61 protein-coding genes and 2 pseudogenes are annotated in these 54,033 nt (G+C 62.5%); 28 read left to right on the top strand and 35 right to left on the bottom strand.

Annotated elements, in window-relative coordinates:
• Positions 1-230 precede the first annotated feature (230 nt).
• Positions 231-1,214 carry a DNA-binding protein gene (locus L6D80_RS02560; protein WP_054902555.1) on the top strand — a complete coding sequence of 328 codons (984 nt, stop codon included), beginning with the start codon at positions 231-233 and terminating at the stop codon, positions 1,212-1,214.
• 57 nt (positions 1,215-1,271) lie between these two features.
• Entirely contained in the window at positions 1,272-1,445 is a 174-nt protein-coding gene (locus L6D80_RS02555) for a DUF6021 family protein (protein WP_176513941.1), read from the top strand.
• Between the two features lie 66 nt (positions 1,446-1,511).
• Here the strand turns inward: L6D80_RS02555 and L6D80_RS02550 are convergent, their stop codons facing one another.
• The gene (locus L6D80_RS02550) at positions 1,512-1,787 is read right to left on the bottom strand and encodes a hypothetical protein (RefSeq protein ID WP_054902554.1); all 276 of its coding nucleotides are present in this window, start codon (positions 1,785-1,787) and stop codon (positions 1,512-1,514) included.
• A 23-nt stretch (positions 1,788-1,810) separates the two neighbouring features.
• The gene (locus tag L6D80_RS02545; RefSeq protein WP_054902553.1) at positions 1,811-2,311 is read right to left on the bottom strand and encodes a DUF4142 domain-containing protein; all 501 of its coding nucleotides are present in this window, start codon (positions 2,309-2,311) and stop codon (positions 1,811-1,813) included.
• A 169-nt stretch (positions 2,312-2,480) separates the two neighbouring features.
• Between L6D80_RS02545 and L6D80_RS02540 the strand changes: the two genes are divergently transcribed.
• Positions 2,481-2,723, top strand: coding sequence for a hypothetical protein (locus L6D80_RS02540; RefSeq protein ID WP_054902552.1), 243 nt, complete (start codon positions 2,481-2,483; stop codon positions 2,721-2,723).
• Positions 2,720-3,514 carry an exodeoxyribonuclease III gene (gene xth / locus L6D80_RS02535; RefSeq protein ID WP_054902551.1) on the top strand — a complete coding sequence of 265 codons (795 nt, stop codon included), beginning with the start codon at positions 2,720-2,722 and terminating at the stop codon, positions 3,512-3,514. Before L6D80_RS02540 ends, xth begins: the two co-directional genes overlap by 4 nt.
• Before the next feature lie 23 nt (positions 3,515-3,537).
• Here the strand turns inward: xth and L6D80_RS02530 are convergent, their stop codons facing one another.
• Both L6D80_RS02530 and L6D80_RS02525 read right to left on the bottom strand, forming a co-directional pair.
• On the bottom strand, positions 3,538-4,044 hold the full coding sequence (locus L6D80_RS02530; RefSeq protein WP_176513939.1) for a GNAT family N-acetyltransferase: 507 nt from the start codon (positions 4,042-4,044) through the stop codon (positions 3,538-3,540).
• A 10-nt stretch (positions 4,045-4,054) separates the two neighbouring features.
• Positions 4,055-4,768: an MgtC/SapB family protein gene (locus L6D80_RS02525; protein ID WP_054902549.1), complete on the bottom strand. Its 714-nt coding sequence runs from the start codon at positions 4,766-4,768 to the stop codon at positions 4,055-4,057.
• Between the two features lie 407 nt (positions 4,769-5,175).
• On the opposite strand from L6D80_RS02525, the gene L6D80_RS02520 reads away from it, so the two are divergent.
• Positions 5,176-5,643, top strand: coding sequence for a sterol desaturase family protein (locus L6D80_RS02520; protein ID WP_054902582.1), 468 nt, complete (start codon positions 5,176-5,178; stop codon positions 5,641-5,643).
• Positions 5,644-5,648: 5 nt separating this feature from the next.
• On the opposite strand, the gene L6D80_RS02515 is transcribed toward L6D80_RS02520, so the two are convergent.
• Positions 5,649-6,548 carry a bile acid:sodium symporter family protein gene (locus L6D80_RS02515; RefSeq protein ID WP_054902548.1) on the bottom strand — a complete coding sequence of 300 codons (900 nt, stop codon included), beginning with the start codon at positions 6,546-6,548 and terminating at the stop codon, positions 5,649-5,651.
• 194 nt (positions 6,549-6,742) lie between these two features.
• Here L6D80_RS02515 and L6D80_RS02510 point away from each other — a divergent pair, with 194 nt between their 5' ends.
• From L6D80_RS02510 to ku, 11 genes are all read left to right on the top strand, one after another.
• Positions 6,743-7,624, top strand: coding sequence for a Dyp-type peroxidase (locus L6D80_RS02510; protein ID WP_176513936.1), 882 nt, complete (start codon positions 6,743-6,745; stop codon positions 7,622-7,624).
• 89 nt (positions 7,625-7,713) lie between these two features.
• Complete coding sequence (locus L6D80_RS02505) at positions 7,714-8,622, top strand: aldo/keto reductase (protein WP_176513935.1); 909 nt, start codon at positions 7,714-7,716, stop codon at positions 8,620-8,622.
• A 4-nt stretch (positions 8,623-8,626) separates the two neighbouring features.
• The gene (locus tag L6D80_RS02500; RefSeq protein ID WP_176513933.1) at positions 8,627-9,910 is read left to right on the top strand and encodes an NTP/NDP exchange transporter; all 1,284 of its coding nucleotides are present in this window, start codon (positions 8,627-8,629) and stop codon (positions 9,908-9,910) included.
• Positions 9,911-10,066: 156 nt separating this feature from the next.
• Positions 10,067-10,249, top strand: coding sequence for a con-10 family general stress protein (locus tag L6D80_RS02495; RefSeq protein WP_054902544.1), 183 nt, complete (start codon positions 10,067-10,069; stop codon positions 10,247-10,249).
• Positions 10,250-10,309: 60 nt separating this feature from the next.
• On the top strand, positions 10,310-10,507 hold the full coding sequence (locus L6D80_RS02490) for a hypothetical protein (protein ID WP_054902543.1): 198 nt from the start codon (positions 10,310-10,312) through the stop codon (positions 10,505-10,507).
• Positions 10,508-10,525: 18 nt separating this feature from the next.
• Positions 10,526-11,860, top strand: a complete 1,335-nt coding sequence (locus L6D80_RS02485; protein ID WP_176513931.1) for an iron-containing redox enzyme family protein — start codon at positions 10,526-10,528, stop codon at positions 11,858-11,860.
• Complete coding sequence (locus L6D80_RS02480) at positions 11,860-12,798, top strand: N5-glutamine methyltransferase family protein (protein WP_176513929.1); 939 nt, start codon at positions 11,860-11,862, stop codon at positions 12,796-12,798. Before L6D80_RS02485 ends, L6D80_RS02480 begins: the two co-directional genes overlap by 1 nt.
• 5 nt (positions 12,799-12,803) lie before the next feature.
• The gene (locus tag L6D80_RS02475) at positions 12,804-13,991 is read left to right on the top strand and encodes a carboxylate-amine ligase (RefSeq protein WP_176513927.1); all 1,188 of its coding nucleotides are present in this window, start codon (positions 12,804-12,806) and stop codon (positions 13,989-13,991) included.
• A gap of 14 nt (positions 13,992-14,005) precedes the next feature.
• Positions 14,006-14,596: a 5'-methylthioadenosine/S-adenosylhomocysteine nucleosidase family protein gene (locus L6D80_RS02470; protein ID WP_054902540.1), complete on the top strand. Its 591-nt coding sequence runs from the start codon at positions 14,006-14,008 to the stop codon at positions 14,594-14,596.
• Positions 14,597-14,692: 96 nt separating this feature from the next.
• On the top strand, positions 14,693-14,830 hold the full coding sequence (locus L6D80_RS02465) for a PSPA7_2676 family Cys-rich small protein (protein WP_176513920.1): 138 nt from the start codon (positions 14,693-14,695) through the stop codon (positions 14,828-14,830).
• A 9-nt stretch (positions 14,831-14,839) separates the two neighbouring features.
• Positions 14,840-15,688: a non-homologous end joining protein Ku gene (gene ku / locus L6D80_RS02460; RefSeq protein ID WP_176513917.1), complete on the top strand. Its 849-nt coding sequence runs from the start codon at positions 14,840-14,842 to the stop codon at positions 15,686-15,688.
• A gap of 65 nt (positions 15,689-15,753) precedes the next feature.
• On the opposite strand, the gene L6D80_RS02455 is transcribed toward ku, so the two are convergent.
• The 5 genes from L6D80_RS02455 to ligD are packed head-to-tail and all read right to left on the bottom strand — an operon-like array spanning position 15,754 to position 21,356.
• Positions 15,754-16,416, bottom strand: a complete 663-nt coding sequence (locus L6D80_RS02455; protein ID WP_176513915.1) for a glycosyltransferase family 2 protein — start codon at positions 16,414-16,416, stop codon at positions 15,754-15,756.
• Entirely contained in the window at positions 16,413-17,012 is a 600-nt protein-coding gene (locus L6D80_RS02450) for a class I SAM-dependent methyltransferase (protein ID WP_054902537.1), read from the bottom strand. Before L6D80_RS02450 ends, L6D80_RS02455 begins: the two co-directional genes overlap by 4 nt.
• 12 nt (positions 17,013-17,024) lie before the next feature.
• Complete coding sequence (locus tag L6D80_RS02445; protein WP_176513913.1) at positions 17,025-17,780, bottom strand: PIG-L deacetylase family protein; 756 nt, start codon at positions 17,778-17,780, stop codon at positions 17,025-17,027.
• Positions 17,777-18,820 carry an acyl-CoA dehydrogenase family protein gene (locus tag L6D80_RS02440; RefSeq protein ID WP_176513910.1) on the bottom strand — a complete coding sequence of 348 codons (1,044 nt, stop codon included), beginning with the start codon at positions 18,818-18,820 and terminating at the stop codon, positions 17,777-17,779. The genes L6D80_RS02445 and L6D80_RS02440 overlap by 4 nt, the downstream gene beginning before the upstream one ends.
• A gap of 46 nt (positions 18,821-18,866) precedes the next feature.
• The gene (ligD, locus tag L6D80_RS02435) at positions 18,867-21,356 is read right to left on the bottom strand and encodes a DNA ligase D (RefSeq protein WP_236183028.1); all 2,490 of its coding nucleotides are present in this window, start codon (positions 21,354-21,356) and stop codon (positions 18,867-18,869) included.
• Positions 21,357-21,506: 150 nt separating this feature from the next.
• Here ligD and L6D80_RS02430 point away from each other — a divergent pair, with 150 nt between their 5' ends.
• Together L6D80_RS02430 and L6D80_RS02425 are read left to right on the top strand one after the other, a co-directional pair.
• Positions 21,507-21,968, top strand: a complete 462-nt coding sequence (locus L6D80_RS02430; RefSeq protein WP_054902533.1) for a hypothetical protein — start codon at positions 21,507-21,509, stop codon at positions 21,966-21,968.
• A 2-nt stretch (positions 21,969-21,970) separates the two neighbouring features.
• Positions 21,971-22,201, top strand: a complete 231-nt coding sequence (locus L6D80_RS02425; RefSeq protein WP_176513907.1) for a metallothionein — start codon at positions 21,971-21,973, stop codon at positions 22,199-22,201.
• A 53-nt stretch (positions 22,202-22,254) separates the two neighbouring features.
• Here the strand turns inward: L6D80_RS02425 and L6D80_RS02420 are convergent, their stop codons facing one another.
• The 6 genes from L6D80_RS02420 to L6D80_RS02395 are packed head-to-tail and all read right to left on the bottom strand — an operon-like array spanning position 22,255 to position 26,961.
• Entirely contained in the window at positions 22,255-22,632 is a 378-nt protein-coding gene (locus tag L6D80_RS02420) for a Rho termination factor N-terminal domain-containing protein (RefSeq protein ID WP_054902531.1), read from the bottom strand.
• Between the two features lie 20 nt (positions 22,633-22,652).
• Entirely contained in the window at positions 22,653-23,081 is a 429-nt protein-coding gene (locus L6D80_RS02415; RefSeq protein WP_176513905.1) for a hypothetical protein, read from the bottom strand.
• Between the two features lie 34 nt (positions 23,082-23,115).
• Positions 23,116-24,063: a lysylphosphatidylglycerol synthase domain-containing protein gene (locus L6D80_RS02410; protein ID WP_176513904.1), complete on the bottom strand. Its 948-nt coding sequence runs from the start codon at positions 24,061-24,063 to the stop codon at positions 23,116-23,118.
• Positions 24,063-25,265 (bottom strand): cardiolipin synthase ClsB, encoded by a 1,203-nt coding sequence (clsB, locus tag L6D80_RS02405; RefSeq protein WP_176513901.1) that lies wholly within the window; start codon positions 25,263-25,265, stop codon positions 24,063-24,065. The genes L6D80_RS02410 and clsB overlap by 1 nt, the downstream gene beginning before the upstream one ends.
• Positions 25,262-26,047 (bottom strand): endonuclease/exonuclease/phosphatase family protein, encoded by a 786-nt coding sequence (locus L6D80_RS02400; protein WP_176513899.1) that lies wholly within the window; start codon positions 26,045-26,047, stop codon positions 25,262-25,264. The genes clsB and L6D80_RS02400 overlap by 4 nt, the downstream gene beginning before the upstream one ends.
• The gene (locus L6D80_RS02395; protein WP_176513896.1) at positions 26,044-26,961 is read right to left on the bottom strand and encodes a DUF72 domain-containing protein; all 918 of its coding nucleotides are present in this window, start codon (positions 26,959-26,961) and stop codon (positions 26,044-26,046) included. Before L6D80_RS02395 ends, L6D80_RS02400 begins: the two co-directional genes overlap by 4 nt.
• A gap of 163 nt (positions 26,962-27,124) precedes the next feature.
• Here L6D80_RS02395 and L6D80_RS02390 point away from each other — a divergent pair, with 163 nt between their 5' ends.
• Positions 27,125-27,511 carry a low affinity iron permease family protein gene (locus L6D80_RS02390; RefSeq protein WP_054902525.1) on the top strand — a complete coding sequence of 129 codons (387 nt, stop codon included), beginning with the start codon at positions 27,125-27,127 and terminating at the stop codon, positions 27,509-27,511.
• 43 nt (positions 27,512-27,554) lie between these two features.
• Positions 27,555-28,106 carry an ATP-dependent Clp protease proteolytic subunit gene (locus L6D80_RS02385; protein ID WP_176513894.1) on the top strand — a complete coding sequence of 184 codons (552 nt, stop codon included), beginning with the start codon at positions 27,555-27,557 and terminating at the stop codon, positions 28,104-28,106.
• A 14-nt stretch (positions 28,107-28,120) separates the two neighbouring features.
• On the opposite strand, the gene L6D80_RS02380 is transcribed toward L6D80_RS02385, so the two are convergent.
• Positions 28,121-28,519 (bottom strand): NUDIX hydrolase, encoded by a 399-nt coding sequence (locus L6D80_RS02380; protein ID WP_054902523.1) that lies wholly within the window; start codon positions 28,517-28,519, stop codon positions 28,121-28,123.
• Positions 28,520-28,761: 242 nt separating this feature from the next.
• On the opposite strand from L6D80_RS02380, the gene L6D80_RS02375 reads away from it, so the two are divergent.
• Both L6D80_RS02375 and L6D80_RS02370 read left to right on the top strand, forming a co-directional pair.
• The gene (locus L6D80_RS02375) at positions 28,762-28,974 is read left to right on the top strand and encodes a con-10 family general stress protein (protein WP_054902522.1); all 213 of its coding nucleotides are present in this window, start codon (positions 28,762-28,764) and stop codon (positions 28,972-28,974) included.
• Between the two features lie 95 nt (positions 28,975-29,069).
• Complete coding sequence (locus L6D80_RS02370) at positions 29,070-29,339, top strand: DUF6555 family protein (protein ID WP_176513892.1); 270 nt, start codon at positions 29,070-29,072, stop codon at positions 29,337-29,339.
• Between the two features lie 33 nt (positions 29,340-29,372).
• On the opposite strand, the gene L6D80_RS02365 is transcribed toward L6D80_RS02370, so the two are convergent.
• Together L6D80_RS02365 and L6D80_RS02360 are read right to left on the bottom strand one after the other, a co-directional pair.
• Positions 29,373-29,543: a hypothetical protein gene (locus L6D80_RS02365; RefSeq protein ID WP_156358096.1), complete on the bottom strand. Its 171-nt coding sequence runs from the start codon at positions 29,541-29,543 to the stop codon at positions 29,373-29,375.
• 85 nt (positions 29,544-29,628) lie between these two features.
• Positions 29,629-30,243: a LuxR C-terminal-related transcriptional regulator gene (locus tag L6D80_RS02360; RefSeq protein WP_176513890.1), complete on the bottom strand. Its 615-nt coding sequence runs from the start codon at positions 30,241-30,243 to the stop codon at positions 29,629-29,631.
• Between the two features lie 115 nt (positions 30,244-30,358).
• Here L6D80_RS02360 and L6D80_RS02355 point away from each other — a divergent pair, with 115 nt between their 5' ends.
• On the top strand, positions 30,359-31,972 hold the full coding sequence (locus L6D80_RS02355; RefSeq protein WP_176513889.1) for an ATP-binding response regulator: 1,614 nt from the start codon (positions 30,359-30,361) through the stop codon (positions 31,970-31,972).
• Between the two features lie 83 nt (positions 31,973-32,055).
• Here L6D80_RS02355 and paaZ read toward each other — a convergent pair whose 3' ends face one another.
• From paaZ to paaF, 15 genes and pseudogenes are all read right to left on the bottom strand, one after another.
• A complete protein-coding gene (paaZ, locus tag L6D80_RS02350; RefSeq protein ID WP_176513887.1) occupies positions 32,056-34,107 on the bottom strand; it encodes a phenylacetic acid degradation bifunctional protein PaaZ in 2,052 nt (683 codons plus the stop codon).
• A gap of 24 nt (positions 34,108-34,131) precedes the next feature.
• Entirely contained in the window at positions 34,132-35,364 is a 1,233-nt protein-coding gene (locus L6D80_RS02345) for an OprD family porin (RefSeq protein ID WP_176513885.1), read from the bottom strand.
• A gap of 27 nt (positions 35,365-35,391) precedes the next feature.
• Positions 35,392-36,960: pseudogene (locus L6D80_RS02340) on the bottom strand (cation acetate symporter); the annotation flags it as partial.
• Positions 36,951-37,259, bottom strand: a complete 309-nt coding sequence (locus tag L6D80_RS02335) for a DUF485 domain-containing protein (protein ID WP_054902515.1) — start codon at positions 37,257-37,259, stop codon at positions 36,951-36,953. The gene L6D80_RS02335 and the pseudogene L6D80_RS02340, both read right to left, overlap by 10 nt.
• Positions 37,260-37,367: 108 nt before the next feature.
• Positions 37,368-38,444 (bottom strand): 1,2-phenylacetyl-CoA epoxidase subunit PaaE, encoded by a 1,077-nt coding sequence (gene paaE / locus L6D80_RS02330; protein WP_176513883.1) that lies wholly within the window; start codon positions 38,442-38,444, stop codon positions 37,368-37,370.
• A gap of 15 nt (positions 38,445-38,459) precedes the next feature.
• Positions 38,460-38,993, bottom strand: a complete 534-nt coding sequence (gene paaD, locus L6D80_RS02325) for a 1,2-phenylacetyl-CoA epoxidase subunit PaaD (protein WP_176513880.1) — start codon at positions 38,991-38,993, stop codon at positions 38,460-38,462.
• Positions 38,980-39,738: a 1,2-phenylacetyl-CoA epoxidase subunit PaaC gene (gene paaC, locus L6D80_RS02320; RefSeq protein WP_176513878.1), complete on the bottom strand. Its 759-nt coding sequence runs from the start codon at positions 39,736-39,738 to the stop codon at positions 38,980-38,982. Before paaC ends, paaD begins: the two co-directional genes overlap by 14 nt.
• 8 nt (positions 39,739-39,746) lie before the next feature.
• Positions 39,747-40,028, bottom strand: coding sequence for a 1,2-phenylacetyl-CoA epoxidase subunit PaaB (paaB, locus tag L6D80_RS02315; protein WP_004374528.1), 282 nt, complete (start codon positions 40,026-40,028; stop codon positions 39,747-39,749).
• A gap of 25 nt (positions 40,029-40,053) precedes the next feature.
• Positions 40,054-41,043, bottom strand: coding sequence for a 1,2-phenylacetyl-CoA epoxidase subunit PaaA (gene paaA / locus L6D80_RS02310; protein ID WP_176513876.1), 990 nt, complete (start codon positions 41,041-41,043; stop codon positions 40,054-40,056).
• A gap of 171 nt (positions 41,044-41,214) precedes the next feature.
• Positions 41,215-42,534: a phenylacetate--CoA ligase PaaK gene (gene paaK / locus L6D80_RS02305; RefSeq protein WP_176514313.1), complete on the bottom strand. Its 1,320-nt coding sequence runs from the start codon at positions 42,532-42,534 to the stop codon at positions 41,215-41,217.
• A 112-nt stretch (positions 42,535-42,646) separates the two neighbouring features.
• Positions 42,647-43,867 (bottom strand): 3-oxoadipyl-CoA thiolase, encoded by a 1,221-nt coding sequence (gene pcaF / locus L6D80_RS02300; RefSeq protein WP_176513873.1) that lies wholly within the window; start codon positions 43,865-43,867, stop codon positions 42,647-42,649.
• The gene (gene paaI, locus L6D80_RS02295; RefSeq protein WP_176513871.1) at positions 43,860-44,315 is read right to left on the bottom strand and encodes a hydroxyphenylacetyl-CoA thioesterase PaaI; all 456 of its coding nucleotides are present in this window, start codon (positions 44,313-44,315) and stop codon (positions 43,860-43,862) included. Before paaI ends, pcaF begins: the two co-directional genes overlap by 8 nt.
• Complete coding sequence (gene paaH / locus L6D80_RS02290; RefSeq protein WP_182387619.1) at positions 44,308-45,825, bottom strand: 3-hydroxyacyl-CoA dehydrogenase PaaH; 1,518 nt, start codon at positions 45,823-45,825, stop codon at positions 44,308-44,310. The genes paaI and paaH overlap by 8 nt, the downstream gene beginning before the upstream one ends.
• A 1-nt stretch (position 45,826) precedes the next feature.
• Complete coding sequence (gene paaG / locus L6D80_RS02285; protein WP_176516444.1) at positions 45,827-46,618, bottom strand: 2-(1,2-epoxy-1,2-dihydrophenyl)acetyl-CoA isomerase PaaG; 792 nt, start codon at positions 46,616-46,618, stop codon at positions 45,827-45,829.
• 36 nt (positions 46,619-46,654) lie between these two features.
• Complete coding sequence (paaF, locus tag L6D80_RS02280) at positions 46,655-47,428, bottom strand: 2,3-dehydroadipyl-CoA hydratase PaaF (RefSeq protein ID WP_176516442.1); 774 nt, start codon at positions 47,426-47,428, stop codon at positions 46,655-46,657.
• 278 nt (positions 47,429-47,706) lie between these two features.
• Between paaF and paaY the strand changes: the two genes are divergently transcribed.
• Positions 47,707-48,306, top strand: coding sequence for a phenylacetic acid degradation protein PaaY (gene paaY, locus L6D80_RS02275; RefSeq protein ID WP_054902505.1), 600 nt, complete (start codon positions 47,707-47,709; stop codon positions 48,304-48,306).
• Positions 48,307-48,383: 77 nt separating this feature from the next.
• Positions 48,384-49,307 carry a phenylacetic acid degradation operon negative regulatory protein PaaX gene (gene paaX / locus L6D80_RS02270; protein WP_176516439.1) on the top strand — a complete coding sequence of 308 codons (924 nt, stop codon included), beginning with the start codon at positions 48,384-48,386 and terminating at the stop codon, positions 49,305-49,307.
• 115 nt (positions 49,308-49,422) lie between these two features.
• Here paaX and L6D80_RS02265 read toward each other — a convergent pair.
• Positions 49,423-50,007: pseudogene (locus L6D80_RS02265) on the bottom strand (NAD-dependent epimerase/dehydratase family protein); the annotation flags it as partial.
• Between the two features lie 54 nt (positions 50,008-50,061).
• Here L6D80_RS02265 and L6D80_RS02260 point away from each other — a divergent pair.
• From L6D80_RS02260 to L6D80_RS02250, 3 genes are all read left to right on the top strand, one after another.
• A protein-coding gene (locus tag L6D80_RS02260) for an IS3 family transposase (RefSeq protein WP_176516437.1) occupies positions 50,062-51,224 on the top strand; the annotation gives its coding sequence in 2 pieces (ribosomal slippage) (positions 50,062-50,317 and positions 50,317-51,224; 1,164 coding nt in all).
• Positions 51,221-51,751 (top strand): hypothetical protein, encoded by a 531-nt coding sequence (locus tag L6D80_RS02255; protein WP_223849155.1) that lies wholly within the window; start codon positions 51,221-51,223, stop codon positions 51,749-51,751. Before L6D80_RS02260 ends, L6D80_RS02255 begins: the two co-directional genes overlap by 4 nt.
• A 53-nt stretch (positions 51,752-51,804) precedes the next feature.
• Complete coding sequence (locus L6D80_RS02250; RefSeq protein WP_176516436.1) at positions 51,805-53,496, top strand: hypothetical protein; 1,692 nt, start codon at positions 51,805-51,807, stop codon at positions 53,494-53,496.
• The last annotated feature ends 537 nt before the right edge of the window (positions 53,497-54,033 follow it).

The following is a 54,033-nucleotide window of genomic DNA, read 5'->3' as shown; positions in this document are numbered from 1 at the left end:
CTTCAATCCATCCCCACCTGCCTGCGCCTTTTTGCGCCGCCGCACCCTGGCCGGGTGCTTTGTGTACTGCTCCTACGGCAGCCACCTCCCACACCCAGAATTCGTGCTATCTCATGCGATAAGCCGTGATTATTAAACCTTAGTAAGTGCTTGAATTTCCGTGCGAGCAGGGTGAGAATTCCCATGTAAATACATGGTACGTACCATGACACGAAATCGTAGGAGCATTCATGGCCCGGGGCGGTATTAACAAAGCGGTAGTGCAGCAGGCACGGCAGGTATTGATCGCTCGGGGTGAGTACCCGAGCATCGATGCTGTACGTATCGAACTGGGCAACACCGGCTCCAAAACCACTATCCATCGTTACCTCAAGGAGCTTGAGGAGCACAAGCCTGCTGCGCTGCAGGGTGCCCCAGCACTGAGCGACACGCTGGGCAAGCTGGTGGGGCAGTTGGCAGACCAGCTTCAGGAGGAGGCGGATGCTCGCGTCGAGCAGGCGCAAGCGGCTTTCAACGAACAGCGCGAACAGCTCGAGGCGCAGTTGCACCTGGCCCAGCAAGCATTGGCCACCGCACACCAGCAACTGCAGATACAGGCCGCAGCACTCGCTGCCGAATCGGAGCGCCTGGTAGCCACCCAGAGCACGTTGCAGGCCGAACAACTGCGCAGCGCCAGCCTGAATCAATCACTTGGGGAATTGCAGGTGCGCCTGGCCGACAAGGACGAGCAGGTGCGCTCGCTGGAAGACAAGCACCGCCACGCCCGGGATGCCCTTGAGCACTACCGAAGCGCCAGCCGCGAACAACGCGAGCAAGACCAGCGCCGGCATGAAGCCCAGCTGCAGCAGCTGCAGGTGGAGTTGCGCCAGTTGCAGCAAGGCATGATCGTCAAACAGGACGAACTGACCCGCCTGCACCGCGACAACGAGCGCTTGCTCGGTGAACATCGACAGGCCTGCAGCGAACGCAAGGCGCTGGATGAGTTGCTGGAGCAGCGGGACGCGCAGATCCAGGGTTTGCGTACGATCCTGGCGCAGGCACAGGGCGCCAGCGAAGAAATGCGCCGGCAATTGCAGGTGCAGGAGCAGCACCTGGAAGACAAACGGGGTATCTGTGCGGAGCAGGGCAGGCAATTGCAGTTTCTGCAGGGTGAGCTGGTCAAGCGGGATGAAGCACTTAAGGACTGTCGGCAGCAGTTGGCAGCCGGCAAATAAAATCAAACTTCGAGCGGCATTCACACTCTTCCTAAGACACCCAAGGGAGACTGTTACATGACCAAGCCAACCCAGCAGCCGGAAAAAGGGCAGGGCCCGCATTCCTCCGATAAAGCCAGCAAGAACCACGAGCTGGGTTTTGACCCGGACTCACCAGACCTTGACGACCCGCAAGTAGACCCTACAGGGCCAGCGATAGCGCCAAGGGATGAGGAGAAGAAGCACAAGTAGCCTTCTTCATCGATACCGGCGGCAGCGGGCAACCCCGCTGCTACCTGGTTTGCGCTTAGGGTGCGCCTACGTCTGTGAACGGTCTGTCTGTGCACCGTCCGCCTGCTTGGCGGCGTCCACGCCGGCTGCCGACAATTTGATCGGGTAGCTCAAGCTCAGTTGGTGTTCCTCGTCCACCGCCACACTGCCGTCCTGGATCAGGCCATGTTCCTGCAAGGTCTTGAGCATGCCTGCCACCGCCTTTTCGCCGCGGTAGTTGTCCAGTACTTCCTTGCCCAACCCATGGGGATGAGCGTGGAGCAGGCGGGTGAGGATTTCGCTACGCAGTGCATCGTTAGTCATGAGAGCCTCGTGCAATGGGTCGATTATTTGCCGTGTTTGGCCTGAAGCGCCTTGGCCTGTTCCAGATGGTGTTCCAGGGTAGGCAAGGTGTCACTGGCGAAAGCTTTCAGCTCGGGTTTGTCGGACGAAGCCGCTTCCTTCTTGAACAGTTCCACCGCCTTTTCATGGGCATCGACCTGGTTGTTGACATACGACTTGTCGAACGACTCGTCACGCCATTGCAAGATCATCTTTTTGACCTTGTCGGTCAGCGCTGCATCGTCCGGCACCTTGATATCCAGCTTGCGGGCAATGTCGCCGAGCTTCTGGTTAGCCTTGGTATGGTCGGTCACCATCTGCTGGGCGAAGGTCTTGATTTCGGCGTTCTGGCTCTTTTCCAGTGCCAGGTTGCCGGTAACGACCTCGGCAATGCCTGCCTCGGTGGCGGCATCGACAAAGTCATCGGAAGTGGCGGCCATCACTTGCCAGGACGCCATGCCCAGCACCATTGACAAGCCCACGCGTTTGATCAACAGATTGCTCATGTCTCTCTCCTTGCTACCGTGGCGCGACCTCGTTTGTCGCTTACGGTTGAGCCCGCTCTGCGGCCATAGGTTTAATTTTTTTTGCACCCGGGCGTACGTCGCACGATCACGTGGAACGATGCGCAGCGCACAGGCTCACACATTCAAAGGTTTGCAAAGGAGTAGCGCCATGAGCATCGAACGCAGTATTCCTGAGCTTGAGGCCTGGTATGCCCAATACGACGATGACAGTTATCGGCTTGAGTCGCCCGATGCCTACTACGAAGGGCTGGTCCATACCGCCGAGGCGCTGCTCAATGACGGCGCGATCGAATGGGATGACTGGGTGGCGCTCAAGGCGCTCGCCGATGAGGCGCAACTGGGTGCATTGCCCGACGCCGTACAGGCCCACGTGGATGACCCGGACGCATGAAAGCCCTGCGCATCGCCACCTTCAACATCAATGGCATCCGCAGCCGGCTGCCGGCACTGCTGGCCTGGCTGGACCGGGAAAAGCCCGACATTGCCTGCCTGCAGGAACTCAAAGCCGCCGACCAGCAGTTTCCTCGGGAGGCTATTGAAGCCGCCGGGTATGGCTGCTTGCACCACGGTCAGCCCGCGTGGAACGGTGTCGCCATCCTGGCCAGGGATAGCCAGCCCCTGGAAGTGCGCCGAGGCCTGCCGGGCATGGAAGACGACAGCCAGAGCCGTTATCTGGAAGCGGCAGTTCACGGCTTGCTGGTAGGCTGTCTGTACCTGCCCAACGGCAACCCGCAACCGGGCCCTAAATTCGATTACAAGCTGCGCTGGTTCGAGCGCCTGCTCGCCCATGCGCGCAGCCTGCAGGGCAGCGGTCATCCAACGGTGCTGGCGGGTGACTTCAACGTCGTGCCTACCGACTTCGACATCTATAACCCTCGCTCTTGGCAAAAGGATGCATTGCTGCAACCAGAATCGCGTCAGTGTTACCAGGCTTTGTTGGAGCAGGGCTGGACCGACGCCATTCGCCATCTGCATCCTGACGCGCGCGTCTATACCTTCTGGGACTATTTTCGCAATCACTGGGCACGCAATGCCGGGCTGCGCATCGATCATCTGTTGCTCAACCCTGAGCTTGCGCCCTACCTCAAGGCCGCCGGAGTGGATGCCTGGGTTCGTAATGAAGCCAAGGCCAGCGACCATGCACCGGTGTGGATCGAGCTGGGTACGCGCAAGCAGCGCTGAGCGGTAGCGCTGCAAACAAAGGGTTATTCCACGCGCAAGCGCATGGCGCATCTGCCGGCCAGACCATGAGCCGCCTCGCTGGCCAGAATGCTGCGCAAACGGGGGCTCAGGTGCTCCTCCTCAATACGTTCAAACCCATAGCGTGCATAAAAAGGCGCATTCCACGGCACCTCGGCGAATGTGGTCAGGGTCAGTTGCTCAAAGCCCCGACGCCGCGCCACGTAGGCGGCGTGATCCAACAGCCGCCTGCCGACCCCTTGCCCTTGGGCCTCCAGACGCACCGAAAGCTCATGAACGTGTAGCGCGTGTACCTCCATGCTGGCACAGAGGAAGCCCAGCACCTGCCCCTGGGCATCCTCGGCGACCCAGCTGCATTCGGCCAGCATGAACCCACGGTGCGCCGCTGAGTCAAGCACGTCGCCATCGGCCAGCCATGCCAGGTCGGCTACCCGGGCAAATGCCTGTGCGGCGGACCGTTCGACACCGGCCAGATGAGCAATATCACCGGGACGAGTAGTACGTATAACCATCGCGCGCTCCTTAATCGGCTGCCAATACTTGTGCTTGCAACTGCCAGCGCACCGAGCTGACGCCTTTTTCCAGGCTCACCCGGCTGACCAGTCGCTCCAGTTGCGCGGGCGCCTGTGGGTTGCCCAGCAGCTCAGCACGCACTTCCAGGCGCGCCGGGTTGGGCAGGTCCTCGCTGTGCAATGACTGCAGGCGCAGCTCGGGGTCGCCCAGGCTGTGCAGCATCAGGCTGCGCACCTGGATTTCATCCTCGGCACGGCAGACGATGCGCACCTCGAAACGTTGCTCGACTTCGCTGGCCGGCAACACGTCCTGGCGATCCAGACGCTGGGCGATATCACGCAGCAGGATATTGGCGCAGAGCACCACCAAGCTACCCAGCGCGGCCTCCAGCAGCAAACCCAGGCTGCACAGCACGCCAACTGCCGCGGTGCACCAGAGCGTGGCGGCGGTGTTCAGGCCCCTGACATTGAACCCATCGCGCATGATCACGCCGCCGCCCAGAAAACCAATGCCCGAGACCACATAGGCGGCCACCCGCGACGCATCGTTAGGGGCCATGCCAGGCACCGCTTGGGTCATCAGCACGAACAGGCAGGCGCCGGTGCTGACCAGCGCATTGGTGCGCAGCCCGGTCAGGCGCTGGCGCAGTTGGCGCTCGGCCCCGATCAGGGCGCCAAGCAGCAGGGCAATGCTGACACGCAGCAGAAAGACTTTCCAATCCATAGCAAACCTCTTGCGCGGGCACAGGCCCGCCAGAACGCCATAACCGCTGGCGTGGTTGAATAACCAGAAATGCGCAGGACCACGAAGGGTAGGGGAAGAGGAAGGTTCAGCCGCATGGGCTGGAGCGTTCCACTGTCTAGCCAATGGCGAGACAGTGGCAGGAAACTGCCGGACTAGCTCGCCGAGTGGGCCTGTCGCACGCGACTGGGGCTACTGTCCAAAGCAGGACTCCTGTTCAGGGATGCGAAATTGCGGGTGGACCTTACGCCGCTGGTTGCGCAGGGTCAAGGGTAAAAACATGACAATGGCTTCATAAGGAAATGCGCTACAGCCGTCGGCACTCCATGGAAAAAAACGCCGGCAATCGGTACCCTTGCGCGACCCTCTGCTATCCCCCGGACCGTTACATGCTGTTCAATTTCCTCGTGCTGCTCGGCACCCTGGTGGCCATGGAAGGCGTCGGCACGCTGGCGCACAAGTACATCATGCATGGCTGGGGCTGGTGGCTGCACCGTTCGCACCATGAACCGCACCTGGGCATGCTCGAGACCAACGACCTGTACCTGGTGGCCCTGGGCTTGATCGCCGCAGCGTTGGTGGCACTGGGCAAGGCCGGCCATGCGCCGCTACAGTGGGTCGGCGGCGGAGTGGCCGGCTACGGCCTGCTGTATGTGCTGGCCCACGATGGCTTCTTTCATCGGCACTGGCCGCGCAAGCCACGGCCAGTCAGCCGCTACCTCAAGCGCCTGCACCGTGCCCACCGCCTGCACCACGCGGTGAAGGGGCGCACGGGCAGCGTGTCGTTCGGCTTTTTCTATGCACCACCGCTGAAGGTGCTCAAGCGCCAGTTGCAACGCCGGCGCGGGCGCTGCTGAGGGTATCAATTCACGGGTTCGCCATCGCCTTGTGTTGCAGCGCCAGTGTGCCCACGGCTGACCCACCAGCCAAACCCAGCCGCCGTGAAGAACATGATCAGGCTGTACAGCGCCGCAGGCACCGCCATGGTGGCGTTGTTCAACAGCGAAGGGCTCAACGCCAGCGCGATCGCCAAAGTGCCGTTGTGGATGCCGATTTCCATGCCGATCGCAATTGCCTGGCGCTTGGGGATGCTAAGCAGCCGCGGCACCCAGTAACCCAACGTCAGGCTTATCAGGTTGAACAGCAGCGCCGCCAGCCCAACCACCGGTGCGTACTCGACCACGGTCTGCCAGTCTTTGGCCAGGGCCAGAACAATGGTGAACGCCAGGAACAGCGCCGCCACCAGTTTCATGGGTTTCTCCATGCGTGCGGCAAAACCGGGCGCCCAGTGACGTATCAGCATGCCCAGGGCGACCGGCAGCAGGACGATGGCGAACACTTGCATGACCTTGGCAAATTGCAGCGGGATGGCCTGGTCCGACGCCATGAACCAGCTCAGCGACAGGTTCACCAACAACGGCATGGTCAGGATCGCGATCAACGAGTTGACTGCGGTGAGGGTGATGTTCAGCGCCACATCACCGTGGGCCAGGTGGCTGAACAGGTTGGCGGTGGTGCCGCCTGGCGAAGCGGCCAGCAGCATCAGGCCGACCGCCAGGGCCGACTCCAGGCCAAAGCCGTTGGCGATCAGGAAGCAAATGAACGGCAGCAGCAGGATCTGGCAGGCCAGCCCGACAAGTACGGGCTTGGGGTACTTCACCACGCGGGCGAAGTCGGCCAGGGTCAGCGACAGCCCCAGGCCCAGCATGATGATGCCCAGGGCCAGGGGAAGGAAGGCAGTCAGTAGAGGCGAGGCGGTCATTGGCGGCTACTCGGGCGAAGGATCAAAGCAGTCTAGGCATGGTTCAACGGGTAGCTAATTGCATTGCGCCAGCACTTGGTAACCTTTTGTTACCGCGGCAGGTCAAGGCGTTGTGTACGCAGCGCCTGCATGCCGCGTTGCGATGGCGCGCTGCGCGCAGTAGCATTCGCGCTTTTGCCAAGGATTAGCCTGTCATGCCGTTCCAGCAAGGTCTGCTTGCCACCCCGGTGCCGGCCCATGCCCGCCACCTGTTCTTCACCCTGCAGTCGCCTGAAGCGCTGCCCGCCGTACTGGACGCACTGCTGCCACACGTGGATGGCCAGCGCCTGATCGCAGGCTTCGGCGCCCCTTTGGTCAAGGCGCTGGGCCGGCAGGTGCCAGGCCTGCGTGCCTTCCCCCAGCTGGACGCGGTGGTGGAGAACCCGAGCACCCAGCACGCGCTGTGGCTGTGGCTGCGTGGCAACGAACGCGGCGACCTGCTGTTGCAGGCCGATGCACTGCAACAGCTGGTTGCTCCGGCGTTGGTCCTGGCCGACAGTGTTGACGGTTTTCTGCACCGTGGCGGCCATGACCTGACGGGCTATGAGGACGGCACCGAAAACCCAGTGGACCAGGACGCCGTCGAAGCCGCCATCGTTGCCGATGGCCAGCCGGGCCTGGCGGGCTCCTGTTTCGCCGCGTTCCAGCTATGGAAACACGACCTGAGCTATTTCAAGTCACTGCCCCAAGCAGATCAGGACAACATCATCGGCCGTCGCCTGAGCGACAACGAAGAGCTCGATGACGCGCCGGCGTCGGCGCACGTCAAGCGCACCGCCCAAGAGAGCTTCGCGCCAGAGGCATTCATGGTGCGCCGTTCGGTGGCCTGGGCCGACAGCCGCGGCGCCGGCCTGGCATTCGTCGCGCTGGGCCACAGTTTCGATGCCTTCGAAGTACAGCTGCGACGCATGAGCGGCCTGGAAGACGGCATCATCGATGGCCTGTACCGCTTCAGCCGTCCATTGACCGGTGGTTACTACTGGTGCCCGCCAATGGGCGTGGCTGGTCTGGACCTTAGCCTGCTGCTGCACGATTGATCACTAAATATCCAGACACAGATTCACCGGCGGGGGTGAGGTAGAGCGACTAGCCTTGGAAGTTTCCGACTCATGACGGGAACTTTGCCATGTATGCACGTCGCGATGTCCTACGCGCCAGTGCCGCGTTGGGGCTGCTGGCCTGCAGCCCCTGGCTGCACGCGGCCAGTGCCGGCGGGCTGTTGACCCGTACGGTCCCCTCCACCGGTGAAGCCTTACCCGTGATCGGTGCCGGTACCTCCGGCAGTTTCGAGGTCCAGGCGGGGTCTGCCGAATACCAGCAGCTCAACGTGGTGCTCAAGGCCTTTTTCGACGGCGGCGGCAACGTTATTGACACTTCGCCTAACTATGGCGGGGCCGACAGCATCCTTGGTCAACTGCTGGAAGAAGGCGGCTGGCACCGGCAATGCTTCCTCGCCACCAAGATCGCCGCCGACAGCCGGGCCGCTGCCCAGGCGCAATGGGCCGATAGCCTCAAGCGCTTGCGCACCGACAGGGTCGACCTGCTGCAGATCCACAACCTGCGTGACTGGCAGACCCAACTGCCGTATGCCCGCGAGCTCAAGCAGCAGGGCAAGACGCGCTATGTCGGCATCACGCATTACCTGAACAACGGGCACGACGAAGTGGCGAGCATCGTGCGCCGCGAACCGCTGGACTTCATCCAGATCAACTATTCGGTCAACGCGCCGCACGCCGCGCGCGAGCTGCTGCCGCTGTGCCAGAGCAAAGGGGTCGCGGTACTGATCAACCGTGCCTTCGACGATGGCCGCCTGTTCGCCAGGGTCAAGGACCAGCCCCTGCCTGCCTGGGCGGCAGAAGCAGGCATCGGCAGCTGGGCGCAGCTGTTTCTCAAATTCGCCATCAGCCACCCGGCGGTGACCACGGTCATCCCGGCGACCGGGCGGCCCGAGCGCCAGCTCGACCAACTGAAGGCCGGGCACGGGCCCTTGCTCAGCCAGGCGCAGCAACAGGCGCTGATCGAGCAGTTCGCCTGAGCCCATGGCCCGTTGGCGCAAGCGGCTGGACCAAGGACTGAACATCCAGCCTGGCGAAGGCCCGGCGGTGGTTGCCGGGTTGGCACTGTTCTACCTGCTGTTCACCGGTTATTTCATGCTACGCCCGGTGCGCGAAACCATGGGCGTTGCCGGTGGCGTCGATAACCTGCAATGGCTGTTCACCGGCACCTTCATCGCCACCCTGGCCTGCTTGCCGCTGTTCGGCTGGCTGGCATCGACCGTGCGCCGTCGGCATATCCTGCCGTGGACCTACGGGTTCTTCATTGCCAACCTGGTGCTGTTTGCCGTGGTGTTTGCCCGCGACCCGGACGGTGTATGGCAGGCGCGAGCCTTTTACATCTGGCTGTCTGTGTTCAATCTGCTGGCCATCTCGCTGGCCTGGAGCGTGCTCACCGATCTGTTTTCCACCGCCCAGGGCAAGCGCCTGTTTGGCCTGCTGGCCGCCGGCGCTAGCCTGGGCGGCCTGAGCGGGCCGATTCTCGGCACCCTGTTGGTCGCTCCGCTGGGGCATGCCGGGCTTGTGCTGCTGGCCGCGCTGTTGCTGCTGGGCAGCGTTGGCGCGGCAGGGTACCTGCAGCGCTGGCGTGATCGCCACCCATTGCCTGACGTGGGCGAGCAACCCGCTTCTCGGCCGCTGGGCGGCAACCCGTTCGCCGGCGCCACCGCGGTGCTGCGCTCGTCCTACCTGCTGGGTATTGCCCTGTTCGTGGTGCTGTTGGCCAGCGTCAGCACGTTCCTGTATTTCGAACAGGCGCGGATCATCAGCGAAACGTTCACTGACCGTACCCGACAGACCCAGGTGTTCGGCCTGATCGACACCGTGGTGCAAGCACTGGCCATTGTCACCCAGGTGTTTCTCACTGGCCGGCTGGCCAGGCGGTTGGGCGTCGGCATTTTGCTGGTGGCGGTGCCGCTGGTAATGGCCGCCGGGTTTGTCTGGCTGGCCCTGAGCCCGGTGTTTGCGGTGTTCGTGGTGGTGATGGTGGTGCGCCGCGCAGGCGAGTACGCCTTGGTGCGGCCGGGGCGGGAAATGCTGTTCACAGTCCTGCCAGCCGAGGCCAAGTACAAAGCCAAGAACTTCATTGACACCGTGGTCTACCGCGGTGGCGACGCCTTGAGCGGTTGGGTCAAGCGCGGCCTGGACATGCTTGTCGAACACCCGCAGCTGGCCATGCTGACAGGCGCCGCGCTTGCCCTGGCGTGGGGCTTGACCGGTGGCTGGCTGGGGCTTCGCCAGCAACGCTTGGATACCGGCCGCGACCGATGACCCGTCCATTGGCGCACCAAATACACATTGGCCGCTTATTTAATGCCGCCGGTCCGAACGCTTCGCAATAAAACGAATCCCCCGATATCGCCGAACTCCGAACCTATGTACGGCAGATTCGTCGTGCATCCCCTAAGTCACATGAGGTTTCGCACCATGGACAAGAAAGAGAAGGGCAGTACCGGCAGTCAGGGCGGCCAAGGCAGCCAGGGCGGTACCAAGAACCCAGGGAATTTCGCCAATGACCGCGAGAAGGCTTCGGAAGCCGGACGTAAAGGCGGCCAGCAGTCCGGTGGCGGCCATACCAGCGACACGAGCCGCAAGGGCGGCCGTTCGTAAGTGACGCGCGCCGTGCAGGGGCGACCCGGCACGGCGCTTTACTGACCGAGAGGAACACCCATGCGCCTGATCAGCCTTTTGCCCTTGCTCGGCAGCCTGACGTTGTTGGGCGGTTGTTTCGACCGTGACAGCGATCATCCGGCCAAGGATGCCGACCAAAGCAAGCCTTCGTTACAAATGCAGCAACCCGACGACAAGCCGGCTCCCCAGCCTGCACCGGACCCTGAGCCCATGCCCCGGGCCAATCAAAGCCAATGAGTGCACGAGGAGTGAGGCATGACGGTCACGACCTGCAAGAGCGCCGCGAACGCAGCGGCAAAGGCCGCCCCTGATAGCCTGCAGCAGCGGTACCAGGCGCTGCTCGATGGGCACGACCCCAGCAGTGCCGCTTGGCTTACCGAGCAACTGACACGCGCGCAATCCCTACCCGATGACCTGCCCGACACTCCTTCACAACTGCAGGCGTGGAGTGCCAACCACGCCGCTCAGGTTGCCCAAGGGTATGCCCACTACCTGGAACAACGCCGCCAAGGCGCGCCCCGGCGTTATTTCAGCAACCGCGCCCAGGCGCTGTGGTTCCTGCAGCAAGTGGCCCCGACCAAAGCGGTCGATGGCGCCTGGTTGCACAGTACCCTGAGCCATTGGGATGACCCGCGTTACCACGGCCTGATCACTACCTACCTGGAGGAGCTCGGCGCAGGTGACCCCCGCTGCAACCACGTGCTGATCTACCGGCGTCTGTTAAGCCGCCTCGGCTGCCTGGAGCTCGCCGCCCTGGAAGATGAGCGTTACCTGCAAGGCACGCTGCAGCTGGCCTTGGGGCAGCACGGCGAGGCCTTTTTACCTGAGGTGATCGGTTACAACCTGGGCTACGAACAGCCGCCGGTGCATTTGTTGATCACGACCTATGAACTCGCCGAACTGGGCATCGACGGTCACTATTTCCAGCTGCACGTCACCATCGACAACGCTGCCAGCGGCCACGCACGCAAATCCCTCGCAGCGTTCCAACAGCTGTGCCCCCGGGAAGGTGCACAAGCGTTCTACCAACGTGTGCGCCGAGGTTATCGCTTGAACGACCTGGGCCTGGATACGCCTAGCCTGATCAGCCGCTTCGACCTGCAGGCCGAGTTGTTCACCGCCCTGGAACGCAAGCGCGTGTTCGGGCAGTTCATGCATGCCGACCGCTGCCGTGTGCAGAACCGCACCATCAACCAATGGCTCGCCGAGCCAGGTGCCATGCCGGATTTTGTTGCCGCCTTGCAAGCCCAAGGGTGGATAAAGCGCGGCCTGGACCCGGCGCAAAGCCGTTGGTGGGCATTGATCGAGGGGCCCAGTGCGCCGATGTATGGCGTATTCACAGCCTACGAGAAGCAGCTTTGGCATGACTGGATCGCCGCCGACTGGCAGCCGCCGATCCGCCGCGTCGCTCCCGGAACGTGGGAGGCCAAGCTCACGTTCGACGCGGTGCCCGGCAACCCGATGGCCGCCGATGGCATGCCGGCGCTGATCGCGCGCATGGCGGGCGACCGTCATGCCTTGCCGGAGGGCCTTCTGGCCACGCAGGCCTACTGCCGCGCCACCGGCCTTGATCAGGAGCCAGCCCACTGATGATGCGCGAGCCAGACGAAGCCTTGCTGCAGCTTGGCCGGCGCCTGCGCGCCGAGGGGTACCGCTTCACCTGCGTATCACCGGCCACGCACGCGCGCAACAACGCCCGGCCCGGCAGCGAGCGAGCGGCGACGTTGCGCGATGTGTTCGGCTGGAGCCGACCATTCGGCGCGTCGCTGCTCTCGCCAGATGAGCTGGCGCAACTGCGCGTTGCCCAGGTGCTGAGCGAGCAGGGCAGCCTGTGGCGCGCCACGGTGCGCTGGTCCACCCTCGACGAGCTGCTGCTGGTGCACTCCGCTTACCCGACCCTGGCCAGTGATGCGGTGTTCTTCGGCCCCGACAGTTATCGCTTTGCCCAAGTCATCCATGACCATCTGCAGCGTACTGCCACCCCGGTGCAGCGCGCCGTGGACATTGGCTGCGGCAGCGGCGTCGGTGCCTTGCTGATCGCCCGCGCGGCGCAGCACGCGCAGGTCAGCGCTGTCGACATCAACCCCCTGGCCTTGCGCTACACCGCCATCAACGCCGCCTTGGCGGGGGTGAGCAACCTGTCGCTGGCCTCCAGCGATGTACTCGATGGCGTCGACGGCAGCTTCGACCTCATCGTCGCCAATCCACCCTATATGTTCGATACCGCCCAGCGTGCTTACCGCCACGGCGGCGGCGCGCTGGGCGCACAACTGTCGTTGCGCATCGTCGAAGAGGCCTGCGAGCGCTTGAACCCCGGCGGCTCTTTGCTGCTGTACACCGGGGTGGCCATCGTCGAGGGTCGCGACGCCTTGCTTGAAGCCGTCCGCCTACGCCTGGCCGGGCCGCAATGGGCCTGGACCTACCGGGAAGTGGACCCTGATGTGTTCGGCGAGCAACTGCTCGAGCCGGGGTACGAACACGTTGAACGGATTGCGGCGGTGGCGCTCACTGTAAACCGTAGCGCGTGACGGACATGGACCGGGCCTGCTCATTCGGCATCGAAGAAGAGTACCTGCTGGTGGACCTTGCCAGCAGACGTGTGCTGGCAAAGCCTTCGCAGGCGGTGACCAAGCGGTGCCGGCAAGTGTTGGGCAGGTACTACGCCGAAGAGATGTTCTGCAGCCAGATCGAAGTCGCCTCACCGGTATTCGGCAGCCTGTTCGAAGCCCGTAATTTCCTCAACGACACCCGTCAGCAGTTGAACGAGAGCCTGAGCGAGGAAGGCGTTGGCCTGTATTGCGCCGGTAGCCATCCCACGGCCGCGTGGCGGCGGCAAAAAGCCAGGACCACGGTCCACTACCGGCAATTGTTCGACGACTACCAGCACGTGGCACGGCGCAGCCTGCTCAACGGGCTGCACGTGCACATCGGCGTCCCACCCGGCTGCGACCGCATGCAGTTGATCAACCGGCTGCTGTACTGGCTGCCATTGCTGCTCGCACTCAGCACATCCTCGCCGCTGTGGTCAGGGCAGGTGACCGGTTACAGCAGCTATCGCCGCGTGATCTGCGGGGAATGGCCGCACATGGGCTTGCCGGAGCCGCTGCCCGACTGGTCGGCGTACCTGCGCTACCGTGCGCTGCTGCAGCGGACCGGGGCATTGGCCGAGGAAGGCGACTTCTGGTGGGCGATACGGCCCTCGCGGCGCTTTCCAACCGTGGAGCTGCGCATCTGCGACGCGTGCCCCGCACTGGAGGACGCGGTGTGCGTGGCCGGTGTGTTCCGCCACCTGGTGGAGCACTGCCTGCTGGCGCAGCACGTGGCAGCGCCACTCAACCGCGAACTGCGCTGGGTTACCCAGGAAAATTACTGGCGCGCCCTGCGGTACGGCCGCAGCGCCCAGTTCATCGGAATACATGACCAGCAGCCGGTCACGGCCCTGGCCTGGCTGGCCCAGTTGCAGGCGATGTACCCTGTCGAGACGATCGACGCCGAGCGTTCGTTCCAGCATGCCCAAGGCATTTTGCGTGAAGGCACCAGCGCCGATCACCAGCTCACCTGCCTGCACCAGGCCACCGAGCACGGCGCCAGCGCTGCCCAGGCACTGCACGCCGTCGTCGACCTGGTTCTGGCCCAAGGGCGTGCAGCCCCAGGTCCGGCAGGGCCGCTTGCAATTAGACAGGGTTCACCGACAATGGCTGCGCCTTCCGCAAGCCATTAGGACCCGCCCGCTCCATGATGCTGACCAAGCAATTCCCCGATATTTCTCTGGCTGACACCCTCTTTGTCTTCGCCCTCGAAGCCGAGGCCGGCAGCCTGTTTGACGAGATGAATACCGTGTTCACTGGGATCGGCAAGGTCAATGCTGCCATTGCGCTGACCCGGGCTATCCACCAGCGACGACCGAAACTGATCGTCAACCTCGGCTCGGCCGGCGGCCAGGGCCGTAACAAGGGCGAGGTGGTCTGTTGTACGCGGTTCGTGCAGCGTGACATGGACGTGACCCCTCTGGGCTTTGCCCGCTACGAGACGCCGTTTGCGGATATTCCGGTACTGCTTGAGCACGGCCATGCGATGCCTGGGTTGCCGCTGGGCACGTGCGGCAGCGGCGACAGCTTCGAAATCAACCACGGCGACGCGCCCTACGACATCGTCGACATGGAGGCTTATGTACTGGCGTTGATCGCCCGCAGCGAAGGTATCCCCTTTGTTTGCCTCAAGTACATCTCCGATGACGCCGGCAGCGACGCGGCTGGCGACTGGTCGGTGCAGGTTCACCTCGCCGCCGAAGCGTTCAAGCGCGTGTTGTTCACCTGCACAGGTTGAACACTCTGCCACCGGAGCAGATGGGCTAAACCTTCTGCAGGCTGGGGAGTCATTTCCATTAAGCGCCTGACCTTTTTCAGGCCAAGGAGGTGGCTGATGAGCTTCGTCTGCCTGCTGCGTGGCTGCCACTGGCGTGCCATGGCCAACCCGGACGTGGCCGGGCTGCACTGTCAACTGTGCGAACGCTGTGGCGCGTTGCGGTACAGCGAACCCGTTCAACCCCAGCACCCTTAGGAGGGCCACATGGCCAGGGCAATCTGGAAAGGCGCGATCAGTTTCGGCCTGGTGCATATCCCGGTCTCGCTCAATACGGCGGTGCGCACCGAGCGGGTCGATTTCGACTGGCTCGACAAGCGCAGCATGGAGCCTGTGGGCTACAAACGGATCAACAAGGTGACCGGCAAGGAAATCGACAAAGAGAACATCGTCAAAGGGGTGGAGTACGAGAAAGGCCGTTATGTGGTGATCAGCGAAGAAGAAATCCGCAAAGCTCGGCCCGAAGCGACCCAGACCATCGACATCTTCTCGTTCGTGGCGGCCAGTGAAATCCCGCTGCAGCAGTTCGATACCCCGTACTACCTGAGCCCTGACCGCCGTGGCGGCAAAGTGTATGCGCTGCTGCGCGACACCCTGGAGAGTACCGGCAAGGTCGCGCTGGCCACAGTGGTCCTGCACACCCGCCAACACCTGGCGCTGCTGCGTCCGCTGGAGGATGCGCTGGTCATGATTACCTTGCGCTGGCCTGAGGAGGTGCGCGGGCTGGACACCTTGGAACTGGACAAGAGCGTCACTGACACCAAGGTCGACAAGCGTGAACTGGAGATGGCCAAGCGGCTGGTGGAGGACATGAGCGGGTCGTGGGCACCGGAGGAATACCACGACGCATTTCGCCAGACCATCATGGACCTGGTCGAGGAAAAGGCCAGCAAAGGCAAGATCAGCGTGGTGGAAAAAGGCGAGGGCGGCGAAACCGAGAAAGGTGCCGACATCATCGACCTTACCGAGCTGCTCAAACGCAGCCTCGGTGGCAAAGGGGGCAAGAAACCCACGGATGACAAGAAGCCGGCCAAGCGCACGCGCAAAGCGTCGTGAAGCCCGGCCACTGCGTCGTGCGTGGCCAGGCGTCGCTCGGCTAAGTCGAGGTCACCCTGGCGAGGCTACAGGAGCTCAGCCTGCAGGCTCGCCAGGTAGTCACCAAAACCTTCCCGCGCCCGGCTGTTGCGCCGGCTACTGGTGGCCACGCTGTGCCGGGCGGTCCAGACGATCTGTGCACCACTGGCCTCCAGGTCTTTCACCAGTTGCACATCCTCATGCGCCGCCAGTGGCTGAAAGCCCCCCACACGCTCATACGCACGGGCACACACGCCAAGATTGGCACCGTGGATATGCCTGTGCCCCTCGCACGCCTGGTACCTGCTGCGGTAGAGCTTTCGCAGTGCGGCTCGCTGCCAGGGCTGCCAGCATCCGATATGCACGGTGCCGCACACCACCTCGGCCGTGCAGGCCAGTTGCGACAGCAGCCAGTGCGCAGGCACCTGGCTGTCGGCATCCGTGCAGGCCAGCCAGCGAGCGCCACGCTCAAGCATCTGCGCTGCGCCGAGCCGGCGCGCCATACCGACGCTGCCTGCCTCCACCGCCAACGTCCGCACGCCATGGCGAGCGGCCACTGCGGCGCTGCCATCGCTGCAGCGGTCCAGCACCACCAGCACTTCGACCTGATGGCCGGCCTGTTCAGCCATGGCGACGGCGGCGCGCATGGCCACCAGGCAACGCCCCAGGCGGCGCGCCTCGTTGTGCGCCGGAATCACGACGGCAATCATAGGCAGGTCTCATCCAGGTCGACCACGCTGGGCTGACACGACCAGTACTCCATGACGAAATCGGCTTCCTCATGGTGGAACACAGGGAACAGCGACAGGTGCTTGGCCAACATCCGGTGCACCTCGCGGCCGTCTTGCGGGCAGCCTGCAATCGGATGTTTCCAATGGCAAGCCAGCAAGCCGCCGTCATAGGTCAGACTGGCCACCGATTGTTCGATCACCTGCAGCCAGTCGGTGGGGTCCAGGTAATAGCCCAGTTCACTGAGCACGATCAGGTCGAAACGCCCGCCCGGCCAGTCGCCAGGCAACCGGGCCAGGTCAACCGAGGCGTGCGGGGCGCCCGCCAGGCGATCCCGGGCCAACCCCACGGCGGTGGGGTCAAGGTCCTGGCACAGCAACTCTGCACAGCGCTCGGCCAGCAGCGCGCTGAGCTCGCCGTTGGCACAGGCGGGTTCGAACACGCGCTGGTAACACTGGCGCGGCAGGCAGGCCATCAGCAGGTCGCGCTTGCGCTTCTCGTACCAGCGGGTGCGAAACGCCCAGGGGTCTTCGTTACAGGCATACAGATCAGCGAAATATTGCGCATCGAGGCTCATGACCACTCCGTTCTACATGAACACCAGTTCGAAAGGTTGCAGCAGACACTCCAGCAGGTGCGAGGGCAGCACCGGCGCGCGCCCCTGGTCTGGCTCCAGCTGGCTGACGTGGGCCGCCAGGGCCTTGCGCTTGCGCGCGACCAGTGACTCGTCGAGCTGGATGCGGTGTGCGCGAGGCCAGGGCAGGCGAGGGTCGTCCGGCTGCGCCCAGTGCCAGGCCCAGACCGGGACTTCCAGCAGCGCAGCCTTGCGTGCCAGGGCCGCCTGAGCGGCGGCGCGGCCCACCGCCTCATGGTCGCAATGGCCATCGTTGCGCCAGGTCGCCATCAGCAGGTCATCAGGTTGCAGTAACTGGCTCAGGTGGTTGACCAGAAACGCTTCTTCTCGCGGCAAGCTGCCATCCCTGAGGTTGAGCCGGCGCCAGTCCAACCGGTTCAGCTCCAAGCCCAGGTGCTGCAACGCCTGGCGGCTTTCCAGCGGCCGCTGATGACGCAGGTTGTGCTCGGTCCAGCGTTCAGAGCCAGGGTGGCTGCCCTCACCATCGGTGGCGGAGATCAGCACCAGGTCTTGCTCGCGCCCGGCGAACCCTGCCAGCAGCCCGCCCGCCATGAGAATTTCATCATCAGGATGGGGGGCGATGAGCACCAGACGACGCCCTGGAGGGCACAGTTGTTGCGGGTTTACCCACGTGGCTCGGGCCAGATGGGCCGAATGCTGCCAGTCTGACCATGGCGTGCCGCTGGCGGCCTGAATCAGGTTTTCGCTCATAGCTGCCAGGCTCCTGCGGGGAGGTGGGCCAACTGTTGACCCAGGGCAGCCAAGTCGCGCTCGGCATGGCTTTGGCGCACGTACACCGGCAAGTCGGCACTGAGCCGAGCAAAGTGGCCGCTGCGGCAAAAAGGTGTAGCGCCCAGTGCCCGTGCGACATGGCTGATCACGTGTTCGACCGCGTGCTCGACCTGGGCGCGGGTACGGCGTACCACAAAGCTGGCATCCGCACGGGGGTCGCGGTCAATCCAGGCGGCACATTCACGCAGGGCCGCACGGGCGCCGAACAAGGCAGCATCGACCGCACCCAGGTGGGCGTCGGCGTGGGGGTCGGGGCGCGGGTTGCGGCAATGCTCGCGCAGGTAGTCGGCCAGCGCTTGGGCTGCACCGTACCAGCAGGCCGCGATACCGGCGCCGCCATGCCAGAAGCCTGGCCGCCGCAGGTACTGGCCCGGCTGGCCGATGGCGATGCCGGGGGTGTCGTTGAATTCCACCTCCACGCTGCAGGTGGTCGCCATGCCCACGGCCTGCCACTGCTCGATCGCCAGGCCTTGGCTAGGCTCAGACAGTTCAATGGCGACCAGCTGTGGCTGGTCATCGTCGGCCCAGGCGGTAATCAACGCCCGGTCGATCTGCAACGCGCCGGAGCACCAGGCCTTGCGCCCGCTCAGGCGAACCTGATCGCCCTCACGTGCGACGATGCGTGCACGCGCATCCGGCGGCTCCGCCGCCCACACGCCCCAGACCCCATCCAGCGCCTGGTGCGCCGCGCCGCATTCGGCGAGGATGGCCAGCGCGTCGGTGTGACCCTCGTAGAGTTTGGCCAGTGCCAGATCGCAGCCGGCCACCCGCGCCAAGGTCTGCCAACGCCGCAGCGTATTGCCTTGCCCGGGTAGTGGCAACAGGTCCAGATGGTCAGCCTGCAGTGCCTGTAGCAGCTGCGGCAGTTGAGTATCGAGGTTCAAGGGCTGCGGGCGCTCGCTGAAGGTGCGCAACAGCCGGTCTAGGTTGGTCAGGTCGAAATCCTGGATGATGCTCATCGAGTCGGCTCCATGGCGATGTGCGGTAATGCGACCCCGTGTTCCATCAGGCCAGCCCCAGTTGCTTGCGCATGCGCGCGGTGATCGACTGGCGGACCTTGCCCAGGTCCGCCCAGGGGTCGTCCAGATCGGCCAGGCGTTCATGCAGGTTGCCGATGTGCCACTGGTCTGCACCTTTGAGCTGGGCCAATTCCTCGCGCCAGATCGGCACCGACACCGGGAGGCCTTCACGGGCGCGCAATGAATAGGCGCAGGCGGTCGTGGCGCCTTTGCCATTGCGCAGGTAGTCGATGAAGATGCGCCCGACCCGATTCTTGGGCCCGGACACGGCGCTGAGCCGGTCGGGGAACAGCTTGGCCAGGTAATCGACGATGGCGTGGCTGAAGTCCTTCACCTCGTCCCAACCTGCACGACGGGTCAACGGCACTACAAGGTGCATCCCCTTGCCACCACTGGTTTTCAGGAACACCTGCAGGCCCAGCTCGTCGAGCAGGGTCAAGGTCAGCTGGGTGGCTTCGATCATGGCCTTCCAGGGGAGGGCGGGGTCGGGGTCCAGGTCGAGCACGAAACGGTCGGGCTTTTCGAAGTCCTTGTCGGTTGCGTTCCAGGTGTGCAGCTCGAGCATGTTCATCTGCACCGCGACGAGCAGGGTGTCAGGGCGGTTGATGACCATCGCCGCTTGGCCGGCTTGGGCCTTGTCGTAGCTGAGCACATTAGGGATATGGAGCTGGCCGGCGTTCTTCTGGAAGAACAGTTCGCCGCCCAGGCCGTCCGGGGCACGCACCAGCGCCACGGGGCGATCCTTCAGGTGCGGTAGGAGCCACTGGCTGACGGCGGCGTAGTAGTGCGCAATCTGGCGTTTGTTCACCCCGGTGGTGGCGTCAATGACGCGGTCCGGGTGGGTCAGGCGCAGGTCGCCCAGTGTTTCGGGCGCCTTGGCCTGCTTGTGCTTGGGCACGGTCTTGGCGGGCATGGCACGCTCCAGGTCGATGGCGCTGGCGGGCTTGTCGTCGCGCAGGCCATGGAACACCGAATGGCGCACCACGCCGTCGCGGGTCATCTGTGCGTAGGCCACTTCGGCCAGCAACTGCGGTTTGAGCCAGTGCACACCCCGGGCTTCGGCGCCGGTGGGCGGCCGTGGCAAGGCGGGCTTGGCAATTTCCAGTGGTTTGAGCCGGGCGTGGATGCTGGCCAAGGTGGTGGCGCTGAACCCGGTACCGACCTTGCCGGCATAACGCAGCTCGCCACTGTCGTTGTCATGCAGCGCGAGCAACAGGGCGCCGAAGCCGCTGCGGCTGCCTTTGGGGTCGGTAAAGCCGACAATGACGAACTCTTGGCGCTGCTTGCACTTGAGCTTGACCCAATCAGCGCTGCGCCGCCCGATATAAGGGCTGTCGGCGCGCTTGCCGATCAGGCCTTCGAGTTCCAGCCTGCAGGCGCTGTCGAGCAGCGAATCGACCGGCTCGTCAAAGTCGGCAGAAAACTTAAGCACGTCCGATTCGGCATGTTCGAGCAGTTGGCTCAAGGCCTTGCGCCGATCCTGCAACGGCACCTGGCGCAAATCCTCGCCACCGAGAAATGGCAGGTCGAACAGGTAGTAGGTGATACGCCCGTCCTGCTCGGTATCGAACGCGTTCTGCAAGGCTTGGAAGTCCGCTACGCCGTGTTCGTCAACAACCACCATTTCACCATCGAGCCACGCCGCATCGATGCCTAGTGCACGCAAAGCGGCTACCTGCCTGGGCATCTTGGCGCTCCAGTCATGGCCGTTACGGGTGAACAGGCGAACATCGTCGCCCTCGACGCGGGCGAGAATGCGATAACCGTCGAACTTGACCTCGTAACGCCAGTCGCCGCTGGGGGGCGAGTCGACCAAGGTTGCCAGTTGAGGGTGCAGTTGCTCTGGCAAGGGTATGTTCTTCCCGCGTTTGCGGCGGGGCTTACCGGTTGCCTTGGCGGCCTTTACCGCGCCGCGTGGCAGTAACGTGCGGTCGCTGATCACGCTATCGGGTTGCGCCTCGACGATGCTGTACTCCGCTTCGCTGCGGGCCTGGGCATCGTGGGACTTGACCAGCATCCATTGCTCCTTTTTGCCGGCCAGGTGTGTGCGGAACAGGTTCCACACCCCGCTGAGTTTCTCGCCCTGCAGGCGAAAGCGCAGTTTGCCCTTGGCATAACCCTGGCGTGCATCACCCTCGGGCTCCCAAACCCCTTTGTCCCAGACGATGACATCGCCGGCACCGTAGTGGCCCTCTGGGATGTGGCCTTCGAAGTCGGCGTAGTCGAGCGGGTGATCCTCCACATGCACGGCCAGGCGCCGCACTTTCGGGTCCAGCGAGGGGCCTTTGGGGATCGCCCAGCTTTTCAGCGTGCCATCGAGCTCCAGGCGGAAGTCATAGTGCAGGTGGCTGGCATCATGTTTCTGGATACAGAACTGCAGGGCGTGGGCTCGCTTGGCCCGGCCAGTCTTGCCGCTGGGCTCGGGCGTGGCATTGAAGTCGCGTTTGCGCGCGTATTCCTGCAGGGCTTTAGCCATGGCCGGCTCCAGCTGTTGACGGTCTCTCATTTGGGAGGCGGCGCGGCTGACGCTAGTTCAAAAAATCGTGTTCGCCAGACGGGAAAAAACTCTGAATCTTCCGCTGCTTGGCGTAGTCGACCAGAAGTAACCCGCTGATGGAGAGCCGAGATGACCCGACCCGATGACCCCAAGCCCTATACACCCCGCGAAATCGACGACACCGAAGACCGCATGGGCAGCGTCCATGAGCTGGACTTCAGCGATCGCAAGGACGAGCGCGAGGGGCGCATAGGCGATGAACGCCCGCCGGCGGAAGTGGCAAAGGAGTTTCCGCCACAGCGCGTCGTCGAAAGCGGCATGACCGGGGGCGAGGCCCTGACCGATAGCCTGCACGAGGACAATGTCACCGACGACGACCTGAGCCCCGACACCCTGCTGGATGAGACCGGCGCGCGCGATCGGTACGAGCCAGGCGATGGAACTGGCCCCGCCGACCAGCAATTGAGCGAGGTGGATGCGGGCGACATTGGTGGCGGGATTGGCCTGGACGAAGCCGAACTGGCCCGCTCCGACCCCCTGGACGGTGAGCCGTGGGCCGATGATGCAGTGGAAGACGAACCGAGGAAATGACCATGACCGAACAACGCTGTGGCTGCACCCATTGTTCCTGCTCAGTGGATCACAATGCCGTGATGCACAACGGCAAGGCGTATTGCTGCCAGGCCTGTGCATCAGGCCACCGCAACGGTGAGCCCTGCCGCATGGGCGATTGCAAGTGTGGCGAGGCGGCGCAACCTGGGGAAAGCAGCGTCGACAACGCACTGGAAGAGACCTTCCCGGCCAGCGACCCGATTTCGCCCTGAACGGTGCGGCCAAGCACTGAACCCAAAGGGCCGCTGTGCGGCCCTTTGCTTGGTCACGCCTGCTTGCGCAACGCTTCGACCAATTGGGCCTTGCGCATGGTGGAGCGCCCAGCAATGTGCTGCTGGCGAGCCCGCTCCAGCAACTGGGCCTTGCTCATGTCTTCCAGTTGCTCGCCAGGCCGGGGCACGCCCTTGCGGGTTGCCGCAGCACGGCGACCGGATGACGCCCGGGCTTTTTCCTTGCTGGCGGCACTGGTTTTCTGCCCCGAACCACCTTTGCGCTCCCCGCCGCCGGACTGCTTGTTGACCGTCGCCCAGGCACGGGCCTGGGCTTCGTCCTTGGACACGCCCTTGGCCTCATAGCCCTCCTCGATGTGTTCAGCCTTGCGCTTCTGTTTTTCGGTGTACTTGGTTTTGTCTCCACGTGGCATGGCGGTACTCCTGCGTTGGGTCAGTGGGTCTGCCAGATGCCGTTGCTGCGCTCGCAGTCGGCACGGGCCTGGCCGAGGCTCGGGGCGTCGTAGTAATAGGTAATTACCCGCGCATCCTTGGCCAGCGCAGGTTTGGTTGACGGCTCGTCGCGCCCGGCGGCCTTGGGGTTGGCCAAGCTTTCCTGGGTCAGCGGGGCAATACAGCTGCCCACGCTGCCATCGGCGCAGCGTGCGACCTTGTGCTTTTTGGTGCTGAGCATGTCCTTGCTTTCGTTGCTGCAGGACCAGTCGATGGCCTCGGCGGGCATGTTGCTGTAGCTGTAGCAGGTGTGTTGCTCGACTGGTTTCACTGCTTCGCTGGACGACCGGATTTGCACATCGCAGGCCTCGGCCATTGCCTGGCCACTGGCAACGGCGCCCAGGAGCGCCAGTATCAGGGAGCGTCGCATGGTGCACCTCCTGGGCCAGGGGCCCGTTATCGAGCTAAGCCGGCTTGCTGCGCTGGCGCATCGCCTTGGCACGCTTTTCAAGCACCAGGTAAGTGATAAGCGCCAGCAGCAGCGGGATGAGATAGTACAGGCTGCGGTAGCCAAGCAATGCCGCCACCAGGGTGCCTTGACCGATCTGGCCATGCAGCAGGGCCAGGAACACGGCTTCGAGTACGCCCAGCCCCGCGGGGATATGGGCCACAACGCCGGCGACGCAACTGATCAGGAAAATGCCCAGAATCGAGGGGTAAAATGCCTCACCAGGCAACAGCCAGAAGATCAACAACGCCATCAGCGCCCAGTTGCTTGCGCCCAGCGCAATCTGGCACAGGGCCAGGCGCAGCGAGGGCAGGGTGATTTCATGCGCCCTCCAGCGCCAGGTGCGTTTTTTGGCAAAACCACAGGCAAGGACGTATCCGACGGCAATCGCCAGCAGCAATACGCCGATCAACTGCAAGCCTGCGGCGCCGACCGCCCAGTCGCTTGGCAACTCGACCAACCGTAGCGCAAACACCGTACCGGCCAGCAGCATGTAGCCCATCCAGTTGGTCAGCAAGCCCAAGGTAAGAATACGGGTGATGGTGGCGGTATCCAGGCCCAGGCGGCCGTACAAGCGATAGCGCAGCGCGACCCCGCCTACCCAGGTGGTGAAGTTGAGGTTGAATGCATAGCACACGAACGCTACCGGGAGGACCTGCCGCGCGGGCAAGGTATGACCGGTGTAGGCACGCGCCAGCAGGTCGTAGCTGGCAAATACCAGGTAGCTGCACAGCGCCAATGCCAGGCCGATCAACAGCGTGCCGGGCTTATAGGCCAGCAGCGAGTGGCGCACTTCATTCCAGTCCAGGTTGCGCGCCAGCAGGTACAGCAAGACCGGGATCAGCACCAGAAAGACCCCGGTGAACAGGCGTTTGCCCCAGGTTTGCCAACGCACCTGTTCCATCAGGCTTTTCCCTCGCGAAAATCACCGTGGGCCTGCACTTCAGGCTGCACCGAGTGCAGGCGCTGGCGGTGTGCCGGGAACCAGCCGGCGATTCTGGGGAAATGGCGGATGACGTGGAAGCATACGAAGATCAGCGGCGCTCGCCACCAGTAACCCCGGACCATGCGCTCCAGGGTGACGACCTTGCACTGTTCGCCAGCCAGTGACTCGAGGTGCTGGTGCAGTTGCTGGTTGAAGGCTCGATCACGAATGAACAGGTTGGCCTCCAGGTTGAACGACAGGCTCAACGGGTCCAGGTTGCTGGAACCCACCGTCGCCCATTGGTCATCGACCAGCGCCACCTTGCCATGCAGCGGGCGGCTGCAGTACTCGTGGATGCGTACGCCGTCGCGCAGCAGGTAGTTGTACAGCAGCCGCGACAGCGCCCTGACCCAGCGCAGGTCGGGCTGCCCCTGCAGGATCAGGGTAACCTGTACACCGCGCCGGGCGGCGTTGCGTAGCTCACGCAGCAGCCGATAACCGGGGAAGAAGTAGGCGTTGGCCACCACGATGCGCTGACGTGCCGCACGGAATGCCTCCAGGTAGCGGACTTCAATGTCCGTAGTACGCCGGTGGTTGTCCCGCTCGACCAGCACCGCGCTGGCGGTGCCGGTTGGCTGCGTCAGCGGGCGCACTTCGCTGGGCGGCTCCAGCACCGGTTTCATCAGGCGCCGACTGGCCGCATGCACTTGAGCCACCACCGGCCCGGTCACCTCGACGGCGTAATCCTGCTTCGCCATGGGCCCGAAGTCGCCCAGGTGATCGGCGCTGTAGTTGATACCGCCGATAAAGGCGCGCTGGCCATCGATCACCACGATCTTGCGGTGCAAGCGGCGGAACAGGTTGGTGCGCATGCCCACCACCCTGGGTTGTGGGTCGAAAGCATGGAAACTCACACCCGCATCGGTCATGGCCGAAATGAAGGCATTGGGCAGGTCGGCGGTACCATAACCATCCACCGCCACTTCGACCCGCACCCCGCGGCTGGCGGCGTGAATCAGCACCTGTTGCAGTTGCTGGCCCACCTTGTCATCGAAAATGATGAAGGTTTCCAGGAGGATTTCTTCACGCGCCTGCGCCATGGCCTGGAACACCCGTGGGTAAAAATCTTCGCCATTGATCAACAGCTCCACGCTGTTGCCTTGCACCCACGGTCTGTTCACAAGGAAATCTCCGCTGCCAGGGGGGCATGGTCGGACAGGTGCGACCACGGGTAACTCGACAACACCTGGGCCTTCTCGGGTACGGCATTGCGCAGGTAGATGCGGTCCAGGCGGAGCAGGGGTAGGCGCGCCGGGAAACTGCGCGCCAGTGCCCCGCAACGCTTGCCAAAGGCTTCTACCAAGTGCCTGGACAGCACGGCGTCAGCTTTCAGGCGCCAGTCGTTGAAGTCGCCGGCAACAATCACCGGTGCGGTGGGCGGCAGGCTGTCGAGCAGCTCCAGCAGCAGACGCACCTGGTTTTGCCGGTGCGCCTCGCGCAGCCCCAGGTGCACGCAGATGGCGTGTACCTGCTCATGGCCCGGCACGTCCAACCGGCAATGCAACAGGCCGCGTTGCTCATTGCCGTGAATTGACACATCGCGGTTGTCGTAATGGCTGATCGGGAACTTGGACAGCAGGGCATTGCCGTGGTCGCCATGGGGGTACACCGCATTGCGCCCGTACGCGAACTGCGGCCACATGCTATCGGCCAGGAACTCGTATTGCGGGGTATCCGGCCAGGCCGGGTGGCGGATCGCGTGGTGCTGATGGCTGCCATGCACCTCCTGTAGAAACACCAGGTCGGCACCGGTGGTACGCACCGCTTCACGCAGCTCCGGCAAAATGAAGCGCCGGTTGAATACGTTAAACCCCTTGTGCACGTTGATGGTCAGCACCGTGAGCCGATGCACGGTGGTGACCCTGTCGATGATGCAATTGGGCGCGGGCAGTGTCCTGTTCACAGTTGCACCTGCGGCTCGACGCCAGGCTCAGTGACCAGGTCGTAATCGAGCTTCATTTTTTCCAGCAGGCGGCGGGCATCGTAGGGCGCATGGACCTTCTGGTCGTTGTCGAAATAGCAGTACACATCCCGCGAGGCCCGTCGCGGCGGCGGCCCGGGAATGACCAGCGCCGCATCGTCGGCCTGGCTGCCTTCGCTCCAGCACTGGATGCGCTGCTTCCAGCGGCGCAAGGCACGCGCCGTGTAACCACTGCTGTAAAGCTCCACGTCACCGTGCAGGCGCATGTAGACAAAATCGGCAGTGACGTCTTCGACATACGGCCATTTGCCGGCGCTGTCGGCCACCACCAGGGCGATATGGTGCTGGCGCAAGAGGTTGATGAAGGCATCACACAGAAAACTATCGTTGCGGATTTCCACGGCATGGCGCAAAGGAGCGTTGCCTTCTATGCCCGTTCCGCCATTGCCTTTGAGCCGTTCTGCACAGGCCTTGGCGCAGTGTCGGGCCGCCTGTCGATCACGCGGCAGCAGTTGCAGAAAATGCGCAAAGCGCGCTTCGTCGAACTTCATGTTCGGCGGAAACTGCCAAAGGAACGGCCCGAGTTTTTCACCCAGCAGCAAAGGCCCGGACGCAAAGAAATTGGCCAACGGCTCCTCGATGTCCTTGAGCCGGCGCACATGGGTGATGTAGCGCGGGCCTTTTACCGAAAACAGGAAACCCTCCGGCGTCTGGGCGTGCCAGGCACGGTAGCGGTCGGGCGTCTGCAGGCTATAGAACGAGCCATTGATCTCAATGCTGTTGACTGCCCGCGAGGCGAAGGCCAGCTCGCTGTCCTGGGGTAGGCCCTTGGGGTAGAAGTCCTTGCGCCAGGGGCCGTAGCGCCATCCGGATATGCCGATGCGGATCTCGCTCACATTGCCTCCTTTTCTGATTCAGCAAAGCTTGTGATGTGCGACTGGCGAATGCTCGCGCAGGTTCAGCATGAGTGACCAGCGGCGTGGCCAGCGCTGGCAAAATGAACTTTGCAGCGGCCGGCGATTCCACCGCATAGCGGACAAACAGCAGAGGAACGCCGACATGAAATTCGACCGTTTCGCCCAATGGCTGGCCAACTGGAGTGGCCGCCCGCTGAGCTTCGCCATCGCGTTGCTGTTGATTCTGGTCTGGGCCGTCACCGGGCCGCTGTTCGATTACAACGACACCTGGCAACTGGTAATCAACACCTCAACCACCATCGTTACATTCCTCATGGTGTTCCTGATCCAGAACACCCAGAACCGGGACAACGATGAGCTGCACATCAAGATCGACGAGCTGTTGCGAACCACCCACCGCGCGCACAAGGCCCTGCTCGACCTCGAGGACATGGACCCTGCCGAGCTGCATGCCTTGCGCAAGCAGTACCAGCGCATGGGCGAACACGGTGAGACAGGCGCCGACAGCAAGGACCAGACGACGGACTGAACGCCCGCTCAATCTCGGGTATGAACCTACGCTGGAGACAAGCATGGCCAGACACATCATCCACTTCACCGGCCCGATCAACTCCTCGACCTGTGGCAACCTGATCAACACCTGTTCCAAGGCACTGCAGCAGGGCGCCGAAGCACTGCAGCTGAACATCGCCACGATGGGCGGTGAATGCAGCTATGGCTTTACCCTTTACAACTTCCTGCGCGCGCTGCCGGTGGCGGTGCATACGCACAACCTGGGCACCGTCGAATCGATGGGCAATATCCTGTTCCTGGCCGGTGAACATCGCACCGCATGTACCCACAGCAAATTCCTGTTCCATCCGTTCCATTGGACGCTGCATGGTTCGGTGGACCACGCGCGCATGGCGGAATATGCAATGAGCCTGGATTACGACCTGCAGCTGTATGCGCAAATCGTTGCCGAGCGTACTCAAGGCAGCAGCGAAGTCCTGGATGTACCGCGCTACCTCATGGCTTATCCGCGGATACTGGGGCCCGACGAGGCGTTGGCGAGCGGGATGATTCACGCCATCGACGAGATGCCGATCGAGGCGCAGGTCACGCAGTGGAGTGTGCATGCATGATGCACAAGCCCTGATCAGCGCACTGATGCTGCCATGGCCCGGTCACAGGCAAGCAACGACAGGATCAGCGCCTTGATTTCGCTGTTCAAGGCTGGCACCTGCGTCAGGTGTTCAAAGCGGCAGTCGGCAATTTCATGCTGGGCGATGGGCTTGGGGGCATCGGCAAAGTCGGCTTCGAACACATAGTGTATGCGCCCTGGTGCCTCATAGCGCATCAGAAAGGTCAGCGCCTCGGCCTGCAGGCCGGTCTCTTCCCACAACTCGCGCGCAGCGGCCTGGTGAGGTGTCTCACCCGGCTCGATCTTGCCGCCCGGTAAGGTCCAGGCAGCCTTGGGCTTTCTCACCCACAGCCATTTATGGGTCTTCTTGCCATGCCGGCAGATGATGGTGGCGCGATGTTTGACTGGCTTCATGCGGGCTCCAGCGGCGAATCTTGATTTCTATCTGGTTTGTCCGCGCCGGTGCAACAAACGTTCTGTTGACTATGGAAAAGATGAGCCCGCAAACCGCTGCACAAGCATTTGCGCTCGCAGTGTTTTGTGCCACCGGTCAGTCCCCGTCAATCGAATTGAGCAGAGCGCTGTTACACGTGCTCCGAAATAAGGCATGGCACAGTTTCATGCGCGCAACCCATCCCATCGCAAGGAGATACGACATGGCTGGCGATCAACAACGGACCGGGCAACGAGGCGGCACCAAGGAAACCAACCCAGGCAACTTTGCCAACGACCGCGAGCGGGCCTCCCGTGCGGGTCAGAAGGGCGGACAGGCATCGGGCGGCAACTTTGCAAACGACCGTGAGCGGGCCTCCCAGGCCGGGCGCAAGGGCGGGCAGAACAGCCATGGGGGAGGCCGCCAGGCGCAGTGAGCTCCGGGGGCAATTGTTCGACAATATTTTTTGAATCTTCTCGACAGGCATCACTCAATGACTGAGTCATCCATGGAGAAGAGGAGGGCCGAGTGATGCCTAACCCCCAGCTGTATATCATCGACTACCAACTGCACGGCGAGCCCCGCAGCTTCATCATTCGCCTTGAGCGGCTGGATAATGCCGAGGCTTGGCACTGGGCAAGCTGTGATGCAGGGATTGGCATCATCCCCAAGTTTGGCCGAGAAAAAATCAAGAAAGTCAGCCGCCCCATGGCCGAGCGCTATGGAATAACGGCCGTCAATTGGCGGCCATCGGGCAGCAAACCGAGCCAATCGGTAGGCGACTCGGCGTTGATAGGCTGAGTGTGGGAGCGGGCAGGCGCCCGCTCCAATACATCACGCACCCGCTTCGGGATCGCTGGCAGGGACTCCAGGGCGGTTCTGTTCGTCATCGGTGACATTCGGGTCGGCATCCGGGTCATCCGCCCGATCGTTGCGCCGTTCAGGCTCCAGCTCGGGCCAGTCGTCCTGGGCATTACCGCCGCCCATTTGCAGTCGTTCGTTCATCACAGTCTCCTTGGCGTCCTTTGCACATTAGAGTGCGCTGTAGCCAGGGCGATCTTTCTGCGCGCGCCAATACCGACCAACGGTGTCAGGTACCGGTGTATTTCACGGCGGCGGCGGTGCGTGTGGTGACGTTGAGCGCCTTGAGCAGCGAGGAGACATGGATGCGTACAGTGAACGGCGAGATGTCCAGGTCCCGGGCAATTTCCTTGTTGGTCTTGCCCTGAGCGATCAGGCGCAGCACCTCGTGCTGACGATGGGTCAGTTGTTCAAGCTCGGCGTCGCAGCCCAGGTTCGGCAATAGCCCTGACGGCGCGTACTTGACCAACACTTCACCGTCACGAATGGCCAGGATCGCGGCGCCGATCTCGTCGGGCGCGATGCTCTTGCCGATAAAGCCATCCACACCACTGGCCATGACCTGTTCGATCAGCGCCGGCTCATCGACCATTGACACGATGATCAAGGTGGTGCGGCGCAGTTGCTGGCGCAGCTCGGCCAACCGGTCGACACCGGTCAGGCCAGGGAAGCGAAGGTCAAGAATCAGTGTGTCTGGCGCCTCGCCCTGACGGGCCAGGCTCAGGACCTGCTGCAGGTCTGCGGCTTCTTCCGGCTGCGCATCGGGTAATACCCGCTGCACGGTGCGGACCATCGCCTCCCTGAACAGCGGATGGTCATCCGCCACGATGATGCGACACGTCACGTTCTGAAACTCCCTTTGATCGCCCGTTTTCCGGGTCGTGCTAATTTAACAGCCGACTACGGCAGCCGTCGCGACGAGATGGCCGTTATGCGACCCCGTGCACAAGGACGTCTTCATGGATTTCAACAAGAACAACGAGCTGGACCAGGCGAACCTGCGGATCATGGTTGCCTGCTGCGCACTGGCCTATATCGTGTTTCTAGGTTTCCTGCCTGGCCATTCGCTGCCCGACTACCTGCCAGTCATCTACTACATCCTCTGTTTCATCCTGCTGTCAGTCGGCCTGCGCCAGGCGATCGCTCGCTGGCCAGGCCATTACCCTTGGCGCCGGGTACTGGGCATCGTGCATGACTACACAGGCACCTGCTTCGGTCTGGTGCTGGGCGGTGAATCGGCGCTGCCGCTGTATGCCGTGATGGTCTGGGTAAACCTGGGCAACGGTATGCGCTTCGGTACCCGGTACCTTGCCATTGCCACGGTGCTGGCACTGACCGCGCTGCTGGTGGTGTATCGCCTCAACCCCTACTGGCAGGCCAACCCGTACATGGTGCTGATGCTATTGACCACCAGTACGGTGATTCCGTTCTACGCCCACCTGTTGCTGGAGCGCACGCGCCAGGCATCTGAGCGGGCGATGGCCGCCACCCAGGAGAAATCGCGTTTTCTGGCCCAGGCCAGCCACGACCTGCGGCAACCGATCCACTCCATCGGCCTGTTCACCGCGTGCCTGCGCGAAGCGCCGCTGGGGGAGCAGGAGCGACGCCTGGTGGACAGTATCGACCGTTCGCTGCTCAACGTGTCGCAGCTGTTCCGCTCGATCCTTGACCTGTACACGCTGGATAATGGCCGGGTGCAACCGAAGTACGAGACGTTCGCGCTGGGGGATTTCCTTGCCGAGCTGCTGCGCCAGAACGCCGAGGCGGCCCGTTGGAGCGGGGTGCAGATGCGCCTGCGCGCGTGCAGCCACTGGACGCGCGCCGACCGCGGGATGCTCGCGACCATGGTGCAGAACGTGCTGTCCAACAGTTTCAAGTATGCGGCCCATCGGCCGTTGCTGATTGGTGTGCGGCGCCACGGCGAAGGGCTGGCGATTGTTGTCTACGACCAGGGGCGGGGTATTGGCGAAGAGCACCAGACGCTGGTGTTCGAGGAGTTCTACCGGGTGCGCCACGCACGTGACAAGGATGTCGAAGGCGTCGGCCTGGGGCTGTCGATCGTCAAGCGGCTAGGGCGGCTGATGGGCGTGCAAGTGTACTTGCGGTCCCGCCTCGGCCGGGGGACGGCGGTGAGCCTGCAAGGCCTGCCGCGGGTGGCGGCGCAAACGGTTGCAGTCAGTGTCGAGCAGCAGGCCCTGCAAAGTGCGATGCTTGGTGGTTTACGGGTGTGCCTGGTGGAAGATGACCATAACGTGCTGCGCGCCACCTCGGCATTGTTGCAGCGTTGGGGTTGCGAGGTGGAGGCGCACAGTTCACCGGTTGGCCTGAGCAGCCAGTGTGAGGTGATCGTTGCCGATTACGACCTGGGCCAGGAAGCGACCGGCGTGGACTGTATCGACCGTTTGCGCGAGCAGCGGGGCTGGGAAGTGCCGGCGCTGATCATGACCGGGCATGACCTGGAGAGGATCCAGGCCCTGGTGCAAGGGCGCAATATCGCCATTTTGTCCAAACCGGTCAGGCCGGTGGAACTGCGGGCGGCATTGCGCGGCTTGCGGGAAGTGCCCGCCGCCTAGGTTGCCTGTGCGGGCTTCAGCGTCGGCCAGCCGGCCAATCGGCATGGCTGGCCGACGCTGGGGCGAGTGCGTCAAGCCATCATTCAGGGCTGCTTGAGCACCAGGGTCAGAATGTCGTAACTGGCGACCAATTCACCCAGCTGGTTGGTCACCTCGACATCCCACGCTACCACGCCCTGCGGCTGACCGAGCGGGCTGGCCTTGCCCTGGTCAATCTTGCGCTTGCACGTCAGCCGCGCCTGGATGGTGTCGCCAATGCCCACCGGGTTGATGAAGCGCAAGGTATCCAGCCCGTAGTTGGCCAGCACCGGCCCGGCACCTGGGGAGACGAACAGCCCGGCCGCCGCCGAGAGCACGAAGTAGCCGTGGGCGATGCGTTTGCCGAACTGCGATGCCTTGGCCGCGATCTCGTCGAAGTGCATGTAGAAATGGTCACCCGACAGGCAGCCGAAGTTGACCAGGTCGGCTTCGGTCACCGTGCGGCGGTGGGTCAGCAGCGATTCACCGACGCGCAGTTCGTCGAAGTAACGGCGGAACGGGTGCACCGGGGTCTCGATCACCTCGGCGCCGCGGACATATTCGCCGGTCACGGCGGTGAGCATGCTTGGCGAACCCTGCACGGCGGCGCGCTGCAGGTAATGCTTGACCGCGCGCAGGCCCCCGAGCTCCTCGCCACCCCCAGCGCGGCCAGGGCCGCCGTGTTTGAGCTGCGGCAGCGGCGAGCCGTGGCCGGTGGACTCCTTGGCCGCTTCGCTGTCCAGCACCAACAGGCGACCATGCCAGGCGGCCGCAACTGGAATCGCCTTGGCTGCCACGGCACGGTCGGCGGTGACCAACGTCGCCACCAGGCTGCCCTTGCCACGCGCGGCCAGGGCCAGGGCTTCGTCAAGGTCATGGTAGGCCATCAACGTGCTGACTGGGCCGAAGGCCTCGATATCGTGGGCACCACCCTCGGCATGCGGGTCACGGGCCTGAAGCAGGGTCGGGGCGAAAAAAGCACCTTCGGCAACGCCTTCGCCGCGCGGGGCAAAGCCGTCGCTGGCACCGAACAGCTGGTCGCAACTCTCCAGCAGGGCACGGACCCGCTCGCCCACGTCACGCTGCTGGTCGTGGGAGGCCAGGGCACCCATGCGCACACCTTCCACCGCCGGGTCCCCGACCACCACGTTGCTCAGGCGTTCACGCAGGCGTGTGGCCACGGCGTCCAGGTGCTTGGCGGGGACGATGGCGCGACGGATGGCGGTGCATTTCTGACCGGCCTTGGTGGTCATTTCACGCACCACCTCCTTGATGTACAGGTCGAACGCTTCGCTGTCCGGGGCCACGTCAGGGCCGAGGATGGCGCAGTTGAGCGAATCGGCCTCGGCGGTGAACGGCACCGAATGGCGGATCAGGTTGGGGGTAACGCGCAGCTTCGCAGCCGTGTCCGCAGACCCGGTGAAGGTCACCACATCCTGGCCCTGCAAGCGGTCCAGCAGGTCCCCCGTGCTGCCGACCACCAGTTGCAGGCTGCCCTCGGGCAGCAGCCCTGAGGCGTGCATCAGGCGCACCACGGCTTCGGTCAGGTAGCTGGTTGACGTGGCAGGCTTGACGATGCAGGGCATGCCAGCCAGGAAGGTCGGGGCGAACTTCTCCAGCATGCCCCAGATCGGGAAGTTGAAGGCATTGATGTGCACGGCGACACCCGCGCGCGGCACCAGGATATGACTACCGGCGAAATGGCCTTGCTTGCCCAGCGGGATCGCCGGGCCTTCGTGCACCAGGTTGCCCGAGGGCAGTTCGCGGCTACCGATACCGGCATAGGCAAACAGCGTGGCGTTGCCGCCTTCGATGTCGATCCAGCTGTCGGCGCGGGTAGCGCCACTGTGGTGGGACAGGGTGTAGAGCTGCTCCTTGCGTTCAGCCAGATACAGCGCCAGGGCCTTCAGGCGGGCGGCTCGCTGCTGGAAGTCCATGGCCATCAGCTGCGCAAGGCCGCGTACCCGGGCGAAGTCCACGGCTTCGGCAAAGTCCGGGCGCTCTTCATGGCTGTAGGCCAATACATGGCCGTCGAGGGCACTGCGCAGGGCCTGGGCGCCGTGCTGGCCGATCCAGCGGCCGGCGATGAAGCTCTGCAGGGTGGGGGCGTCAGACATGCTGTTCTCCTGTAAAGGGCGCTGTTACCACAGCGCCAGGGTGTAACCGATGATCAGGCGGTTTTCGTCCACGGCGTTGGTCAGCCCGTTGCCGGAGCGAAAGGTGACGTTGCGCCAGCGCAGGCTCACGTCCTTGAACGGGCCGCTCTGGATGACGTAGGTGAGGTCGGTATCACGCTCGCGCTCACGGCCATTGCTGACGATGGCGGTTTCGGCATGGCGGCCATCGGTGTAGCGGGTCATGAAGCTCAGGCCTGGGATGCCCAGGGCAACGAAGTCGTAGTCGTAGCGCAGTTGCCACGAATCGAGCCCCGCGCGGGTGAAGGTGTTGTAGGTCACCAGGTTGACGGTGAACGGGTCGCCGCCGTTGACGAATGGAAAGGCGCTGGCGCCGGACATCTGCTGCCAGGTGGCGGTGAATTTATGGGCCTTCACGCCGAGGGTGAACAGGGCGTTGAAGTTGCGGTTGTCGATAGTGCCGGCGCGCTCGGCACCGTCGTTGCGGCTGTCGAAGTAGCGCAGGTCGCTGCGCAGGCTCAGGCCTTCACCCAGCGGGCGCGTGTCGACCAGGCCGACGAACTGCTGGCGGTAGATGTCCTGGAGCTTGGCGTAGTAGTAGCTGACGCTGGTCTGCGGGGTGATCGCGTAGCTGCCGCCGGCAAAATCAAGGTGGTCGCTGGTGGCGGCACCGTAGCCCATGTCGTCGCGGCCGGATGAATCGCGCAGGTTGGCTTTGCTCAGGCGCCCGGCATTGAAGGTGAGGCCGTCGATGTCCTGGCTGGTCAATTGGCCGCCCTGGAAGGTTGAGGCCAGCAGCCGGGTGTCGTTGTACACCACCACTGGCAGGATCGGTTGCAGGGTGCCCAGGCGCAAGGTGCTTTTCGCCACCCGCAGTTTGCCGGTCAGGCCCAGCTCACTGTAGTCGTCGACCGGCTCGAGGCTGTTGGGGCCAAACGGCAACAGGCCAGTGTTGCGCCGGTCGCGGCTGGCGTCGAGTTTGATGCCCAACTGGCCCATGGCGTCCACGCCGAAGCCTACCGGCCCTTCGGTGAACCCGGACTCCACGCGGGCGGTGAAGCCCTGGGCCCATTCCTCGGCCTTGGCCTGGGGGGCGTTGCTCTGGCGAAAGTCGCGGTTGATGTAATGGTTGCGCAGGTCCAGCCGTGCATGGCTGTCGGCGATGAAGTCGGCCAGGGCCGGCGCGGGCAGGGCGAGGGTCGCCAACCACGCAGCTGATTTGAGGTGCATGCGGTTCATTGTTGTTATACCCGACATAGTCAAGAATCAGTGCTTGCTGGCGCCGGCGGCGCCAATCCCGGTCATCGAGCGGATGAACTGCGCCAGGTAGCGCCCGCGCTCTTCGCTGGCACGCGCGCAGGTATCGGTCACCGAGAACACCCAGGCGCCCAGGAACGCCAGGCTCATGGAAAACAGCGCGGGGTTGCTGTAGGGGAACAGCGCCTGTTCGTGGTGCAGCACGTTGACCCACACCGCCGGCCCCAGGACCACCAGCACGATCGCCGACACCAGCCCGGCCATGCTCCCGCATACCGCACCGCGGGTGGTCAGACCCTTCCAGAACATCGAAAGCAGCAGGACAGGGAAGTTGACCGAAGCCGCCACGGCCAGCACCAGGCCTGAGAGGAAGGCGATGTTCTGTGATTCGAACACCAGGCCCAGCACCACCGCCAGCAGGCCGATCACCAGGGTGGCGATACGCGATACGCGCATCTCTTGCTGTTCGGTGGCCTGCCCCTTGCGCACCACGCAGGCGTAAAGATCATGGGACACGGCCGAGGCGCCAGACAGCGCAAGCCCGGCCACCACAGCGAGGATGGTGGCGAACGCTACCGCAGAGATGAAGCCCAGGAACAGGTTGCCACCCACGGCCTGCGCCAGGTGCACGGCGACCATGTTGCCGCCACCGATGATCGCGCCACTGGCATCGCGGTAGGCAGGTTCGGTTCCGACCATCACGATGGCCCCGAACCCGATGACGATCAGCAACAGGTAGAAGTAGCCGATGAAGCCTGTGGCGTAGAACACACTCTTGCGTGCTTCCTTGGCATCGCTGACGGTGAAGAACCGCATCAGGATGTGCGGCAGCCCGGCGGTGCCGAACATCATGCCCAGGCCCAGCGAAATGGCATCCACGGGGTTGGACAGCAAGCCTCCTGGCGCCATGATTGCCTGGCCCTTGGCGTGCACGGCGACGGCATTGGCGAACATCGCCTCGGTGCTAAAGCCAAAATGCTTGAGGACCATGAACGCCATGAAGCTGGTGCCCGACAACAGCATCACAGCCTTGATGATCTGTACCCAGGTGGTGGCGAGCATGCCGCCGAAGGTGACATAGGCCACCATCAACACGCCCACCAGCACGACGGCGTACAGGTAGCTGATGCCGAACAGCAGTTCGATCAGCTTGCCGGCGCCGACCATCTGCGCCACCAGGTACATCAGCGCCACAGCCAGGGTGCCGAAGGCCGAGCTCAAGCGTACCGGGGTTTGCGCCAGGCGGTACGAGACCACGTCGGCGAAGGTGTACTTGCCCAGGTTTCGCAGGCGCTCGGCAATCAGGAACAGGATGATTGGCCAACCGGCCAGCACGCCCAGCGCATACAGCAGGCCGTCGTAGCCGTTCATGAACATCATGGCCGAGATGCCCAGGAACGACGCCGCGCTGATCATGTCGCCCGCGATGGCCAGGCCGTTCTGCATCCCGGTCAGGCCGCCACCGGCGGTGTAGAAGTCACTGGTCGAGCGGGTACGCAGGGCGGCCCAGCGAGTGACCAGCAGGGTGAAGCAGACGAACACCATGAACATCGAGATGGCGGTCCAGTTCATTGCGCGCACTCCTGCTTGACCTTGTCATTGAGCGGGTCGAGCACATTGTTGGCGCGGTGCACGTAGATGCCGGTGAGGGCAAAGGACAGCAGGACCATCAGCACACCGACCAGCATGCCGACGGTGGTCACCCCACCGCTCAGCGACTGGCCCAAGGTAGTGGGGGAAAAGGCCACCAGAAGGACGAAACCGTAGTAGATGACCAGCATGGCCAGGGTAAGGCTGCCGTTGAGGCGGCGCTTGCGCCGTACCAGGTGCTGGAAATCGGGGTGGTTACTGATGCTCTCGATCTGTTCGGGGGTCATGGCAAGCGATCTCTGGGTGTTGTAATTGTTTTTGGTGAGGTCACGCGGTTATTGCGGTGTCGCTGAGGCCCTTTTCGCGGGGTTACGGGCGAACAGGGCAACCCGGTTTCAGAGCTGGTCGAAGTCCAGAACCACCTTGTCGCTGACCGGGTAGCTCTGGCACGACAGCACGTAGCCGGCTGCCACTTCGTAGTCTTCCAGGGCATGGTTGCTGTCCATTTCCACCTCACCCTCGATCACCCGGCACTTGCAGGTCGAGCACACCCCGGCCTTGCACGAGTAGGGCAGTTCGGCGCCGATGGCGTTGCCGGCGTCGAGCAGGTTCTGGCTGTTGCGCGGCAAGTCGAAACTCAGCGCGCGACCGTCACTGATCACGGTGACACGGCTCAACGCGGCATCTACCTGACGCGCGGCCTCGCGGGCTTCGCGGCGGGCGTGGCTGCCGGCGGCGGCGAACAGCTCGAAGTGAATGCGGTCCTTGGCCAGACCATTGGCCTGAAGGCTGTCGCGCACGGTTTCGGTCATGGCTTGTGGGCCACAGATGAACGCGGCATCCAGGCTGGCAACGTCTATCCAGCGGGAGAACAATTGGCCGCACTTGTCGGCGTCGATACGGCCGTTGTAAAGGTCGACGTCCTGCTGCTCGCGGCTGAAGACGAAAATCAGGTTCAGGCGGTCGAGGTAGCGGTTTTTCAGGTCTTCGAGCTTGTCGCGGAACAACGCGCTGGAGCTTGAGCGGTTGCCGTACAGCAGGGTGAAGCGGCTGTGCGGCTCGCTGGCCAGGGTAGTGGCAATGATCGACAGGATCGGCGTGATGCCGCTGCCGGCAGCCACGCCCAGGTAATTGCCCTGGCGTGTCGGGGACAAGGGCACGAAGAAGCTGCCCGACGGTGGCATCACCTCGAGCTGCTGGCCCACCTTGAGCACTTCGTTGGCATATGCCGAAAAACGCCCCCCAGGTACGCGCTTGACGGCCACGCGCAACTCGCCGTCCTGTACTGCGCTGCAAATGGAGTAGGAGCGGCGCACTTCTTCGTTGTCCAGTTGGGTGCGCATCACCAGGTACTGGCCCTGGGTGAAGCGGAAGGCGTCCTGCAGGTGTGGCGGCACGTCGAAGGCGATCGATACCGCATCGCGGGTTTCATTGCGCAGTTGCTTGATGGTCAGGCTGTGAAACTGGCTCATGGTGGTCTCCACGGCTCAAATGCATTTGAAATAATCGAACGGCTCCAGGCACTCGCGGCAGCGGTAAAGCGCCTTGCACGCCGTGGAGCCAAACTGGCTGAGCACCTCGGTATGGCCGCTGCCGCATTGCGGGCAGCACACCTGCGGGGCTTCGCCGAGCAGGCTGCGTTTGCTGGCGCTGCCTTCGGGCGGGGCGATGCCATAGGCGCGCAGGCGTTCACGGCCCAGGTCGCTGATCCAGTCGGTGCTCCAGGCCGGGGTCAAGCGGCGCTCCAGGGCCGGCTCGGGAAACCCGGCCTGCTCCAGCGCCTGGCGGATATCGCCCTCGATCACTTCGGTGGCCGGGCAACCGGAGTAGGTGGGCGTGACTACCAAGTGGAGGTGACCGGCGCGCCAGCCAAGATCACGGACGATCCCCAGGTCGACCACGCTGACCACTGGCACTTCCGGGTCCATGACCTGGGCAAGCACCGCCCAGGCCCGGCTCAAGTCGTCGCTGCTAGGGGCCCGGGCACCGCGGTCCCCGGCAATCAGCTCACCAGGTTGCATCGGGGTAGGCCCTTGGCAAGAACTGCATCTCGGCCAGCAGCAGGCCCAAGTGTTCGGTGTGCAGCCCTTGGCGGCCACTGAGGTAGAAATGGCTGGCAGCGTTTGGCAGGGGCAGCTCGACCGACTGGAAAATGCGGGCTACCTGCTGGAGCCAGGCCGCTCCCACCTGCGCAGGGTCGGCAGCAATGCCAGCTTCGGCCAGCCGGGCTTCGCTTTCGCTGCCGGTTGTGAGTTCGACGGTGAAGCGCCACAACGCAGGTATCGCCTCCAGCATGCGCCGACGGCTCTCTTCGGTACCGCCACCCAGGCGTTGTACCCATTCGCTGGAGCGGCGCAGGTGATAGGTCACTTCCTTGAGGGCCTTGCCGGCAATACCGGCGATACGCGCGTCGCTGGAGTCGACCAGGCGCTGCAGCACGGCATGGTGCCAGGCGTCATAGAAGCACTGTTTGGCCATGGTCACGGCAAAGTCACCGTTGGGTTGCTCGACCAGCAGCAGGTTACGAAACGCTCGCTCGTCGCGGCCAAAGGCCAGGGCATCGGCGTCCCGGCCGTCGGTGAGCAACTCGGCGGCGTATTCCAGCCAATTGCGCGCCTGGCCCACCAGGTCGAGGCCGACGTTCATCAGGGCCAGTTCTTCTTCCAGTGCCGGCGCGTGGCCGCACCATTCACACAGGCGCTGGCCCTGGATCAGGGCGCTGTCACCGAGCAACAGCAGGTAAGGGATGAGTGCTTGGGTGTGCATGGCCAACCTCACATGTGCCCGACTTCGTCGGGGAGTTCATAGAAGCTGGCGTGGCGGTAGACCTTGTCGTCCGATGGAGCGAACAGCGGGTCTTTCTCGTCAGGCGAGGAGGCGGTGATCAGCGCCGAAGGCACTACCCAAAGGCTGACCCCTTCGCTGCGGCGGGTGTATAGCTCGCGGGCGTTCTCGATCGCCATTGCCGCATCGGCGGCATGCACGCTGCCGACATGCTTGTGGTTCAGGCCGTGCTTGCTGCGCACGAACACTTCGTAAAGGGTCCAGACAGACATTTTCGATCTCCGCATCAATCGCCGCTCAGGCGGCGTTCTTGTTCTGTTGCTTGCGCGCATACGCCACGGCCGCTTCGCGGACCCACGCGCCATCCTCGATGGCCTTGCGCCGGGTGGCGACGCGCTCCTGGTTGCAGGGGCCGTTGCCCTTGATGACTTCGTAGAACTCCTCCCACTGGATCTCGCCGAAATCGTAGTGGCCGCGGGCTTCGTTCCATTTCAGGTGCGGGTCCGGCGCAGTGCAGCCAAGCAGCTCCAGCTGCGGCACGGTCTGGTCGATGAAGCGTTGGCGCAGCTCGTCGTTGGTCTGGCGCTTGATCTTCCAGGCCATCGACTGGGCGCTGTTAGGGGAGTGTTCGTCGCTTGGGCCGAACATCATCAGGGCCGGCCACCAGAGGCGATTGATGGCGTCCTGGACCATGTCCTTCTGCGCCTGGGTACCGTCGCGCATCATGGTCAGAAGCAGTTCGTACCCCTGGCGCTGGTGGAAGCTTTCTTCCTTGCAGATACGGATCATTGCCCGGGAGTACGGACCATAGGAGGTGCGCTGGAGCACCACCTGGTTGACGATGGCCGCACCATCGACCAGCCAGCCTACCGCCCCCATGTCGGCCCAGCTCAGGGTCGGATAGTTGAAGATGCTCGAATACTTTGCCTTGCCACTGTGCAGCTTGGCGATTTCCTCGTCGCGGTCGGCGCCGAGGGTTTCCATGGCGCTGTACAGGTACAGGCCGTGGCCGGCTTCGTCCTGGATCTTGGCCATCAGCTGCAGCTTGCGCTTGAGGCTGGGGGCGCGGGTGACCCAGTTGCCTTCGGGCAGCATGCCGACGATTTCCGAGTGGGCGTGCTGGGAGATCTGCCGGATCAGGGTCTGGCGATAGGCCTCGGGCATCCAGTTCTTGGCTTCGATCTTGATTTCGGCGTCGATCTTTTCCTGGAAGTTGCGCTCCTCGGGCGACATCTCGTCCAGCGATTTGACGCGCTTGACTCCGGTTTCCACTAGCTGTGCGTACATGTTCCGACTCCTGCTAAGGCATGAGTCATTTGTAAGCGATACAAAACATAACGTCAAACAGTTTTATGTGTATCAAATAAGATTTGTGTATCACATGCTGTGTTGACGGAGCGCGGGTCCCAGGCAAAAAAAAGCCCTGGCTAAGCCAGGGCCTTAAAAACAGCTGAAACGTCAGCTGGCCAACCGTTTGTCATAGACGTGGCACGCCTTGCCTTCGGAGCGCTTGAGCGTGCCGCAGGGCTGCAGTCGCACCTGGGTGCTGATGCCGATGTAGGTTTTGATCTGTTTGGTCAATTCGCCAGTGAGCAGCTTGCGCTGGCTGTCGTCCAGCCCTTGGCACTCACCCCGCAATTCCACGTGCACCTCGACACTGTCCAAGTTGCCATTGCGATACAGATGAATCTCGTATAGCTCAGAAAGCTGTTTTATTTTTAGCACTTGTTCCTCGATTTGAGTCGGGAACACGTTGACCCCACGGATGATCAGCATGTCGTCGCTGCGCCCGGTGATCTTGCCGATGCGCCGCATGGGGCGCGCGGTGCCCGGCAGCAGGCGTGTGAGATCGCGGGTGCGGTATCGCACCATCGGCAGCGCCTCCTTGCTCAGCGAAGTGAACACCAGTTCGCCCAATTGCCCATCGGGCAATACCGCGCCGGTCAGCGGGTCGATGATTTCGGGGTAGAAGTGGTCCTCCCAGATGGTCGGGCCATCCTTGCTCTCGAGGCATTCCATGGCCACGCCTGGGCCCATGATTTCAGACAGGCCGTAGATATCCAGGGCATCGATGCCCAGGCGCTGTTCGATGGAGCGGCGCAACTCGTCGGTCCATGGCTCGGCACCAAAGATGCCCAGGCGCAGCTTGAGGTCCTGTGGGTCTATACCCTGACGCTCAATCTCGTCGGCCAGGTTGAGCATATAGGACGGGGTGACCATGATGATGTCCGGCTGAAAGTCGCGTATCAGCTGCACCTGTTTCTCGGTCTGCCCGCCGGACATGGGAATGACCGTGCACCCCAGGCGCTCGGCACCGTAGTGGGCACCCAGACCGCCAGTGAACAGGCCATAACCGTAGGACACATGCACCTTGTCGCCCTTGCGTCCACCCGCGGCCCTGATCGAGCGGGCAACCACATTGGCCCAGGTATCGATGTCGTTCTGGGTATAACCGACCACCGTCGGCTTGCCGGTGGTGCCGCTGGAGGCGTGCAGGCGCACAACCTCTTGCTGGGGCACGGCAAACATGCCGTAGGGGTAGTTGTCGCGCAGGTCGTTCTTGCCAGTGAAGGGGAACCTCGCCAGGTCGTCGAGGGACTTCAGGTCGTCCGGGTGAGCGCCGCATTCGTCGAAACGCTTGCGGTATAGCGGCACGTGGTCGTAGGCGTGTTTCAGGCTCCAGCGCAAACGCTCCAGTTGGTGCTGGCGCAGAGCGTCGATACTGGCGGTTTCCATCGGGTCCAGCAGGGCACGATCGGCATCATGGTACATGTTCATGGCTTCACTCGAATTGTTCTTGTAGACCGGCACGCGCTTGTGCAAAGCGCGCGTCGTGAGTGTCATGGACGCAGCATAACGGGCGGCGTCGCGTTCAGTAACAAGCCGTTGGTCAGAGGCGCTCAATGACCATGGCGATACCTTGGCCAACGCCGATGCACATGGTGCACAGGGCATAGCGTCCGGCCGTTTCTTCCAGCTCATGCAGCGCGGTGGTCACCAGCCGCGCACCGCTCATGCCCAGCGGGTGGCCCAGGGCAATGGCGCCACCGTTGGGGTTGACCCGCGGGTCGTCGTCGGCCAGGCCCAGTTCACGCAGCACGGCCAGGCCTTGAGCCGCGAACGCCTCGTTGAGCTCGATGACATCCATGTCTGCCAGCGCCAGGCCGGTCAGCTCCAGCACCTTGTGCGTCGCCGGCACCGGGCCGATGCCCATGATGCGTGGATCGACACCGGCCACCGCCATGCCGACGATCCGCCCCCGCGCCTTGAGGCCATGGCGGCGTGCTGCCTGGCTGCTGGCCAGCAACAGGGCGCAGGCACCGTCGTTGACCCCAGAGGCGTTGCCTGCCGTAACGCTACCGCCCTGGCGAAACGGCGTGCCAAGCCTGGCCAATTGTTCAAGCGTGGTATCGGCACGCGGGTGTTCATCGTGCTCGACACGAAGGGCCGGGCCTTTACGCTGGGCAATCGTCACCGGCACGATTTCACGGGCCAGCCGCCCGCGCGCCTGGGCAGCAGCAGCCTTGTGCTGGCTGCGCAGGGCGAAGGCATCCTGGTCAGCGCGGGAGATGGCAAATTGCTCAGCAACGTTTTCTGCGGTCTCGGGCATGGAATCGGTGCCGTACTCGGTGTGCATCAACGTATTAACGAAACGCCAGCCGATGGTGGTGTCGAACAGCTCAGCGCTGCGGCCAAAAGCCTGCTCGGACTTGCCCATGACAAAGGGCGCGCGCGACATCGACTCTACGCCGCCTGCCAGCATCAGGCCGGCCTCGCCGCAGCGCAGCGCACGGGCGGCATTGCCGATGGCGTCCATCCCGGAACCGCACAAGCGATTGAGGGTAGTGCCCGGCACGTTGACCGGCAGGCCGGCCAGCAAGACGGCCATGCGTGCTACGTTGCGGTTGTCTTCACCGGCCTGGTTGGCGCAGCCGAGGATCACGTCATCGATGGCTTGCCAGTCCAGTTGGGGGTGGCGCTCGATCAAGGCCTTGATCGGCACCGCCGCCAGGTCGTCGGCACGCACGCTGCTCAAGGCCCCGCCGTAACGGCCGATGGGCGTTCGCACGGCGTCGATGATCAGCGCGTCGAAGGGGGTGTGTTCAGTCATCTGGGGTCTCCTGCGCGAGCACCGTCCCGCGCACTTTGTAGGATTTGCCGTGGAACAGGGCGATCAGCTCGCCGCGCTGGTTTTCAATGCGTACGTCGTAGAGCCCGGTACGGCCTTTGCGGCTGAGTTCGGACGCACGTGCGGTCAGCACGTCCCCGCGCAGTGCGGGCGCTACGTAGTCAATGCTGCAACCCAGGGCGACAGTCGCCTGGTCGTAGCTGTTGCAGGCAAAGGCGAAGGCAGAGTCGGCCAGGGCGAAAAGAAAACCACCGTGGCAGGTACCGTGGCCTTGGAGCATGTCGGCTCGCACCGCCATGCGCAGGCGCGCCCGGCCAGCGCCGGCGTCGAGCAGCTCGATGCCCAGGGCCTGGCTGGCCTGGTCGCGGGAAAACAGCGCATCGACGCAGGCCTGGGCCAGCGCGTCAGGGGTAGGTTGCGGGTCATTCATGCAGGCGGGCTCCTTGGGCATCGCAACGGCGCAGCAGCAGGGAAGGGCGATAGCGGCTCTCGCCGTAGCTGCGCTGGAGGTTTTCCAGCACGCGTAGCGTGTAGCCAAGCCCAAGCTGTTCGGCCCAGGCGAGCGGGCCGAGCGGGTAATTGACCCCGGCACACATGGCCAGGTCGATGTCGGCAGCGCTGCCGACACCCTGCAACAGTGCGTCAGCGGCTTCGTTGGCGAGCATGGCCACGGTCCGCAACACAACCAGCCCAGGCAGGTCGGCGATGGCCGACACCCGGAGGCCGGCGCGCTGCAGCAACGCCACCGCCTGGTCGCGAGCCAGGCTCGTGGTATCGGCAGACCAACTGACGGCAATGCGTGAAGCACTGCGGTAATCCAGGGCAAGGTCGACCAATACCAGGTTGCGCAGGCCGTCCTCTCGGGCGCGCTGGCTAGCCAGGCGGCCATCGGACAGAGCCAGGGTCGCGTCGCCGACCTGGATCAGGCCCAGGCCGGCACGCTCGCTGACGGCTACCCCGTTGTCGCGCAAGCGCTCGGCCAGCGGCTGCAGCACGCCCAGGTTGCCCTCGACCACGCAGCACTCCACTGTGGCCTGGCTTTGCAGCTCATCTGCGTGCGGGCGCTGCGCGCCTTCGGCGTAGCTATAGAAGCCCTGGCCACTCTTGCGGCCCAGGCGCCCGGCATCGACCAGTTCTTTTTGCACCAGTGACGGTTGGAAGCGGAAGTCACCATAGAAGGCGTCGAACACCGAGCAGGTGACCGCGTAGTTGACGTCATGGCCGATGAGGTCGGTGAGCTCGAAGGCGCCCATGCGAAACCCGCCGGCATCGCGCAGCAGTGCATCGAGCGTGGCGCAGTCGGCCGCGCCTTCCTGCAGCAGGCGCAGGCTTTCGGCATAGAACGGCCGGGCCACGCGGTTGACAATGAAGCCTGGTGTGGAACGGGTCTGCACGGGCTGCTTGCCCCAGGCCTTGGCGGTTTCATAAAGCTGCGCGGCAACGGCTGGCGCGGTGGCCAGCCCGCGGACGATTTCCACCAGGGCCATCAACGGGGCTGGGTTGAAGAAATGCATGCCCACCACCTGCTGCGGCCGTTGCAGGCCCGCGGCCAGGCTCGTGATCGACAGCGACGAGGTATTGCTGGCCAGAATGCAGTGTGGGGCGCAGAGCGTTTCGAGCTGCAGCAGCAGGGCCTGCTTGACCTGCAGGTTCTCGACGATGGCCTCGATGACCAAGCAGGCATCGGTGAGGGCCTCGATCGCCTCCACTGGCTGCAAGCGTGCAGTGATAGCCTCGCGAGCCTCGGGCTGCAGCCTGCCTTTTTCCACCAGGCGCCCGAGCTGACGGTCGATGCCCGCCACGGCCTGTGCCGCTGCACCGGGGCGGTTGTCGTAGAGCTTGACCGGGTGCCCGGCCTGGGCCGCCACCTGGGCGATACCGGCGCCCATGGCACCCGCGCCGATCACTGCCACCAGCGCGTTGTTATCCAGTGCGCCCATGTCAGTGCCCCTTGAATTCGGGGGTACGCTTGCCCATGAACGCGCTCACCCCTTCGCGATAATCCTCACTGCGCCCGGCCAAACGCTGCAGGTCACGCTCCAGTTCCAGCTGCTGGTCGAAGCTGTTGTCGAAGCTCGCGTTGAGGCTGCGTTTGATCAGGGCCAGACCGTAGGTGGGCTGGCGCGCTAGGTGACGGGCGAGGGCAAGGGCTTCATCGCGCAACTCGGCATCGTCCACCACGCGGTGGATCAGCCCCCAGCGCTCGGCCTGTTCTGCGCTCAGGCGCTCGCCGAGCAATGCCAGAGCCTTGGCCCGTGCCATGCCCACCAGGCGCGGTAGCTGCCAGGTGCCGCCAGAATCCGGGACCAGGCCGATCTTGCAGAACGCCTGGATGAACGACGCCGAACGAGCGGCCAGTACCAGGTCGCAGGCCAGCGGGATATTCGCGCCGGCACCTGCGGCTACACCATTGACAGCGCAGATCACTGGCATTGGCAGGTCGCGCAAGGTGCGCACCAGCGGGTTGTAGAATTTATCAATGGACTCGCCCAGGTCAGGCATGACCGCACCAGGGGCCACGTTACGGTCGGAAAGATCCTGGCCTGCGCAGAAACCGCGGCCCTCACCGGTTAGCAATAGCACGCGGGCATCGCTGCCCTGGCGCACTTGCTTGAGTGCCTCGCGCACCTCCAAATGCATTGATGCATTGAAGCTGTTCAGCTGCTCGGGTCGGTTCAGCGAGAGGAGGGCAACGCCGTCCTCGATGGAAAACAGGATGTGCTCGAAAGTCATGACAGACTCGCTCCGTCAGTCGAAGGGAAGGGCAGGTCAGCGGCCTTTGAACTGGGCCGGGCGTTTTTCCTGGAAGGCACGGATGCCTTCATCACGGTCGGCGGTGCCGGCCAGCAGGGTGAAGGCGTGACGTTCGAAGCGCAGGCCGCTGGCCAGGTCGGTATCGCCGGCCTTGAGCAGCGCTTCTTTAGCCAGGCGCACGGCCAGTGGCGCCTTGGCAGCGATGCTGCGGGCGACCTGGGTAGCACGCTCGACCGTCAGTTCGGGTTGGGTGATCTCGCTGACCAGGCCGGCCTGTAGGGCATGCCGGGCGCTGATGGCTTCGCCGGTCAGCACCATCTGCATGGCCAAGGGCTTACCTACCGCACGCAGCAGGCGCTGAGTGCCGCCGGCGCCGGGGATGATGCCAAGATTGATCTCTGGCTGGCCAAAACGGGCATCCTCACCCGCGATGACGATGTCGGCGCACATCACCAGTTCGCACCCTCCGCCCAGGGCGTAGCCGTTCACGGCAGCAATCAGGGGCTTGGAGAATGCGGCGATGCGCTGCCAATGGGCGACGCGTGGGTCGTTGAGGATGCCGACCAGGTCGCACGCGGCCATTTCTCGAATATCAGCCCCGGCGGCAAACGCTTTACGGTTACCTGTGACGACCACTGCGCGGGTGTGTTCATCGCGTTCGGCGTCTTCCAGTGCAGTGGCAAGCTCTGCCAGCAGGTCAGTGCACAGGGCGTTGAGTGCCTCTGGCCGTTGCAGTGTAACGAGCCGAACGCCGTGCTCCGGCGCCTGCACTTCTAGATAACGAGGCATGCTGGGTTCCTCAGGCTGCACGCACGGCACATCACATGGCCGGCATTTCTTGGAATTGTCTGCAGAGGCAACGGGTGACCGTGCCCAGGTGGGATCAGTATAAGCACTTTGTGATACGGGAAATCAATAGTGATGTACAGTATTGGTATCTGTTTCCCTGGATGTGATTCCTTGACCCGCTAAGTAATTCAGGATTTGCAGAGCATTTTCGGGGTTTGACGCAGTGCTATGTTGCGATACAGAATTTGTCACAACGATAAAATATTGAGGAATTTATAATGCCTTGCTATCGCCTCGACGGCCTGACTCCAGTCATCCACCCGACCGCCTATGTTCACCCTAGCGCCGTGCTGATTGGTGATGTCATCGTTGGCCCCGGTTGTTATGTGGGCCCATTGGCGTCATTGCGTGGGGACTTCGGGCGGATCGTCCTGGAAGAGGGCGCCAACCTGCAGGACACCTGCGTGATGCATGGCTTCCCTGGAGGCGACACGGTGATAGAGCGAAACGGCCATGTTGGGCACGGTGCGGTACTGCACGGTTGTCGCGTGGGCGAAGATGCGCTGATCGGCATGAATGCCGTGGTGATGGACGGTGCCCACATCGCGCCACGCTGCATCGTCGGCGCCACGGCGTTCGTCAAGGCTGGCTTCCACTGCCCGGAACAAAGCCTGGTAATGGGTACCCCGGCCGTGGCCAAGCGCCCGCTGACGGACCAGGAGCTCAGTTGGAAACAGCGCGGCACCGCTGAATACCAACACCTCAGCCAACGCTGCATGGCCAGCATGGTGGAGTGCCCGCCATTGACCGAGGCCGAGGCTCAGCGCCCACGAATGGGGGACGGCGGCTTGCGGCCCAAAGGTGAGGAGGGCGCATGAACCTTCCTGCCGCACATAATGGCCAGGCGGCCCGTCGCACAGGTATAGTCGGGGCTTTATCCGCGCACAGTTCCTTCATGAGCAACCTCGCCCCGCTGAACAACCTGATCACCCGCTTCCAGGAGCAGACGCCGATCCGCGCCAGTTCGCTGATCATCACCCTGTACGGGGATGCTATCGAACCCCATGGCGGCACGGTCTGGCTCGGCAGCTTGATCAACCTGCTGGAGCCGATCGGTATCAACGAGCGGCTGATCCGCACATCGATTTTCCGCCTGACCAAAGAAGGCTGGCTGACTGCAGAAAAGGTTGGCCGACGCAGCTATTACAGCCTGACCGGTACCGGGCGGCGACGCTTTGAAAAAGCCTTCAAGCGCGTGTACAGCCCAAGCCAACCGGCCTGGGACGGCGCCTGGACCCTGGTTTTGCTGTCGCAACTTGAGGCCGGCAAGCGTAAAGCGGTGCGTGAAGAGCTGGAATGGCAGGGCTTCGGTGCCATGGCCCCGAACGTGCTCGGTTGCCCACGGGCAGACCGTGCCGACCTGGCCGCGACCTTGCGGGAACTGGAAGCGGGCGACGATAGCATCGTGTTCGAAACCCATACCCAGGAAGTGCTGGCCTCCAAAGCCATGCGCGCACAGGTGCGAGAAAGCTGGCGGATCGACGAGCTGGGGCAGCAGTACAGCGAGTTCATCCAGCTGTTCCGCCCGTTGTGGCAAGGCTTGAAAGAGCAGGAAGAGCTCGACGCCCAGGACTGCTTCCTTGCACGCACCTTGCTGATCCACGAGTACCGCAGGCTGCTGCTGCGCGATCCGCAACTGCCGGACGAGCTGCTGCCCGGAGACTGGGAAGGCAGGGCGGCGCGGCAGCTGTGCCGTAACTTGTATCGACTCGTATGCGCCAAAGCCGAAACATGGTTGAACGCCGCACTGGAAACTGCAGATGGGCCGTTACCGGACGTCAACGAGAGCTTTTACAAGCGGTTTGGCGGGTTGGTCTGAGGTGGCCTGAATATAACTAAACTAAATATTCATTTAGCATAGTTATAGATCAAGCTAATAATTAGCCGTTTCGGCAGGGCGCGATAAGCCCACGCGGACAACGCTTACATCTTCCTCAGGCCGCCGCCGCATGCCTGGGTGGAGGGCTTTGAATACGCTGTAGCCAATCACAGTAACGGGCCACACCTTGCTCGACGGTCAACGTCGCCGCCTCGAAACCGGCGTTGCGCAAACGCCCCAGGTCAGCACAGGTGTAGCACTGGTACTTGCCGCGCAGATGATCGGGAAACTCGCTGTATTCCAGTATGCCCTCAAGCAAGGCCGCTTCGAGGGTCAGCTGGGGTAAACCCTGGTGCTCTCGTAGCCTGTTGATCACTGCAAGGGCAACGTCATTGAAGGCCTGGGCGCGGCCGCTGCCGACATTGAAGATGCCGCTCAAGTGTGGTCGATCGAGGAAGAACAGATTGACCTTGACCACATCATCCACCGAGACGAAATCACGCAGGTGGCCACCGCTTGGGTAATCCCCATAGCTGCCGAAAAGGCTCACCTTGCCATGGGCCTGGCATTGGTTGAAGCAGTGAAGGGCCACAGACGCCATCGCACCTTTGTGCTGCTCGCGGGGACCGTAAACGTTGAAATAGCGTAAACCTACGATTTGGCTGCGTGAGCCTGACAGCTGGCGGCGCATGTAGTGGTCTAATGATTCCGGACACCCACTTAGGCGAGAATGCTCGCCACAGAGAGGTGTCCGATGACCAAGCAACGCCGTACGTTTACCCCTGAGTTCAAGCGCGAAGCCGCCTGCCTGGTGCTCGATCAAGGCTACAGCGATGCCGAAGCGGCCCGTTCGCTCGGCTTGGGCGAGTCGGCCCTGCGCCGATGGGTTAATCAGCTTCAGCAGGAGCGCGGCGGCCTCACGCCGGCCAGCAAAGCGCTGACGCCAGAGCAGCAAAAAATCCAAGAGTTGGAAGCCCGGATCACGCGCCTTGAACGCGAGAAATCGATACTAAAAAAGGCTACCGCGCTCTTGATGTCGGAAGATCTCGAGCGTACGCGCTGATCCGCCAGCTCAGCGACCATGAGCCCGTTGATTGTTTGTGCGAAATGTTTGAAGTCACTCGCTCGAGTTACTACGCACATCGTCATAGAAGGCGAACTCCGAACGTTGAACGTCTGCGGTTGCGCAGTCGAGTGAATGAGTTGTTCACGCGAGGGCGAAGTGCGCCCGGCAGCCGTAGCATCAAGGCAATGCTGCAAGAAGAGGGTGCACAAATCGGGCGGTTCAAGGTCCGCAGTCTGATGCGTGAGCTGGCGTTGATCAGCAAGCAGCCAGGATCACATGCGTACAAAAAGGCCACAGTGGAGCGGCCAGATATTCCGAATATCTTGAACCGAGCGTTTGATGTCGAAGCGCCAAATGAGGTTTGGTGTGGCGACCTTACCTATGTCTGGGCACAGGGCAAATGGCACTATCTGGCAGTTGTCCTGGATCTCTATGCACGCAGAGTGGTGGGCTGGGCCTTATCAGAAAAGCCGAACGCAGACCTCGTGCTCATAGCGCTGGACGTGGCTTACGAACAACGCGGAAAGCCTCAAGGACTACTGTTTCACTCCGACCAGGGATCGCAATATGGCAGTCGTCAGTTCCGCCAGAGACTGTGGCGCTACCGCATGCGCCAGAGCATGAGCCGCCGAGGCAACTGCTGGGATAATGCGCCGATGGAGCGAGTATTTCGCAGCTTGAAATCAGAGTGGATACCGACCACGGGCTACCTGACCGGGCAGCAAGCTCAACGAGACATTGGCCAGTACCTGATGGGCCACTACAACTGGATCCGCCCCCATCACTTCAACGATGGACTGGCTCCGGCGAAAGCTGAAGAAAAACTCAAAACCGTGTCCGGGATGAGTTGACCACTACACTAGGCCCCCTTGAAGGATATAGCTCTGAGGAATTCCGTCTAGCTTTTGCCGCTTTTCCTTTGAAGGCTTTACAAGATTCTGCACAATCCCTTTCGCAAGCGCTGGAGGGGGCAGGGGAGCAACGGGAGGAGTACTGGCAGAATCGGATTTTGCCCTTCTGGCAACATGTTTGGCCAAAATCTCAAGAGCTAGTGACACCTATCATCGCTGAGTCTTTGATCCGAATGTCCATTGCGGCTGGGAACGAATTCCCTGCTGCCTTGGACGCCGTCTACGATTGGCTGGTCCTCACAGAGCATATGCATTATGCCGTGCATAGGCTACGCGAGTCGGGACTATGCACAGCGTTCCCAGCGGATGCATTGCGTCTGCTGGCGGCGGTGGTGGACGATCAAGCTTGGCTATCTCCTGATCTTCGCCCATGTTTGGAAGAGATTATTCAGGCGCAGGCGCGCTTAGCTGATAGTGCAGAGTACCGCAGGCTGGCTGAATATGCGCGTCGTCACGGACTGCTTTGACCGAGAAATGCTCTGACCGGCGGGCTGTGTGAGTTGATAATGTGAGAACGGATATGGAACCGGCAGAAGTTCACGAACCAGAAAGTGATGGGGGTGATGGTATTGAAGAGACCGTTTATTCGGGAAAGTCTTCGTATCTGTACTCCTCCAAGCTGGACTGCTCATCAAATCTTGCTGAGATATGCAAAATTCTAGTGCGGTCTGACGCTTTTTCATTTGCCCTGGATAACAGAGGGACGATCTTTTTTAAAGATCAAGGGCGCATTAAGGCGAAGGATTTAAACATCAAAAGTGATATCCAAGGAATGGGCATGACGGTCGATGGTCATAAGGCATTCATGCATGCTAATGGCCAAGACTCAGTACGCTATTCGTTCATGCAGGCATTAAGTCTCTTGCTTTCGGAGCGCAAGCTATTTAATGGGATGTTTGGCTTTCCGTCAGAGAGTGTGCGTATCTACTTACGACCCATAGCTATTCAGGCTGAAGCTGTTGAAGGGTATGACTTGTTCATTCCGCACTTGAAAATTTCGAGCGATGGATTTATCTCTGTTACTTTGGATGCTGTCTTCGGCTTTGAAGAGTTGACCTCTGACAAGGTAGTGTTCGGTGAGGTGAATAAATCATTAGCTAATTTGAATTCGGTGCTTTGCGTTAAGTCACTGCATGCGGCGCTTACGGAGTGCCAAATTTCTCAGCTTTCTTTTGGGGAACGTAAGGCGCAGAAAAAAGAATTCAGGAGCATGATTGATTCTTCGCTAAATTCTCCATGTTCAATGGATTTTTTAGATGAAAATTTGACGCTTTATGAGCTTGTTCACACAGATCAGTTTACTCTGACCGACCTTGCTAGACATATTTTGTCTGTAGTTGCGCGGTCAATTTTCAGCGGAAGTGTAAAGTCGAAGGTGAATTGGTTTCATGTCCGTAAATTCGACCCGCCGGTTTGTAGGTATTGGTATGGAAAACCTCTGATAGGCGTTCTCACGCACACGGATCAGAAGGAGGCCGCAGAAGAGAATTGGTCTGCTCATGAGGGTTTTGTGAATAGCGTTATGATTCGGGCTGATTTATCTGGAGGCTCGTTTGGGCAGCCGACACAGCTTAGTGACTTAAGATGCTTTGATGATTTCAATAGTTTTTACTCAGAGCCAGTGTCTTTGATCTTGTCGTCCTTGAAGGTTTCAAGATTCATAGATGAGAGTGAGAGCTATACGTTTGATAATCTGACCTCAGATATCCAGATTTTGAATGAGGTTGCCCATATGATGCTAATTTTTTATGCGTATGCTTCATCGGCTTTGGATGGGTGCAAGAAATCGACGGAGGTTACTCGCGTTGAATTGCAAGTTTTGAGGTTCGAAGAGTCGCTGTATTCGCTCTATAAATATGGTGAGGTGGCTGGCTATATTGAAGAAATTCAGCAAGGTGCTCATCTCTCGATGCTCAATAAGATGTTTCATAAAAAAGTTGAAACTGTGAAGAAGTCTCTAGAGCTGGATGAAAAGATGGCGTCCGAATCGTTCACTAGGCGCATAACGATCATTTTTGGAGTCATTGCTTCAGCGGCGCTCTCCCCTGAGCTAGTCCAGCCGGTGGCCAAGCTTGCCGGAATCAGTTTCGATGATCAGTGGACAAAAATTTTGGGGCTAATAGCGGCTATGACAGCTGTTGCGGGTCTGCTTGTAATTACGCATTTCGGGTTCAAGGCGGCTGAGTGGTTGCTAAGACTTATTAGGAAGTGATGCTCCCTAGCTATTGAGCAGCTTCGGTGGTTTTGCATCTTGTTCCTCGGGTTTGAGACTGAGTGCATCTGGTAAAGTGTTGGCCGGGGGCACTGACAGGTAGGAATCGAACCATTGTTCACCTTGCCGACGCGCCACCCAAGGCGCTAGGGATTTGGGCTGTCTATCCGACCAAACGGCAAATTCTCACTAAAGTGCCCATTTAATTGAAGCCTCAGGCTGCGACTAGCTCAGGCAAATGTTTGATTTCTTGATGGTGGGCCGCTAGCTCCTGCACCGCTGCCTTGCATCGACTCATGGCAGTCGGCCAGCGGCTGGCCAAGGGTAAGAGGAGATCTTTGATTGTCGTCACTGCCAACCTCCGCACGGCCCATGTTTGGCGAACGTGACCGGTACAGATGGGAATGGAGGGCGGCCTCAGGTTCCAAGTGCAACAGTCAGTTGATAATGTTGAGCCGATTGGTTGCCAGCAGTTGCAGATGATCCGTCAACACTTCAACAGGGAATTTCCAGCCCAATGTCTGACGAGGTCGGGTG

The organism is Pseudomonas ceruminis, from assembly GCF_021602025.1.
Classification (GTDB): Bacteria; Pseudomonadota; Gammaproteobacteria; order Pseudomonadales; family Pseudomonadaceae; genus Aquipseudomonas; species Aquipseudomonas ceruminis.
This window is presented reverse-complemented; position numbering and strand designations above follow the sequence as displayed.

Bases quoted from the DNA above. Each gene is read 5' to 3' on its own strand.
- L6D80_RS02560 (WP_054902555.1), top strand. From the start codon at position 231: ATGGCCCGGGGCGGTATTAACAAAGCGGTAGTGCAGCAGGCACGGCAG.
- L6D80_RS02555 (WP_176513941.1), top strand. From the start codon at position 1,272: ATGACCAAGCCAACCCAGCAGCCGGAAAAAGGGCAGGGCCCGCATTCC.
- L6D80_RS02550 (WP_054902554.1), bottom strand. From the start codon at position 1,787: ATGACTAACGATGCACTGCGTAGCGAAATCCTCACCCGCCTGCTCCAC.
- L6D80_RS02545 (WP_054902553.1), bottom strand. From the start codon at position 2,311: ATGAGCAATCTGTTGATCAAACGCGTGGGCTTGTCAATGGTGCTGGGC.
- L6D80_RS02540 (WP_054902552.1), top strand. From the start codon at position 2,481: ATGAGCATCGAACGCAGTATTCCTGAGCTTGAGGCCTGGTATGCCCAA.
- xth (WP_054902551.1), top strand. From the start codon at position 2,720: ATGAAAGCCCTGCGCATCGCCACCTTCAACATCAATGGCATCCGCAGC.
- L6D80_RS02530 (WP_176513939.1), bottom strand. From the start codon at position 4,044: ATGGTTATACGTACTACTCGTCCCGGTGATATTGCTCATCTGGCCGGT.
- L6D80_RS02525 (WP_054902549.1), bottom strand. From the start codon at position 4,768: ATGGATTGGAAAGTCTTTCTGCTGCGTGTCAGCATTGCCCTGCTGCTT.
- L6D80_RS02520 (WP_054902582.1), top strand. From the start codon at position 5,176: ATGCTGTTCAATTTCCTCGTGCTGCTCGGCACCCTGGTGGCCATGGAA.
- L6D80_RS02515 (WP_054902548.1), bottom strand. From the start codon at position 6,548: ATGACCGCCTCGCCTCTACTGACTGCCTTCCTTCCCCTGGCCCTGGGC.
- L6D80_RS02510 (WP_176513936.1), top strand. From the start codon at position 6,743: ATGCCGTTCCAGCAAGGTCTGCTTGCCACCCCGGTGCCGGCCCATGCC.
- L6D80_RS02505 (WP_176513935.1), top strand. From the start codon at position 7,714: ATGTATGCACGTCGCGATGTCCTACGCGCCAGTGCCGCGTTGGGGCTG.
- L6D80_RS02500 (WP_176513933.1), top strand. From the start codon at position 8,627: ATGGCCCGTTGGCGCAAGCGGCTGGACCAAGGACTGAACATCCAGCCT.
- L6D80_RS02495 (WP_054902544.1), top strand. From the start codon at position 10,067: ATGGACAAGAAAGAGAAGGGCAGTACCGGCAGTCAGGGCGGCCAAGGC.
- L6D80_RS02490 (WP_054902543.1), top strand. From the start codon at position 10,310: ATGCGCCTGATCAGCCTTTTGCCCTTGCTCGGCAGCCTGACGTTGTTG.
- L6D80_RS02485 (WP_176513931.1), top strand. From the start codon at position 10,526: ATGACGGTCACGACCTGCAAGAGCGCCGCGAACGCAGCGGCAAAGGCC.
- L6D80_RS02480 (WP_176513929.1), top strand. From the start codon at position 11,860: ATGATGCGCGAGCCAGACGAAGCCTTGCTGCAGCTTGGCCGGCGCCTG.
- L6D80_RS02475 (WP_176513927.1), top strand. From the start codon at position 12,804: ATGGACCGGGCCTGCTCATTCGGCATCGAAGAAGAGTACCTGCTGGTG.
- L6D80_RS02470 (WP_054902540.1), top strand. From the start codon at position 14,006: ATGATGCTGACCAAGCAATTCCCCGATATTTCTCTGGCTGACACCCTC.
- L6D80_RS02465 (WP_176513920.1), top strand. From the start codon at position 14,693: ATGAGCTTCGTCTGCCTGCTGCGTGGCTGCCACTGGCGTGCCATGGCC.
- ku (WP_176513917.1), top strand. From the start codon at position 14,840: ATGGCCAGGGCAATCTGGAAAGGCGCGATCAGTTTCGGCCTGGTGCAT.
- L6D80_RS02455 (WP_176513915.1), bottom strand. From the start codon at position 16,416: ATGATTGCCGTCGTGATTCCGGCGCACAACGAGGCGCGCCGCCTGGGG.
- L6D80_RS02450 (WP_054902537.1), bottom strand. From the start codon at position 17,012: ATGAGCCTCGATGCGCAATATTTCGCTGATCTGTATGCCTGTAACGAA.
- L6D80_RS02445 (WP_176513913.1), bottom strand. From the start codon at position 17,780: ATGAGCGAAAACCTGATTCAGGCCGCCAGCGGCACGCCATGGTCAGAC.
- L6D80_RS02440 (WP_176513910.1), bottom strand. From the start codon at position 18,820: ATGAGCATCATCCAGGATTTCGACCTGACCAACCTAGACCGGCTGTTG.
- ligD (WP_236183028.1), bottom strand. From the start codon at position 21,356: ATGGCTAAAGCCCTGCAGGAATACGCGCGCAAACGCGACTTCAATGCC.
- L6D80_RS02430 (WP_054902533.1), top strand. From the start codon at position 21,507: ATGACCCGACCCGATGACCCCAAGCCCTATACACCCCGCGAAATCGAC.
- L6D80_RS02425 (WP_176513907.1), top strand. From the start codon at position 21,971: ATGACCGAACAACGCTGTGGCTGCACCCATTGTTCCTGCTCAGTGGAT.
- L6D80_RS02420 (WP_054902531.1), bottom strand. From the start codon at position 22,632: ATGCCACGTGGAGACAAAACCAAGTACACCGAAAAACAGAAGCGCAAG.
- L6D80_RS02415 (WP_176513905.1), bottom strand. From the start codon at position 23,081: ATGCGACGCTCCCTGATACTGGCGCTCCTGGGCGCCGTTGCCAGTGGC.
- L6D80_RS02410 (WP_176513904.1), bottom strand. From the start codon at position 24,063: ATGGAACAGGTGCGTTGGCAAACCTGGGGCAAACGCCTGTTCACCGGG.
- L6D80_RS02390 (WP_054902525.1), top strand. From the start codon at position 27,125: ATGAAATTCGACCGTTTCGCCCAATGGCTGGCCAACTGGAGTGGCCGC.
- L6D80_RS02385 (WP_176513894.1), top strand. From the start codon at position 27,555: ATGGCCAGACACATCATCCACTTCACCGGCCCGATCAACTCCTCGACC.
- L6D80_RS02380 (WP_054902523.1), bottom strand. From the start codon at position 28,519: ATGAAGCCAGTCAAACATCGCGCCACCATCATCTGCCGGCATGGCAAG.
- L6D80_RS02375 (WP_054902522.1), top strand. From the start codon at position 28,762: ATGGCTGGCGATCAACAACGGACCGGGCAACGAGGCGGCACCAAGGAA.
- L6D80_RS02370 (WP_176513892.1), top strand. From the start codon at position 29,070: ATGCCTAACCCCCAGCTGTATATCATCGACTACCAACTGCACGGCGAG.
- L6D80_RS02365 (WP_156358096.1), bottom strand. From the start codon at position 29,543: ATGAACGAACGACTGCAAATGGGCGGCGGTAATGCCCAGGACGACTGG.
- L6D80_RS02355 (WP_176513889.1), top strand. From the start codon at position 30,359: ATGGATTTCAACAAGAACAACGAGCTGGACCAGGCGAACCTGCGGATC.
- paaZ (WP_176513887.1), bottom strand. From the start codon at position 34,107: ATGTCTGACGCCCCCACCCTGCAGAGCTTCATCGCCGGCCGCTGGATC.
- L6D80_RS02345 (WP_176513885.1), bottom strand. From the start codon at position 35,364: ATGAACCGCATGCACCTCAAATCAGCTGCGTGGTTGGCGACCCTCGCC.
- L6D80_RS02335 (WP_054902515.1), bottom strand. From the start codon at position 37,259: ATGACCCCCGAACAGATCGAGAGCATCAGTAACCACCCCGATTTCCAG.
- paaE (WP_176513883.1), bottom strand. From the start codon at position 38,444: ATGAGCCAGTTTCACAGCCTGACCATCAAGCAACTGCGCAATGAAACC.
- paaD (WP_176513880.1), bottom strand. From the start codon at position 38,993: ATGCAACCTGGTGAGCTGATTGCCGGGGACCGCGGTGCCCGGGCCCCT.
- paaC (WP_176513878.1), bottom strand. From the start codon at position 39,738: ATGCACACCCAAGCACTCATCCCTTACCTGCTGTTGCTCGGTGACAGC.
- paaB (WP_004374528.1), bottom strand. From the start codon at position 40,028: ATGTCTGTCTGGACCCTTTACGAAGTGTTCGTGCGCAGCAAGCACGGC.
- paaA (WP_176513876.1), bottom strand. From the start codon at position 41,043: ATGTACGCACAGCTAGTGGAAACCGGAGTCAAGCGCGTCAAATCGCTG.
- paaK (WP_176514313.1), bottom strand. From the start codon at position 42,534: ATGAACATGTACCATGATGCCGATCGTGCCCTGCTGGACCCGATGGAA.
- pcaF (WP_176513873.1), bottom strand. From the start codon at position 43,867: ATGACTGAACACACCCCCTTCGACGCGCTGATCATCGACGCCGTGCGA.
- paaI (WP_176513871.1), bottom strand. From the start codon at position 44,315: ATGAATGACCCGCAACCTACCCCTGACGCGCTGGCCCAGGCCTGCGTC.
- paaH (WP_182387619.1), bottom strand. From the start codon at position 45,825: ATGGGCGCACTGGATAACAACGCGCTGGTGGCAGTGATCGGCGCGGGT.
- paaG (WP_176516444.1), bottom strand. From the start codon at position 46,618: ATGACTTTCGAGCACATCCTGTTTTCCATCGAGGACGGCGTTGCCCTC.
- paaF (WP_176516442.1), bottom strand. From the start codon at position 47,428: ATGCCTCGTTATCTAGAAGTGCAGGCGCCGGAGCACGGCGTTCGGCTC.
- paaY (WP_054902505.1), top strand. From the start codon at position 47,707: ATGCCTTGCTATCGCCTCGACGGCCTGACTCCAGTCATCCACCCGACC.
- paaX (WP_176516439.1), top strand. From the start codon at position 48,384: ATGAGCAACCTCGCCCCGCTGAACAACCTGATCACCCGCTTCCAGGAG.
- L6D80_RS02250 (WP_176516436.1), top strand. From the start codon at position 51,805: ATGGAACCGGCAGAAGTTCACGAACCAGAAAGTGATGGGGGTGATGGT.